The 57671-nt window shown below is 70.1% G+C and carries 47 protein-coding genes and 1 pseudogene (1 of these 48 running past the window's edge); 30 read left to right on the plus strand and 18 right to left on the minus strand.

What is annotated here, in order from left to right:
* Positions 1–106 precede the first annotated feature (106 nt).
* Positions 107–1090, plus strand: a complete 984-nt coding sequence (locus ALMP_RS03135; RefSeq protein WP_264924465.1) for a phosphotransferase family protein — start codon at positions 107–109, stop codon at positions 1088–1090.
* Between the two features lie 470 nt (positions 1091–1560).
* Positions 1561–1803, plus strand: coding sequence for a hypothetical protein (locus ALMP_RS03140; RefSeq protein ID WP_264924466.1), 243 nt, complete (start codon positions 1561–1563; stop codon positions 1801–1803).
* A 63-nt stretch (positions 1804–1866) separates the two neighbouring features.
* Here the strand turns inward: ALMP_RS03140 and ALMP_RS03145 are convergent, their stop codons facing one another.
* The gene (locus ALMP_RS03145; protein WP_264924467.1) at positions 1867–2442 is read right to left on the minus strand and encodes a Dps family protein; all 576 of its coding nucleotides are present in this window, start codon (positions 2440–2442) and stop codon (positions 1867–1869) included.
* Positions 2443–2674: 232 nt separating this feature from the next.
* Between ALMP_RS03145 and ALMP_RS03150 the strand changes: the two genes are divergently transcribed.
* Together ALMP_RS03150 and ALMP_RS03155 are read left to right on the plus strand one after the other, a co-directional pair.
* Complete coding sequence (locus ALMP_RS03150; protein WP_264924468.1) at positions 2675–4051, plus strand: NAD(P)/FAD-dependent oxidoreductase; 1377 nt, start codon at positions 2675–2677, stop codon at positions 4049–4051.
* Positions 4052–4098: 47 nt separating this feature from the next.
* Positions 4099–5244 carry a low temperature requirement protein A gene (locus tag ALMP_RS03155; protein WP_264924469.1) on the plus strand — a complete coding sequence of 382 codons (1146 nt, stop codon included), beginning with the start codon at positions 4099–4101 and terminating at the stop codon, positions 5242–5244.
* A gap of 51 nt (positions 5245–5295) precedes the next feature.
* On the opposite strand, the gene ALMP_RS03160 is transcribed toward ALMP_RS03155, so the two are convergent.
* A complete protein-coding gene (locus ALMP_RS03160; RefSeq protein WP_264924470.1) occupies positions 5296–6015 on the minus strand; it encodes an alpha/beta fold hydrolase in 720 nt (239 codons plus the stop codon).
* Between the two features lie 18 nt (positions 6016–6033).
* The gene (locus ALMP_RS03165) at positions 6034–7005 is read right to left on the minus strand and encodes an alpha/beta hydrolase (protein ID WP_264924471.1); all 972 of its coding nucleotides are present in this window, start codon (positions 7003–7005) and stop codon (positions 6034–6036) included.
* A 285-nt stretch (positions 7006–7290) separates the two neighbouring features.
* Here ALMP_RS03165 and ALMP_RS03170 point away from each other — a divergent pair, with 285 nt between their 5' ends.
* From ALMP_RS03170 to ALMP_RS03195, 6 genes are all read left to right on the plus strand, one after another.
* Complete coding sequence (locus ALMP_RS03170) at positions 7291–9162, plus strand: amidohydrolase (protein WP_264924472.1); 1872 nt, start codon at positions 7291–7293, stop codon at positions 9160–9162.
* A 63-nt stretch (positions 9163–9225) separates the two neighbouring features.
* Complete coding sequence (locus tag ALMP_RS03175) at positions 9226–9888, plus strand: hydrolase (RefSeq protein WP_264924473.1); 663 nt, start codon at positions 9226–9228, stop codon at positions 9886–9888.
* 37 nt (positions 9889–9925) lie between these two features.
* Positions 9926–10450, plus strand: coding sequence for a DoxX family protein (locus ALMP_RS03180; protein WP_264924474.1), 525 nt, complete (start codon positions 9926–9928; stop codon positions 10448–10450).
* Complete coding sequence (locus tag ALMP_RS03185; RefSeq protein ID WP_264924476.1) at positions 10431–11168, plus strand: YoaK family protein; 738 nt, start codon at positions 10431–10433, stop codon at positions 11166–11168. The genes ALMP_RS03180 and ALMP_RS03185 overlap by 20 nt, the downstream gene beginning before the upstream one ends.
* 3 nt (positions 11169–11171) lie before the next feature.
* On the plus strand, positions 11172–12806 hold the full coding sequence (locus ALMP_RS03190; RefSeq protein ID WP_264924477.1) for an MFS transporter: 1635 nt from the start codon (positions 11172–11174) through the stop codon (positions 12804–12806).
* Positions 12803–13141 (plus strand): GNAT family N-acetyltransferase, encoded by a 339-nt coding sequence (locus ALMP_RS03195; RefSeq protein WP_264924478.1) that lies wholly within the window; start codon positions 12803–12805, stop codon positions 13139–13141. Before ALMP_RS03190 ends, ALMP_RS03195 begins: the two co-directional genes overlap by 4 nt.
* 165 nt (positions 13142–13306) lie before the next feature.
* Here the strand turns inward: ALMP_RS03195 and ALMP_RS03200 are convergent, their stop codons facing one another.
* Together ALMP_RS03200 and ALMP_RS03205 are read right to left on the minus strand one after the other, a co-directional pair.
* Positions 13307–14527: a tetratricopeptide repeat protein gene (locus ALMP_RS03200; RefSeq protein ID WP_264924479.1), complete on the minus strand. Its 1221-nt coding sequence runs from the start codon at positions 14525–14527 to the stop codon at positions 13307–13309.
* Between the two features lie 408 nt (positions 14528–14935).
* Entirely contained in the window at positions 14936–15220 is a 285-nt protein-coding gene (locus ALMP_RS03205) for a helix-turn-helix domain-containing protein (RefSeq protein WP_264924481.1), read from the minus strand.
* 187 nt (positions 15221–15407) lie between these two features.
* Between ALMP_RS03205 and ALMP_RS03210 the strand changes: the two genes are divergently transcribed.
* A complete protein-coding gene (locus ALMP_RS03210; RefSeq protein WP_264924482.1) occupies positions 15408–16358 on the plus strand; it encodes a helix-turn-helix domain-containing protein in 951 nt (316 codons plus the stop codon).
* Between the two features lie 80 nt (positions 16359–16438).
* Here the strand turns inward: ALMP_RS03210 and ALMP_RS03215 are convergent, their stop codons facing one another.
* Together ALMP_RS03215 and ALMP_RS03220 are read right to left on the minus strand one after the other, a co-directional pair.
* Complete coding sequence (locus ALMP_RS03215) at positions 16439–17059, minus strand: FMN reductase (protein ID WP_264924484.1); 621 nt, start codon at positions 17057–17059, stop codon at positions 16439–16441.
* On the minus strand, positions 17056–18141 hold the full coding sequence (locus ALMP_RS03220; RefSeq protein ID WP_264924485.1) for an LLM class flavin-dependent oxidoreductase: 1086 nt from the start codon (positions 18139–18141) through the stop codon (positions 17056–17058). Before ALMP_RS03220 ends, ALMP_RS03215 begins: the two co-directional genes overlap by 4 nt.
* Positions 18142–18249: 108 nt before the next feature.
* Between ALMP_RS03220 and ALMP_RS03225 the strand changes: the two genes are divergently transcribed.
* Positions 18250–18738 (plus strand): ATP-binding cassette domain-containing protein, encoded by a 489-nt coding sequence (locus tag ALMP_RS03225; protein ID WP_264924486.1) that lies wholly within the window; start codon positions 18250–18252, stop codon positions 18736–18738.
* A 51-nt stretch (positions 18739–18789) separates the two neighbouring features.
* Here the strand turns inward: ALMP_RS03225 and ALMP_RS03230 are convergent, their stop codons facing one another.
* Entirely contained in the window at positions 18790–19767 is a 978-nt protein-coding gene (locus ALMP_RS03230; RefSeq protein ID WP_264924488.1) for an alpha/beta hydrolase, read from the minus strand.
* Positions 19768–20005: 238 nt separating this feature from the next.
* Between ALMP_RS03230 and ALMP_RS03235 the strand changes: the two genes are divergently transcribed.
* Entirely contained in the window at positions 20006–20893 is an 888-nt protein-coding gene (locus ALMP_RS03235; RefSeq protein ID WP_264924489.1) for a helix-turn-helix domain-containing protein, read from the plus strand.
* Positions 20894–21100: 207 nt separating this feature from the next.
* Here the strand turns inward: ALMP_RS03235 and ALMP_RS03240 are convergent, their stop codons facing one another.
* Positions 21101–21964, minus strand: a complete 864-nt coding sequence (locus ALMP_RS03240) for an AraC family transcriptional regulator (RefSeq protein WP_264924490.1) — start codon at positions 21962–21964, stop codon at positions 21101–21103.
* Between the two features lie 142 nt (positions 21965–22106).
* Here ALMP_RS03240 and ALMP_RS03245 point away from each other — a divergent pair, with 142 nt between their 5' ends.
* The gene (locus ALMP_RS03245; RefSeq protein ID WP_264924492.1) at positions 22107–24920 is read left to right on the plus strand and encodes a LuxR family transcriptional regulator; all 2814 of its coding nucleotides are present in this window, start codon (positions 22107–22109) and stop codon (positions 24918–24920) included.
* On the opposite strand, the gene ALMP_RS03250 is transcribed toward ALMP_RS03245, so the two are convergent.
* The 3 genes from ALMP_RS03250 to ALMP_RS03260 all read right to left on the minus strand — a co-directional run bounded on the left by ALMP_RS03250 (position 24847) and on the right by ALMP_RS03260 (position 29080).
* A complete protein-coding gene (locus ALMP_RS03250) occupies positions 24847–27693 on the minus strand; it encodes a LuxR family transcriptional regulator (protein WP_264924493.1) in 2847 nt (948 codons plus the stop codon). The two genes, ALMP_RS03245 and ALMP_RS03250, sit on opposite strands and share 74 nt — an antisense overlap.
* A 120-nt stretch (positions 27694–27813) precedes the next feature.
* A complete protein-coding gene (locus ALMP_RS03255; RefSeq protein ID WP_264924495.1) occupies positions 27814–28464 on the minus strand; it encodes a DUF4232 domain-containing protein in 651 nt (216 codons plus the stop codon).
* 163 nt (positions 28465–28627) lie between these two features.
* Positions 28628–29080 (minus strand): MarR family winged helix-turn-helix transcriptional regulator, encoded by a 453-nt coding sequence (locus ALMP_RS03260; RefSeq protein WP_264924496.1) that lies wholly within the window; start codon positions 29078–29080, stop codon positions 28628–28630.
* A gap of 57 nt (positions 29081–29137) precedes the next feature.
* Here ALMP_RS03260 and ALMP_RS03265 point away from each other — a divergent pair, with 57 nt between their 5' ends.
* From ALMP_RS03265 to ALMP_RS03290, 6 genes are all read left to right on the plus strand, one after another.
* Positions 29138–30007: an SDR family NAD(P)-dependent oxidoreductase gene (locus tag ALMP_RS03265; RefSeq protein ID WP_264924497.1), complete on the plus strand. Its 870-nt coding sequence runs from the start codon at positions 29138–29140 to the stop codon at positions 30005–30007.
* 207 nt (positions 30008–30214) lie between these two features.
* Positions 30215–31450, plus strand: a complete 1236-nt coding sequence (locus ALMP_RS03270) for a CdaR family transcriptional regulator (protein WP_264924499.1) — start codon at positions 30215–30217, stop codon at positions 31448–31450.
* A 206-nt stretch (positions 31451–31656) separates the two neighbouring features.
* Positions 31657–32499 carry an alpha/beta fold hydrolase gene (locus ALMP_RS03275; RefSeq protein ID WP_264924500.1) on the plus strand — a complete coding sequence of 281 codons (843 nt, stop codon included), beginning with the start codon at positions 31657–31659 and terminating at the stop codon, positions 32497–32499.
* Positions 32500–32693: 194 nt separating this feature from the next.
* Positions 32694–33506, plus strand: coding sequence for a helix-turn-helix domain-containing protein (locus ALMP_RS03280; protein WP_264924502.1), 813 nt, complete (start codon positions 32694–32696; stop codon positions 33504–33506).
* 59 nt (positions 33507–33565) lie between these two features.
* Positions 33566–34279 (plus strand): alpha/beta fold hydrolase, encoded by a 714-nt coding sequence (locus ALMP_RS03285; RefSeq protein ID WP_264924504.1) that lies wholly within the window; start codon positions 33566–33568, stop codon positions 34277–34279.
* Between the two features lie 29 nt (positions 34280–34308).
* Complete coding sequence (locus tag ALMP_RS03290; protein ID WP_264924505.1) at positions 34309–34584, plus strand: WhiB family transcriptional regulator; 276 nt, start codon at positions 34309–34311, stop codon at positions 34582–34584.
* Positions 34585–34772: 188 nt separating this feature from the next.
* Here ALMP_RS03290 and ALMP_RS03295 read toward each other — a convergent pair whose 3' ends face one another.
* Together ALMP_RS03295 and ALMP_RS03300 are read right to left on the minus strand one after the other, a co-directional pair.
* Positions 34773–35747 (minus strand): SMP-30/gluconolactonase/LRE family protein, encoded by a 975-nt coding sequence (locus ALMP_RS03295; protein ID WP_264924506.1) that lies wholly within the window; start codon positions 35745–35747, stop codon positions 34773–34775.
* 178 nt (positions 35748–35925) lie between these two features.
* Positions 35926–36822, minus strand: coding sequence for an alpha/beta fold hydrolase (locus ALMP_RS03300; RefSeq protein WP_264924507.1), 897 nt, complete (start codon positions 36820–36822; stop codon positions 35926–35928).
* Between the two features lie 366 nt (positions 36823–37188).
* Between ALMP_RS03300 and ALMP_RS03305 the strand changes: the two genes are divergently transcribed.
* The 6 genes from ALMP_RS03305 to ALMP_RS03330 all read left to right on the plus strand — a co-directional run bounded on the left by ALMP_RS03305 (position 37189) and on the right by ALMP_RS03330 (position 50159).
* On the plus strand, positions 37189–37632 hold the full coding sequence (locus tag ALMP_RS03305) for an SsgA family sporulation/cell division regulator (protein ID WP_264924508.1): 444 nt from the start codon (positions 37189–37191) through the stop codon (positions 37630–37632).
* A gap of 851 nt (positions 37633–38483) precedes the next feature.
* Complete coding sequence (locus tag ALMP_RS03310; RefSeq protein ID WP_264924509.1) at positions 38484–39752, plus strand: serine/threonine-protein kinase; 1269 nt, start codon at positions 38484–38486, stop codon at positions 39750–39752.
* Between the two features lie 208 nt (positions 39753–39960).
* Positions 39961–42873: a DEAD/DEAH box helicase gene (locus tag ALMP_RS03315; RefSeq protein WP_264924510.1), complete on the plus strand. Its 2913-nt coding sequence runs from the start codon at positions 39961–39963 to the stop codon at positions 42871–42873.
* Positions 42874–42956: 83 nt separating this feature from the next.
* A complete protein-coding gene (locus ALMP_RS03320) occupies positions 42957–48185 on the plus strand; it encodes a class I SAM-dependent DNA methyltransferase (RefSeq protein ID WP_264924511.1) in 5229 nt (1742 codons plus the stop codon).
* A gap of 73 nt (positions 48186–48258) precedes the next feature.
* Positions 48259–49485 carry an AAA family ATPase gene (locus tag ALMP_RS03325; protein ID WP_375803419.1) on the plus strand — a complete coding sequence of 409 codons (1227 nt, stop codon included), beginning with the start codon at positions 48259–48261 and terminating at the stop codon, positions 49483–49485.
* Positions 49485–50159, plus strand: coding sequence for a hypothetical protein (locus tag ALMP_RS03330; protein WP_264924514.1), 675 nt, complete (start codon positions 49485–49487; stop codon positions 50157–50159). Before ALMP_RS03325 ends, ALMP_RS03330 begins: the two co-directional genes overlap by 1 nt.
* A 25-nt stretch (positions 50160–50184) precedes the next feature.
* Here ALMP_RS03330 and ALMP_RS03335 read toward each other — a convergent pair whose 3' ends face one another.
* The 4 genes and pseudogenes from ALMP_RS03335 to ALMP_RS03350 all read right to left on the minus strand — a co-directional run.
* Positions 50185–50397, minus strand: coding sequence for a DUF397 domain-containing protein (locus ALMP_RS03335; RefSeq protein ID WP_264924515.1), 213 nt, complete (start codon positions 50395–50397; stop codon positions 50185–50187).
* A complete protein-coding gene (locus ALMP_RS03340; protein WP_375803420.1) occupies positions 50394–51278 on the minus strand; it encodes a helix-turn-helix domain-containing protein in 885 nt (294 codons plus the stop codon). The genes ALMP_RS03335 and ALMP_RS03340 overlap by 4 nt, the downstream gene beginning before the upstream one ends.
* 99 nt (positions 51279–51377) lie before the next feature.
* Positions 51378–52406, minus strand: coding sequence for a helix-turn-helix domain-containing protein (locus ALMP_RS03345; RefSeq protein WP_264924517.1), 1029 nt, complete (start codon positions 52404–52406; stop codon positions 51378–51380).
* Positions 52407–52739: 333 nt separating this feature from the next.
* A pseudogene (locus tag ALMP_RS03350) lies at positions 52740–52892 on the minus strand (transcriptional regulator); the annotation flags it as partial.
* Between the two features lie 244 nt (positions 52893–53136).
* Here ALMP_RS03350 and ALMP_RS03355 point away from each other — a divergent pair.
* From ALMP_RS03355 to ALMP_RS03370, 4 genes are all read left to right on the plus strand, one after another.
* Positions 53137–54909 carry a hypothetical protein gene (locus ALMP_RS03355; RefSeq protein WP_264924519.1) on the plus strand — a complete coding sequence of 591 codons (1773 nt, stop codon included), beginning with the start codon at positions 53137–53139 and terminating at the stop codon, positions 54907–54909.
* Positions 54910–54959: 50 nt separating this feature from the next.
* Positions 54960–55691: a DUF3761 domain-containing protein gene (locus tag ALMP_RS03360; RefSeq protein WP_264924520.1), complete on the plus strand. Its 732-nt coding sequence runs from the start codon at positions 54960–54962 to the stop codon at positions 55689–55691.
* A 170-nt stretch (positions 55692–55861) separates the two neighbouring features.
* A complete protein-coding gene (locus tag ALMP_RS03365; RefSeq protein WP_264924521.1) occupies positions 55862–57028 on the plus strand; it encodes a DUF262 domain-containing protein in 1167 nt (388 codons plus the stop codon).
* Positions 57021–57671, plus strand: partial view of a DUF3696 domain-containing protein gene (locus ALMP_RS03370; RefSeq protein WP_264924522.1) — the 5' portion only. It continues 477 nt past the right edge of the window; the window shows 651 of its 1128 coding nt (coding positions 1–651); the start codon lies at positions 57021–57023; the stop codon falls past the right edge of the window. The genes ALMP_RS03365 and ALMP_RS03370 overlap by 8 nt, the downstream gene beginning before the upstream one ends.

The raw sequence follows: 57671 nt of genomic DNA on the forward strand, positions 1-57671 counted from the left end.
CCACCAACCCCTGCCCAGCAGGACCACACCAAGATCAAGACAGACCTAACGGAGTCCTACTAGAAATCTGTCGCACAGGGAGGATGGGTTCCCCCACTCTTGCAGAATGCCTGACATCGTCACCCCGCGCCTGCAGTACAACTCCACAGCGGTACGTCCGCGCTGGGGCGACCTTCCACATGCCGTCCGGCAGCTGATCTCACGGCACTTGGGTGGTGTGGTGGACACAGGGCCAAGTGCGGGGAGCGGCTTCACCAGTGGGTTTGCCGCGGTTGCCCACGGGAGCAGCGGCACTCAGTTCATCAAGGCGGTCAACGGCGGGGAGAACGCTGTGATCGCCGACTGTTACCGGAGGGAGGCGTTGATCAACCAGGCGCTGCCCCCGGAGGTTCCGGCTCCCCGCTTGCAGTGGATCGAGGAGCAGGACGAATGGGTTGTCCTTGGCTTCGACGCGGTCGATGGCGGTCACATGCCCGCCGAACCCTGGCAGTCCAACGACCTGAACGCCACCCTGGACGCCTACGCCACCGCGGCGGAGGCGCTCGCCGTGGCTTCGCCACAGCTACTGGAACTCGGTCTCAAGCCGATCGACGCCGAGGGCGACTTCACCGACTGGCGCGACCTGCAAGCCGGCAGGACCAGGCCGGAGCTTCTGCCTGCATGGATGCCGCTCGGGCTCACGCCGCAGCTGGCTGAGCTGGAGGGCCAATGGCAGATGGCCACAGCGGGCACCGCCGTCTTGCACCACGACCTGCGCCAGGACAACGTGCTCATCGATACCCACGGCGGCGCGTGGATCTGCGACTGGAACTGGCCGTGCATCGGGGCCGGTTGGTTCGACCTGGTCCTCCTCTTGGCCACCGCGTTCGCTGACGGTCACGACGCCACGACTCTGTTCGCGGCGCATCCCACCGCCCTCGGGGTCGACGACGAGCAGCTCGATGCCGCCCTCGCCGCGCTCTCCGGCTTCTTCCTGGTCTCCGGTGCACAGCCCCCGGCGGACTGGTCACCGCACCTTCGCCAGCACCAGACATGGTGCGGCGAAGCCACTCTGCGATGGCTGTCCGACCGGCGCGGCTGGTCGTTCTGACTTCGTGAGCTGCGTCAGAGGATTGAAGCCGCTGCTCGTTCCGAGCTCTCTGGGGGGTTGGGCCCGCATCCCCTGCTCGTACGCTATTTCGAGGGATGCGCATGTGATGTGCTTCAACTCTGACGAGCAGATGCAACAGGTTCACCTCGCCTGGCCTCGGACGCGGCCAGTTCTGGATGCCTGCCCCGACCTCAGAGGGCATTGCCCGGAGAACCTGTCCGTCGCCCACAGGGTCGTGGCCGAGGGTGACTTCGTACTCCTGCAGCCGGATGGCGAGTTCGGCGTCCCGGTCGCCTACTGAGACCTCTTCCGCGTCACCGACGGCAAGATCGTCGAGCACTGGGACGTCATCGCCCCGCGCCCCGCCGAACTCCCGCACAGCAACGCCCCGTTCTCACCTGGCATCCCGTCACCGGCTATTCACACGCCATTCGTTGTGAAATGTGCTTTATATGCCAAATGATGCGGTCATGAGCGAATCCCAGCAGGGCCACCACCATCACGTCGTCCACGACATCGTGGAGCGGATCACCGAGCACCACGAGCAGGCTGTGCGGCGCCGTGAGGAGGAAGCCCTCGCCGAGGCCGTCGAAACCGCCACCTTCGACCTCGGCACCGACATCGCCCACCCCACGGCGGGGCACGACCGCGTGTCGTACGACGTCGAGACCGATCTCGGCGTCGATGGCGAACTCGCGGAGCGCCGCGCCTAGTTGGACGAGCGTTCAGGCACGAACCAAGCCAAAAGGCACAGACGGCATCAGGCACAGACGACTTCAGGCCCGGACCAAAGGCGTGTCCACCAGGTGTTCCGCAAGGAACCACGCCTGGAGTTCGCCGGTCCGGATCACCTGGGAGACGAGCAGGTCGTTGGTGCCGTCGTCGCCCGACTCCGCGCTGCGGCCAGCCGCGTCATGGGCGTCGATGAGGATGGTCTCGTGTGCCTCCAACAGCCGCGAGAGCATGGCGGGCACCTCCTCCACGCCGTCCGGAGGCCGCGGGACCGACGTGATCTCGGCGACGTGCCGGGGATCGCCCAGGGCGACACCGCCCAGGGTCTGGACCCGCTCGGCGAGAGCGTCGACGAGTGCCAGCTGTTCCCCCGCGTGCTTGTCCAGCACCAGGTGCAGCTGGTAAAAGGTCGCCCCACGCATCAGCCAGTGGTGCTTCTTGTAGAGGCCGTAGAGGATCTGCGTGTCGGCCAGCACCTTGTTGAGGCGCTGGCAGGAGTACATGCGTGTCTCGTAGGACAGGCCGAGCGGGAACTGCTTGACGGTCCCGAACTCCTGGATGATCTCGCCCTTCTGATGCAGCCGAGGCTGGCTGTTCCTGTACTGGGGATGAGTGGTCATGATCCGCCTCCTGGCGTCTGGGCAGTGGACCCGGGTGACGCTAGACGCGGCTGAGGCGGACGCGTTGACCAGCAGCGCATACGCAAGTGCCCGGCAACGCACGGAAGTGCGCCGCGTTCGTTCTCGGACAAGCCCCCGTGCACTGACGGACACGACCCGGCGCTTCGACCCGCCTAGCCTCGCGGACGAGCGGACGACGGGGTCCCGAGCACGGCACGAGGAACGGAGAAGCATGAGCGTGAGCGAGCAGGCCGACGTGGTCGACGTGGTTGTCCTGGGGCTGGGTCCCGGAGGCGAGTTCCTCGCGGGCACGCTGGCCGAGGCCGGGCTGGACGTGGTCGGGGTCGAGGCGGAACTCGTCGGCGGCGAATGCCCGTACTGGGGGTGCGTGCCCAGCAAGATGATGATCCGGTCCGGAAACCTGCTCGCGGAGGCGGGCCGGGTGGCGTTCCTCGCCGGTGCGGCGGAGGTGACCCCCGACTGGAGCCGGGTCGCCGGACGTATCCGGGACGAGGCCACCGACGACTGGAACGACCAGGTGGCCGCCGACCGCTTCACGGCGAAGGGCGGCCGGCTCGTGCGCGGAAGGGGACGGCTCACCGGGCCCCGGCAGGTGACGGTCGGCGAGCGCACGATCCGGGCCCGGAGGGGCGTGGTTCTCGCTACCGGTTCCCAGCCCCGGATCCCTCCCGTGCCGGGCCTGGCGTCGACGCCGTACTGGACCAATCGCGAGGCGGTGGCGGCCAAGGAGCTTCCGGCCTCGCTGATCGTGCTCGGCGGCGGCGCGATCGGCGTGGAACTCGCCCAGGTCTTCGCACGCTTCCGATGCGCGGTCACCGTGGTGGAGGGGCAGGACCGGCTGCTCTCCCAGGAGGAGCCCGAGGCCGGGGAGCTGGCCGCGAAGGTGCTGCGGGAGGACGGCGTCACCGTCCTCACCTCGGCCCGGGCCGGAAAGGTCGGCCACGACGGGACCGGTTTCACCGTCCACATGCAGGGCGTCGAGGCGCCCCTGCGCGCCGAACGGCTGCTCGTCGCCACCGGACGAGGCGCCGACCTGGCCGCGCTGGGCGTCGACACGGCGGGCCTTGACCCCTCGGCACACACCGTGCCCACGGACGGGCAGATGCGGGCCGGGGACGGACTCTGGGCGATCGGCGACATCACCGGCCACGGCAGCTTCACGCATGTGTCGATGTACCAGGCGGAGATCGCCGTACAGGACATCCTCGGGCGTTCCGGGCCCGACGCCGATTACCGGGCGCTGCCCCGGGTCACCTTCACGGACCCCGAGATCGCCGCTGTGGGACTCACGGAACGACAGGCACGCGAGCGGAGTCTGCGGGTGCGCACCAGCCTGGTGCCGATCAGTTCCTCCACACGCGGCTGGATCCACGGGCCGGGCAACGACGGGTTCATCAAGCTGGTCGAGGACGCCGACCGCGGTGTGCTCGTCGGAGCGACCTCGGCGGGGCCCGCGGGCGGTGAGGTGTTGTACGGGCTGAACGTCGCCGTCCACGCGGAAGTCCCCGTCGCGCGCCTCAGGCACATGATCTACACCTATCCCACCTTCCACCGCACGGTGGAAGCCGCTCTGGGAGCCCTTCGCTGAACGAGCCGAACAAGCCGAGCACACTGCGCACGCGCGCGCTGGGCACCATGCCGGGCCGGGACCCCGGCGAGCCGCACCGGACGGCAACGTCGTTGGAGCTCCTCTTCGACCTGTGCTTCGTCATCGCGGTGGCTCAGGCGTCCGCGAGCCTGAGCACGGCGGTGACCGACGGCCACCACCTCACCGGCACGCTGCGCTTCGCGCTGGTGTTCTTCACCATCTGGTGGGCGTGGATGAACTTCACCTGGTTCGCCTCCGCCTACGACCCGGACGACGTCCCGTACCGGCTGACGGTGCTGGTCCAGATCACGGGCTCGCTCATCCTCGCCGCCGGTGTGCCGCGGGCGTTCCAGGAGGGGGATCTGCGCGCCATCACGCTGGGATATGTCGTCCTGCGTACGGCCCTTGCCGCCCTGTGGCTGCGGGCCGCACGGTCGGACCCGGGCCGGCGGCGGACGGCTCTGCGCTTCGCCACCGGAGTGATGGTGTGTCAAATCGGCTGGGTCGGGCTGCTCTTCCTGCCCGAAGCGGCCCAACTGCCCGCCATCGTCGGGCTGATCGTCGCCGAGCTTTCTGTCCCGGTGTGGGCGCAGTCCGCCGGGATGACCCCATGGCATCCACACCACATCGCGGAGCGCTACGAACTGTTCACCCTCATCGTTCTCGGCGAGTCCATCGCCGCGGCCGTGGCCGCGGTCCGCGGCGGCTTCGACCGCCATCACGACGCCGGTGCGCTGTACCTGCTGGCGGCGGGCGGGCTGCTCATGGTCTTCACCATGTGGTGGCTGTACTTCGCCAGGCCCGCGCACGCGCTGCTCGCCACGACGCACCGGGCCCACAGGAAGAGGTTCACCTGGGCGTACGGCCACTATCTGATCTTCGCCTCGGCGGCGGCCGAGGGGGCGGGCCTCGCGGCATTCGCCCATCTCGTCGCCCGACGCTCCGGCGCCCCGCCGACGGCCGCGGGGCTCGCGGTCACCCTGCCGGCGGCCGTCTTCCTGATCACCGTATGGGCCATCCAGGTACGGCCGCACCGGCGGAGCGGGGTCGAACAGCTCGCGTTTCCCGCTGTCGCGGTCGCCGTTCTGGCGGCTGCCTTCTCCCCCGCGCCCGCTCTGGTCGCCGGTCTGACTGCGGCGGCCCTGGTCGCCGTGGTCACGGTGGCCGACCGGAGCGAGCGCGTGCGGCGTTGAAACAGGTGCGCGGACGAATCGGGTTCGTCCGCGCACCTGTTGTGCCTCTGGTCAGCTCGTCGCCCGTACCGCGTCGCGGATCAGGTCGGCGACCTCCTTCGGCCGGGAGACGGCGACCGCGTGCGACGCGCCCTCGATCTCGACGATCGTCGCCCCCGCGCGCTTGGCGCCGAAGCGCTCCACCTCGGGGTTGATCGCGGTGTCGGCGCCAGCGATCAGCGCCCAGGACGGCTTGGTCTTCCACGCGGCGGCGGAGGCCGTCTCCTCGAAGGCGGCGGCGGCCAACGGGCGCTGGGCCGCGGCCAGGACCTTGGTGACGTCCTCGGGCACATCGGCGGCGAAGACCGAGGGGAAGGCGTCCGCGGCGATGGTGACCTCGACGGCCGGGTCGCCGTCCGCGACGGGGTACGTCCACTGCTTGAGGTTGCTCACCAGCGGGGAGAGCGGGAAGCTGCCCTGCAGTTCGCCGAGGCTCTCGCCCTCCTCCAGGACGTAGGCGGCCACGTAGACCAGCCCGACGACGTTCTCCGTGGTGCCGGCGACGGTGATCAGCGCACCGCCGTAGGAGTGGCCGACCAGCACGACGGGTCCGTCGATCTGGGAGGCCACGGAGGCGACGTACGCGGCGTCTGAGGCCAGACCGCGCAGCGGGTTCGGCGGGGCGATGACCGGGATGTCGTGGCGTTGCAGTTCCTCGATGACGCCGGTCCAGCTGGCCGCGTCGGCGAACGCGCCGTGGATGAGGACGACGGTGGGAGTGGTGGTGCTCATGTCTGGGTCTCCTTGTGATCAGGCGGTGTGCAGGGCGGCGTGCAGGGTGTCGGCGGCCAGCGTGATGGCCGCCTCGGCGGCGTGGGTCTCACGCAGGGTGTCGAGCATCACGAAGTCGTGGATGATGCCCTGGAAGCGGACCGAGGTGACGGGGACGCCCGCCTCGCGCAGCTTGTTGGCGTAGGCCTCGCCCTCGTCCCGCAGCACATCCGCCTCACCGGTGATGACCAGGGCCGGGGGCAGGCCGGTGAGCTGCTCGGTGGTGGCCCGCAGCGGGGAGGCGGTGATCTGCGCGCGCTCCGCCTCGTCCGTCGTGTACTGGTCCCAGAACCACTGCATGCCGTCCCGGCGCAGGAAGTAACCGGTGGCGAACTGGTGGTACGAGGGTGTGTCGAAGTTCGCGTCGGTGACCGGGTAGAACAGCACCTGCTGCACCAGCGGGACGTCGCCGCGCTCCTTCGCCATCAGGGTCAGCGCCGCGGTCATGTTGCCGCCGACCGAGTCACCGGCCACGGCGATGCGGGACGCGTCCAGGTCCTTGGTGGCGCCCTGCTCGACGATCCACCGGGCGACCGCGTAGTTCTGCTCGATGGCGACGGGGTAGCGGACCTCGGGCGAGAGGTCGTACTCGGGGAAGACCACGGCGGCATCGGCGCCGACCGCGAGCTCGCGCACCAGGCGGTCGTGGGTGTGGGCGTTGCCGAACACCCAGCCCGCGCCGTGGATGTAGATGATGACCGGGAGCGTGCCGGTGGCACCGGCGGGCTTGACGATGCGGGCGCGCACACTGCCCGTGGGGCCGCCGGAGACGCTGATCCACTCCTCGTCGATCGCGGGCTTGGCGATGTCGCCGGACTGGACCTCGTCGACGGCCTTACGGCCCTCCGCCGGCGCCAGGTCGAACAGATACGGCGGATTGGCGGTCGCCTCCACGAACGCCTGCGCGGCGGGCTCCAGTACCGGCTGAACCGGCTCGACGGTGTGGGACATGGCGTCTCCTGATGTTCAAAGGGGTGCGTTTCTGGCGGTGCCACCTCGGACGCTAAGGCGCGGGGGCCGACGGCAATTGCCCGTGCGCGCATCAGCACTGCGCCCACAGTGCACGGACCTGGAGTGCACTGTCGGACCATTTCCGGTGCACTGCTGGCCCAGTGGCGCTCACACGCCGTGCCTATCGTGAGAGCGAAGCAATCGCGGCTCCGACACCCGGGGAAGTCCAAGGAATTCCGAGAAGCGGGGAGCCGAATTCAGATGGCCCGGAAGGGGTTTCAGGAGATGTCGACAATCCCGGTCGGCGGGCTGGTTCCGCAGGCCACCGAGGTGGCCGCGGACCTCGTCGTCCGCAACGCCCGGATCCACACCGGCGACCCGAGACGCCCGCAGGCCGAGGCCCTCGCCGTCCGCGACGGCGTCATCGCGGTCGTCGGTGACGACAACGACGTGGCCCCGCACATCGGCACCGGCACGAAGGTCGTCGACGCGCTCGGCCGGCGGATGGTCCCCGGTCTCAACGACGCCCACCTGCACGTGATCCGCGGGGGCCTCAACTACGTACTGGAGCTGCGCTGGGACGGGGTGCGCAGCCTGCGGCAGGGGCTTGCGATGCTGCGTGAGCAGGCCGCGCGCACGCCGAAGGGCCAGTGGGTACGGGTGGTGGGCGGCTGGTCCGTCGAGCAGTTCGCCGAGCGCAGACTGCCCACCGTCGCCGAACTGAACGCCGCCGCCCCCGACACCCCCGTGTTCGTCCTGCACCTGTACCAGTCGGCCATCCTCAACCGGGCCGCCCTCAAGGCCGCCGGATACGACAAGAACACCCCCGACCCCAAGGGCGGTCAGATCGTCCGCGGCAGGGACGGGGAACCGACCGGTATGCTGCTGGCCGCGCCCAGCGCGCTCATCCTGTACTCGACCCTCGCCAAGGCGCCGGTGCTGGAGGGCGAGGACAAGAAGACGTCCACGCGTCATTTCCTGCGGGAGTTGAACCGGTTCGGACTGACCTCGGCGATCGACGCCGCGGGCGGATTCCAGAATTTCCCCGACAATTACGCCACCGTCATCGAACTGGCCAAGGCAGGCCAGTTGTCGATGCGTATCGCCTATCACCTCTTCCCGCAGACTCCGGGGCAGGAGATCGACGACCTCGCCCGCTGGATCGAAATGGCAAGCCCCGAGGACGGGGACGAATGGCTGCGCCTGAACGGCGCGGGTGAGAATCTCACCTGGGCCGCCGCCGACTTCGAGAACTTCACCGAGCCGCGTCCGGAACTCACGCCGGACTACGAGGTGGAATTCGAGAAGGCGGTCCGTCTCCTCATGGAGAACGGCTGGGGCTTCCGGCTGCACGCCACCTACGACGAAACCATCCGCCGGGACCTCACGGTGTTCGAGCGGCTCGCCGCGGACGGGCTCTTCCCGGCCGGGAACCGCTGGCTGTTCGACCACGCCGAGACGGTCTCCCCGGAGAGCCTGGACCGCATCGCCGCGCTCGGCGGCGCGATGTCCGTGCAGAACCGGCTCTCCTTCCAGGGCGAGGCGTTCCTGCGCCGCTACGGCCCGGGTGCCGCCGCCGACGCCCCGCCGATCCGGGCCATGCTGGACCGCGGCCTGACCGTGGCCGCCGGCACCGACGCCACCCGCGTCTCCAGCTACAACCCGTGGGTGGCCCTGCACTGGCTGGTCAGCGGCCGTACCGTCGGTGATCTGGCGCTGCGCCCGCCGGAGAACCGCGTCGACCGGCAGACGGCGCTCGCGCTGTTCACCCGCGCCGGCGCCGCGCTGACCGGTGAGGAAGACGTCAAGGGCGTTCTGCGGCCGGGCTGTTACGCGGACCTGGCGGTGCTGTCGGACGACTACTTCACCGTGCCCGAGCCGGACATCGCGCACATCGAGTCACTGCTGACGGTGACCGGCGGCCGGATCGTCTACGCCGCCGCCGAGTACGAGGGCCTCGACGAGGAGCTGCCGCCCATCAGCCCCGGCTGGAGCCCGGTGGCCCACTTCGGCGGCTACCAAAGCGCCGGCGCCCACCAGGCGGTGCGGCTCGGCGAGGCCATCGCCGAGTCGGAGCAGCACCGCCAGTGGCGCATCGCCCGCGGTCTCACCACGGACGGCAGCGCCACACCGTTCGATCCCTGTTTCTCCCTCTGACTTCACCTTCCCCTATATCAGCGGCACTTGAGCCGCATCACCCTACCCAGAGAGGTTTCCATCATGGTCAACATCGCCGAGGTCACCGCCGCCCCGAGCCCCGACCTGCTCACGCCCGACAACTGCGCCGTGCTGTTCGTGGACCACCAGCCGCAGATGTTCTTCGCCGCCGGCAGCGGCGACCGTCAGGCGGTCATGAACGCCACCGTGGGGCTGGCGGAGGCCGCCAAGGTCTTCGAGGTGCCGACCGTGCTGAGCACCGTGGCCGCGGAGTCCTTCTCGGGCCCGATCATGCCGCAGCTCGCCGCGGTCTTCCCCGACCAGAAGGTCATCGACCGCACGACGATGAACGCCTGGGAGGACACCAACTTCGTCGACGCGGTCAAGGAGACCGGCCGTAAGAAGCTGGTCATAGCCGGTCTGTGGACCGAGGTCTGTGTCGTCCTGCCGACGCTGTCCGCCCTCGCCCAGGGCTACGAGGTCTACGTCGTCACCGACGCCTCCGCCGGTGTCAGCCCGCAGGCCCACGAGCACGCGATCCAGCGGATGATCCAGGCCGGGGCCGTCCCGGTCACCTGGGTGCAGGTGCTGCTGGAGCTCCAGCGCGACTGGGCACGCACCGAGACGTACGTCCCGGTGACCGAGGTCGTCAAGGAGCACGCCGGCGCCTACGGCCTCGGTGTGGTCTACGCGCAGGCCGTCATCGGCGCCCACGCCGCCGGCTGATCCACCCCTTCGAAAGTCAGGAACAGGCAGGAACACGATGGACGCTGGACTCTTGGTCCTCCGGCTGGTGGCGGGGTTGCTCATCGCCGGTCACGGAGTGCAGAAGGTGAGCTTCCGGCTCGGCGGCAACGGCTTGGCGGGCGGGACCGAGGAGTTCCGTCGCGACGGCTTCCGAGGCGGGCGGCTGACCGCGCTCGTCGCGGGCGCCAGTCAGATCGGTTCCGGCCTGTTCCTGGCCGCCGGACTACTCACGCCCCTGGCCGCGATGGCCGCGATGGGCGTGATGACGGTCGCGGGCACGGTCAAGTGGCACAAGGGCCTGTGGGTACAGAACGACGGCTACGAATACCCCCTGGTTCTCGTCGCCGTCGCCGCCTCCCTGGCCCTCACCGGGCCCGGACGCTGGTCCGTGGACCACGCGCTGGGCATCACGCCCTGGCCGGTGTGGGTGGCCGCCGCCGCGATCGTGGCGGGCCCGGTGAGCGGACTGCTCACCCGCGCGGTGCTGCACCGGGCGGCCGATGTGGCGGAGGGATCGCGGTATGCGCGCGCTGCTGACTGACGCCGGCCGCACGCTGGTCCCCCGCGACGGGGACCAGCACGGGCCGCTGCCTCCCCTGATGCTGACCCTGACGGCGGTCACCGGCCTGGTCGACGCCGTGAGCTTTCTGGCGCTCGGGAACGTCCTCGTCGCCAACATGACCGGCAACGTGGTCTTCCTGGGGTTCGCCCTGGGCGGCGACGAGAGCCTGTCCGCGCTCGCCTCCGTCGTGGCGATGGCCTCGTTCCTGGCGGGCGCGCTCGCCGGGGGCAGGCTCGGCACGCGGTTCGCCACGCACCGCGGGCGCCTGCTGCGGTCGGCGACGGCCGTGCAGACGCTCCTGGTCGCGGTCACCGTCGTGGTGGCCGCGGTGGCGGACGGCAAGGTCGGCACCGGGGTGCAGTACACGCTCATCGTGTTCCTGGGGCTCGCGATGGGTCTGCAGAACGCGACCGCGCGGCGCCTCGGTGTCCCGGACCTCACCACGACCGTGCTGACCCTCACCCTGACGGGCCTGGCCGCCGACTCCCCCGCGGCCGGCGGCCAGGCGCCGCGCCCTGGCCGCCGTATCCTCTCCGTCCTCGCCATGTTCCTCGGCGCGCTCGTCGGAGCCTGGCTGGTCCTGAACGGCCACCTCGTGCTCGCGCTGACCCTCACGCTGGTGCTGCTCGCGGCGGTCTCGCTGACCACGCACCGGCTGTCGGTCACCGACGCCGACTGGCACCGGCCGCGGTCCTGAGCCGTGAACACACCGTCCCTGAAGCCGGACTCGGCCTGGGCTCCCCTCGGGGCCCGGGTCTTCCGGGCGCTGTGGATCGCCCAGTTGGTCTCCAACATCGGCAGCTGGATGCAGATGGTGGGCGCCCAGTGGCTCCTGATCGGGCACGACGCGGCCCTGATGACGCTCGTGCAGACGGCCTCCAGCCTGCCCGTCATGCTGCTCGCCCTGCCTTCGGGCGTGGTCGCCGACCGGTTCGACCGTCGCGGGGTGCTGCTGGCCGCGCAGGTGGCCATGCTGGCGGTGTCGGGCACGCTGGCCGTGCTGGCGTTCCTGGACGCGCTCACTCCCGTGCTGCTGCTCGTCCTCACCTTCCTGCTGGGATGCGGTACGGCGTTGATGGGGCCGGCCTGGCAGGCGATCCAGCCGGAGCTGGTGGAACGCCGTCAGCTGGGGCAGGCCGCCGCGCTGGGCGCCGTGAACATGAATCTCGCCCGCGCGGTCGGGCCCGCGGTGGGCGGAGTGCTGGTGGCGTGGGCCGGCCCGGGCTGGGTCTTCGCCTTCAACGCCGCTTCCTACCTCGGCATCGCCGCAGTCCTGCTGCTGTGGCGGCGTTCGCCGACGGCCGTTCCCGTTCCCGGCGGCGAGAAGCTGCTGAGTGCTCTTGACGCGGGCCGCCGTTACGTGTGGTACGCGCCGGGTGTCCGCCGGATCCTCCTGCGCACGGCCCTGTTCATCCCCGGCGGCGGCGCCCTGTGGTCGCTGCTGCCGCTCGTCGCGAGCCGCTCGCTCCACCTCGGTCCGGGCGGCTACGGGCTGCTGCTCGGCGCGGTCGGCGCCGGAGCGGTGGCGGGCGCCTTCGTCCTGCCCCGCGTCAACCGGGTGCTCGGCGCCAACGGCACGCTCGCCTGCGGCGCCCTCGTCTTCGCGGGTGTCCTGGTGGTACTCGCCACCGTACGGAACACGTGGCCGGTGGCGGTTTCCCTGCTGTTCGCCGGGGTGGCGTGGATCGCGGTCCTGTCCACCCTGAACTCGGCCATGCAGAGGCGGCTTCCGGGCTGGGTCCGGGCGCGTGGCCTCGCCGTGTACCTGCTGGTGTTCCAGGGCGGCCAGGCGCTGACGGCCCCGCTGTGGGGCGCCCTGGCCGAGCGGCTCGGACTGACCATCCCCCTCCTCACAGCAAGCGTGTTGCTGCTGCTCAGCGCCCTCAGCGTGCGGCACCGGCCGCTGCACGGGACGGAGGGCGTCGACCCGTCCCCGTCCCGGCACTGGCCGGCCCCACCCCTCGTCTTCGAGCCCGGACCCTCCGACGGCCCGGTGCAGGTCACGGTCTCGTACCGGGTCGCCCCCGAAGACGGCCCCGTCTTCACCGAGCGCATGGCGCACGTCGCCCGTTCCCGACGCCGCACCGGAGCCCTTACCTGGGGCCTCTACCAGGACGGCCAGGATCCCGGCCATTTCATCGAGAATTACCTCGTCGCCTCCTGGTCCGAGCACCTCGCCCAGCACGAGCACCGACTGACCCTCGCCGACCGCCGGCGCGAGGACCAGGCCCGCAGCCTCCTCGTCCCGGGCACACAGCCCGAGGTCACCCATGCCTTCGACGCGTCCTCGGGCCCCGTGGTCCCGGTGGACGATCCCCCGAAAGGAACCCCATGAGCCAGCCCTCCACCGCCCCGACCGTCGAGCGGGCCGACGCCCGGCACCGTTACGAGATCCTGGTCGGCGGACAGCTCGCCGGACTGACCGCGTATCGCGACCGGGCGGACCAGCGGGTCTTCTACCACACGGAGGTCGACGACGCCTTCGCCGGACAGGGGCTGGCCTCGCGGCTGGTCCATGAGGCCCTCACCGACACGCGCGCCGCGGGAAAGCGCGTGGTGCCGGTGTGCCCGTACGTGGCCAAGTTCCTGAAGAGGCATGGGGAGTTCGACGACATCACCGATCCGGTGACCCCAAAGGTCCTGAAGTGGCTGCACACGGAGCTGGGCTGAACTACGCCCGCCCGTCCGGGCTCCAGTCCGTCAGCAGCTCCTCCGCCTCGGTCGCCTTGGCGATGCTTCCCACGGCGTTGAACAGGTCCCGGGCCTCCGCCAGGGTCCTGCGGGCCTCCGTGAACTCCTGTTGGTGGTGAAGGGCTTGGGCGAGTCCGTGGAGGATCAGGGCCTGGAAGGCGGAGGCGGATTCCGCCCAGTCGCCGAGGCGGGCGTGGGTGATGCCGATGGCGCGCCAGGTGTTCGCCGCGAGGTAGTCCGCGATGTGCCGGTCCGGTGCCGAGCGGGGTCCGTCACGAGCGCGGGGAGTTGCCGCAGCCGGTCGAGGGCTTCCCGGGGCCGGGCGAGGGCCAGCAGATCGTGGGCGGTGCCGAGCAGCGCCTGAGCGCGGCCGGCCTTGTCGTCCTCCCGCTCGAACAGCTCGACCGCCCCGTCGCCGTAGGCCAGTGCGTCCTCGAAGCGTTCCTTGGCGGCCGCGGCGTGCGCGGCGTGGGCCAGTGCCCACGCCTGCTGCACCTGGTCACCGGCCTGCCCTGCCAGTCGCTCGGCCTGAAGCGCCCGTCGCTCGGAGGCCGCCGAGTCCCCCAGGAACAGTTGGAGGGACCAGGCCAGCTGGTTCAGTTGCGCGGCCTCGGTGCGTGGGTCGCCGAGTTCTCGGGCGGCGGTCGCCGACAGGGCGAAGACCTCGGGCCAGTGGCCCCAGAAGATTCCCCAGTGCGCGTACCAGTGCATGGACTCGGCGACGGCCACCACCATGGTGTGCCGGCCGTGCGCTGCCGCGTCCCGCAGCGCGGCGAACCAGTTCTCCCCTTCGTCCTCCAGCCACTCGCGGGCCGCGCGCCGGCTGTGCGGCACGGCCGAAGTGCCGGGCGGCGGGGTGTGGTCCGGTTCGAACCACTGGCCGGCCGCGCGGGCCGTGTGCAGAAGCCATTCGTTCATACGGGTCCGGGCGGCCCGGATGTCCTCGGCGGTCTCCTCGTCCCGTAGGCGATCGGCCGCGTAGAGGCGGATCAGGTCGTGGAAGGCGGCCCGGTCGCCCGTGGTGGGAATGAGCAGGCCGAGTTCGACGAGCTCGTCCAGCGACTGCTCGGTCCGGCGCGGCGACAGGCCGGTCAGTACGGCGCCGAGCGCGCTGCCGAAGTCGGGGCCCGGCACCAGCGCGAGACGCCGGAACAGCAGTCTGAGGTCGGGGGTGAGCTGTGCGTAGGAGAGGGCGAACGCCGAACTCGATGTGCAGGTCCCCCGCGGTGAGCCGGTCGAGCCGCAGTTCTTCGGCGGCGAGCCGGTCGGCCAGGTCGTGGGCGCTCCACGCGGGGCGGCTGAGCAGCCGGTTGCCGGCGATGCGCAGGGCCAGCGGGAGGTGACCGCACTGTTCGGCGATCTCACTCAGGGCGGCTTCGTCGAGGCGGGCCGGAGTGTCCTCCCGGGTACTGATGATCGCTCCGAGCATGCCGGTCGCGGAGGCCGCGGGCAGCGGGGCGAGGGCTAGCCTTCTGGCGTGCGCGATCCCGGTCAGGGCGCGGCGGCTGGTGATCCAGACCGCGCCGTGTCCCGCACCCGGCAGGAGGGGACGCACCTGTGTCTCGTGGGCCGCGTTGTCCAGGACGAACAGGACCCGCTTGTCCCGGAGGAGCCGGCGGTACAGGGACTGACGCTCGTCGGTGTCGGCCGGGATGTCTCGCGTGCCCACGCCCAGTGCCTTCAGGAGCCGCAGCAGGGCGTAGTGCGGTGCGACCGGCTCCGCGTCCAGGCCGCGCGGGTCGACGAAGAAGCATCCGTCGACACAGCGCTCGGTCAGCTGCCAGGCAGACCGCACAGTCCGGGCGCCGGGTCCTTGGGGCGGCGACGACCCGCGCGGGCCGCCGCGAGCAGTTCGGCTCGGTCGGCCGGAGCGAGTCCGAGGGCGTCCGCGAGGGCTTCCACGGTGCGGGCTTGCGGACCGAGGCCACGGCCACGCTCCATGTCGCCGATCGCCCGGCCACTGACGCCGGCGGCGTCGGCGAGTTCCTCCAGGGTCAGGCCCGCCGCGTGCCGATGACCACGCAGCAGCGTTCCCAGGGACGGGGCACGCGTGGTCACCTCAGCTCCCGCTTCTCCGATCGTCAGGTGATGAGATCCTACGCACTCCCGACGCGGCCGGGATCCCACGGCGCGGTCGCTGAGGAGCAGGAGTTCTTCCCGTCGTTCTTCCTGGACGGGCGCGGATCTCTCCGGTGTCATCGTTCTTGGCACACAGTTGATCCACAGAAGCCTTGGAGGAGGCCCCGTGCCTGTAGTCCTCTCGACCACGTCGCTGTCCCCGAGCCAGCGGGCCGAGTGCTGGCACGAGGCGGTCTCGAACACCTTCATTCCGCTGCGGGTGAATCTTCTGGAGCGGGAGCCGTCCGCGGGGACGATAGCGAGCGAGCGGCTCGGCTCTCTGCAGATGGCCGTGGTGCAGGCCGGCCCGCAGGTGGTCACCCGCAGTCCGCGCCTGATCGCCCGGGACGGCGAGGAGTGGGTCACCGTGGCCTTCCAGCACCGGGGAACCGCGGCGCTGGAGCAGGACGGCAGACAGGTGCTGCTGCGCCCCGGCGAGTTCGCCCTGTCCGACTCCGGCCGCCCCTTCCGCAAGGAGCTGGCCGACGACTTCGCCTTCACCGCCGTACACCTGCCCCGCAGCGCTCTGGGAGTGCCCGAGCAGGACATACGGAAGCTCACGGCCACCGTCTTCTCCGGCGACCACGGCAGCAGCGGACTGGTGGCCACGTATGTGACCCGCCTGGCCCAGGGCATGGGGACGTACGACGCGTCGGTCGGGCCCAGACTCGGCGTCGTCGCGAGGGACCTGCTGGCGATGCTCGTCCAGGAGCGGTCCGGAGCGCTGAACCCGCACGCGCCGGAATCGGCCTCGGGCATGCTGGCGCTGATCAAGGAGTACATCGCACGGAATCTGGCCGATCCCCGCCTGTCGCCCGAGATGATCGCGGCCGCCCACCACGTGTCGGTCCGCTATCTCCACAAACTGTTCGAGCACGAGGAGACCACCGTGAGCCGCTGGATCCAGCGGCAGCGCCTGGAGCGGTGCCGGCTGGACCTCTCCCGGGCCACGGACAAGCCCACCACGGTGGCGGCGGTCGCCCGCCGCTGGGGCTTCGCGAGCCCCAGCCACTTCAGCCGTGTCTTCCGCAGCGCGTACGGCATGACACCCCGCGAATGGCAGACTGCGGCGGCCTGAGCCGGCACCGGGACCGCGCCTCACTCGCCGGCGCCGCTGGCGGCGCCGGCGTGACCTGCCGCTGAGCGACGACGGGCGGCTCAGTCGAAGCGCAGGTCAGAAAGCTGCCGTTCGAGGGCGGTGATGTCGTCGTCGGGCGTCGTCTCCGACGACGCCGGGCGAGCCGCCATGGCGGCGGCCAGTTCGCCGCCCGCCCGCTGGATGCGTGCGGGCAGGCCCTCGGTGTAGTCGTCACCGCCCGATCCCCAGTCCTCGGACGCCGCGTACACCGCGGTGGATACGACGGCGGCGCGCAGGTAGGCGAAGAGCGGACGCAGGGAGTGCTCCAGGACGAGGGAGTGCCGGGCTGTGCCTCCCGTGGCCGCGATCAACACCGGCGTGCCGGTGAGGGCGTCCGGGTCGATCAGGTCGAAGAAGGACTTGAACAGCCCGCTGTAGGAGGCGGTGAACACGGGCGTCACGGCGATCAGACCGTCCGCGCCCGTCACCGCGTCGATCGCGGCGGCAAGTTGGGGCGGCGGGAAGCCGGTCACGAGATGGTTGGCGACGGCGACGGCCAGCTCGCGCAGCTCGATGACCTCGGTCTGGACGCCGTGGCCCTCAGCGGCCAGGTCGGCGCGGGCGGCCTCGGCAAGCCGGTCGGCGAGCAGGCGGGTGGACGACGGGGTGCTCAGCCCCGCCGAGACGGCGACGAGCTTCACGCGGCCGTCACCTCCGGCGCGGTCCGCAGGGACGCGTGGGTGGGCGCGTCCGGCACATCGGCCGGGCGGCCGATCGCGAACTCCTTGCGCAGCACCGGTACGACCTCCTCGCCGAGGAGGTCCAGCTGCTCCAGCACGGTCTTCAGCGGCAGTCCGGCGTGGTCCATCAGAAACAGCTGCCGCTGGTAATCGCCGACGGTCTCACGGAAGGACAGCGTCCGCTCGATGACCTGCTGCGGGGAGCCGACGGTCAGCGGGGTCTGCTCGGTGAACTCCTCCAGCGAGGGCCCGTGACCGTACACCGGCGCGTTGTCGAAGTACGGGCGGAACTCCCGTACGGCGTCCTGCGAGTTGCGGCGCATGAACACCTGTCCCCCCAGGCCCACGATGGCCTGCTCGGGACGGCCGTGACCGTGGTGGGCGTACCTGCGCCGGTACAGCTCGACCATCCGCCGGGTGTGGTCGGCGGGCCAGAAGATGTTGTTGTGGAAGAAGCCGTCGCCGTAGTACGCGGCCTGCTCGGCGATCTCGGGCGAGCGGATCGAGCCGTGCCAGACGAACGGCGGTACGCCGTCCAGCGGCCGGGGCGTCGAGGTGAACCCCTGCAACGGCGTGCGGAACTTGCCCTCCCAGTTCACGACGTCCTCGCGCCACAACCGGCGCAGCAACGCGTAGTTCTCCTTGGCGAGGTTGATGCCCTGCCGGATGTCCTGCCCGAACCAGGGGTAGACCGGGCCGGTGTTGCCGCGCCCCATCATCAGGTCCACCCGGCCGTCGGCCAGGTGCTGGAGCATCGCGTAGTCCTCGGCGATCTTCACCGGGTCGTTGGTGGTGATCAGCGTCGTCGCGGTGGAGAGGATGAGTTTCTCGGTGCGGGCGGCGATGTAGCCGAGCATCGTGGTCGGTGACGAGGGCACGAACGGCGGGTTGTGGTGCTCGCCGGTCGCGAAGACGTCCAGGCCGACCTCCTCCGCCTTCAGCGCGATGGCGACCATCGCCTTGATGCGCTGACGCTCCGAGGGGGTACTGCCGTTGGTCGGGTCGGGGGTGACGTCCCCCACCGAGAAGATTCCGAACTGCATGGGCGCCTCTTCGTTCCGGCGAACTGTGTTGACACCGGGAATGTAGGCACCGGCTGGACAGTGCCGGTGCCTGTCCGTGCAGCGGAACTTGCCCGTCAGTGCCCATTCGTGGCTGCCGCTTACCGGTCTGCGATATACCGAACGCCTGCTCGACCACCGGGCCTTGCTGGACACCCAGGTGACCCTGCGCGGCTGCCTCGCGGCACCGCCGGTCTGACGCCCCGTCCGCACGATCTGCCCGCCCGGACCGTCGCCGAGACGGTCACCCTCGTCGAGGCCGACGACTGGCCGGCCGACGACAGGGTCGCGGCCGACCTCCGCCAGGCGGCACCGTCGGCCGAGGCCGCCGCGCTGCGGGCCGCGCTGGAGGTGGTCGGCCTGTCGGGGCTGCCGCTGGACACGGCGGTGGGCCCGGGCGGGCGGCTGCTGTCGCAGGGGCAGCGCAGGCGCCTCGCCACGGCACGGGCCGTACTGCGGCGTCCTCGGGTCCTGCTGCTCGACGAGCCCGTGGCCGGCCTGGACCGCCCCACCGCCGAGACGCTCCTGGCCGCGCTGTGCCGGGCGCTGCCGGAGACCGCGCTGGTGATCGCCCTGTAGGACCAGGACCTCGGTCTGCTGGACGGTGCGCCCGCCAGGGTCGTCCGGCTGTCAGGCCGTGTGCAGGGCGGCGTGCAGGGTGTCCGTCATCTGGACCCGGGCCGCCTGGGAGGCGTATGTGTCGCGGAGGAAGTCGAACAGGACGAATCCGTGGATCGTGCCGTGGTAACGGACTGAGGCGACCGGGACGTCGGCCTCCCTGAGGTGCGCCGCGTACGCCTCCCCCTCGTCGCGGACCACGTCGGCCTCGGCGGTGAGGACAAGCGCCGGTGGCAGGCCCCGTAGCCGGCGTGCGGGTGCGCGCAGAGGGGAAACGATGTCAAGCCCACGGGTCTTCGGATCCGGCGCGTACTGCTGCCAGTACTCGGACATGACGGCGCGGCTCAGGAAATACCCGTCGGCGAACTCGCGGTAGGACGGGGTGTCCATCGCCGCGTCCGTCACCGGGCAGACCAGCACCTGGTGGCGGAAGCCCGGCCCGCCGCACTCCAGCGTCACGAGAGTGAGGGCGGCAGCGTGATGGGCGCCGGCGCTGACTCCGACGACCGCCATCCGGCTGCCGTCGAGACCGCACTGCGCGCCGTTGCGGGCGATCCACCGGGCGACGGTGTGCGCCCGCTCGACGGCGCCCGGGTGCCGTCCGTCCGCCGGTACCTCGTACTCGGGGACGACCACGGCGGCGTCCGTCCCGAGGACGAGGTCCGTCACCAGGTTCCGGTGCGCGTACGCGTCCGTCAGCATCCAGCCGAGCCCGTGCAGGTAGAGCACTACCGGCAGCGGCTTGTCGCTGCCGGCGGGGCGGAGGATGCGTACCCGGATCCGGCGGCTGTCGCTGCCCGGCAGGGCGAGCCACTCCTCCTCGACGTCGGGCTCGTCCCGGCCGTCGCCGTTCCAGAGGGCCGCCATACGTGCTCTGGCCAGGGCCGCGTCGCCGTTCCCGGAGGAAGGGCAGCTGTGCGCCTCGGCGAAGGCCCGGGCCTGCCGTTCGAGGACGGGCGCAGACCGCGGGGGCGGCGGGTCTTCGGCCAAGGGAACTCCTGCGGGGGCGGTCACGGGCCGTGCGAAGGGGCGGCTCTGTCGGCACGCGGTATCCACCCTAGGGGCCGTCGACAGCATACGGGTGAGGTGGGCGTACTCGCCTTGTGCCGCTGAGTGCACAGTTCCAGGCCGGCTCGCACAGGGCGTGCAGTCATATGACCTAACGCCGCCCGATGCCGTCGTCACAGGCTTGTGCCATGGGGCGTGAAAGGGACTGGGGGGAGTCATCATGAGCACTCTGTCTGGAGTCGAACAGCCGGCGCCCGCCGGTTCCGCGTCCGTGCATCACTTCGGCTACCTGCGCCTGACCGTCTGTGAGCCGGGCTCCCTCGTCCGGTACGCGGGAGCCGGGGACGCGATCGCCGTGCTGGTCCCCGGCGACGGTGCCGTGCATCTGGTCCAGGACGGCCGCGGTACGCGCGTGGAGAGCGGGCAGCTGGCGCTGATCGACCTGCGCCGGCCCTTCAGAGCCGACATCGACCGGGAGGCCCCGTCCCGGCTGCTGCTCTTCCGCCTCCCCGCCCACGCCCTGCACGTCCCCGACACCGCCCTGCGCACCGTCACCGCCCGCGCCCTCCCGCCTACGGACGGGGTGGCCGCGCTGCTGGCCCCCCTCCTCCACAACCTCGACGAGTCGGCCTCCCGGACGCCCCCCGCGGTGGGAGAGCGGCTCGGGGGCATCGTCACCGAGCTGGTGGCCGCCCTGGTCCACGAACTCACCGAGGACAAGGACGAGGAGGCGGACCGCCGGGCCGGACGCCACCAACTCGTCCTCACCATCCGTGAGTACATCGACCGCCATCTCGACGACCCCGAGCTGTCCGCCGAGCGCATCGCCGCCGCGCACCTCATCTCGGTCCGCTACCTCTACCGCCTCTTCGAGGACGAGGGCGTCTCCGTGGGCCGGCTCATTCTGCGCCGCCGCGTGGAGGAGTGCGCCCGTGAACTCGTCCGCCGCGCCCGGGTGAGCCAGTCCATCGCCGTGGTGGCCGCCCGCTGGGGCTTCCGCAATGCCGCCCACTTCAGCCGCTCCTTCAAGGCCGTCTACGGACAGTCCCCGCAGGAGTGGCGCCGCCGGGTCCGCACCCACACGACCGAGCAGCCCCCGGTCTCCTAGGGGGCGACGGGCGGGCCCGGTCGTCGCGCCGACCGCCGGGCGGTCCGCCGTGCGGGGCGGCCCCCGGGACAGCGGGGCACATCCGGCTCCCGTCGGCCGCCGGGCACCCAACACGCGCGCAGGCCACGGCCGGCCTACGACAATGGGCACATCCGATCCCCCCACCAATCGCTGAACGGCACACCGTTAGCGCAGACCCCAGCCCGTCTACGACAACGAGCGCGTCCGTTCCTCGCGCCAGTCGCTCGGCGGTACGCCGTACGCCGCGCGGAAGGCGCGGCTGAAGTGGGTCGCGCTGGCGAAGCCCCAGCGTCGGGCGACCGCGGCCACCGTGGTGTCGTACAGCCCCGGACGGGCCAGTTCCCGGCGTGCCTCCTCCAGGCGGCGGTGCTGGATCCAGCGGCCGATCGTGCTGCCGTGTCCCTCGAAGAGCTTGTGGAGGTAGCGGAGGGAGATGTGCTGGGCCGCGGCGACGGCGCCCGGCGTCAGCTCCCGGTCCCACAGCCGCCCGTCGACGTGGGCGCGTATCCCCCGCACCAGCTGACCGCGCTCGGCGCCGCCGTCCCGCGGCCCGGAGTCGATGTCCTCGACGGCCAGCAGCGCCACCAGCTCGGCCACGCTGCCCGCCAGATGCACTGCCGTCGCCGGCGCGTACGCGGGTGCGTCGGCGAGCCCCCGTACGAAGGGGACGAGCAGCGGCGCAACGGCCCCGTCGGCGAACGGCGCCCGCCGCCCGAGGTCCCGCGCCTGGCCGTCGGTGAGCGCCATGGCCCGCCTCGGGATCCGCACCAGATGCAGCTCGAAGTCCGCGGCCTCTTGCCGGTGGAGGGCGAAAGGCTCGCCGCCCTCGCACACGAAGAGGTCCCCGGCCCGGCAGGGCTGAGACACCCCTCGGCGGACCAGGGACGCAGTACCGGAGGTGTGGACGCCCAGCAGCAGATGCGGTTCGGCCATCTCGTCACCCGGCTCACAGACGTAACCCTGTGCCGTGCCCCGTACCGTGCCCATCCACAGGAAGCCGAGCGTGGTGCCGGTGGTGGTGAGGCGGGCGGGTGCGGGTGTCGAGTCCATGGGTTCCAGCCTCGGCTGCTCGCGGGGGAAGCAGAAGGCGGTGCGGCGATCCGTGCGGGCAGAGTCAAGAACCGTGCGCGCTCGGGCCATCGAGGTCATGGCACCCTTCTTGTCTGACGTGTACGACGTGGGGGGGGGGACCGTGAGGAGCGGCCGGGACGACGACACGGCACTGGTCGGTCGGCAGCGGGAGCGCACACTGCTGGAGCGGTCCCTGGAGAGGGCACGGTCCGCGGCGGGCGGCTCGGCGATGGTGCTGCGCGGTGAGGCCGGGATCGGGAAGACCGCGCTGCTGGACTGGACGGCCGCGCGGGCCGAGCGCAGCGGCTTCACCGTGCTGCGGGCGGGGGGCAGCGAGGCGGAGGTCGGCATCGCCTTCGGCGCGCTGCACCAGGTGCTCGGCCCCCTGCTGGGCAACTCGCGCGCCCTGCCGCCACCGCAACGGGCCGCCCTGGAACGGGCGTTGGGGCTGCGCGACGGCCTTCCCTCGGGCGGTTTCATGGTCGGCGCGTCCGCGCTGGCGCTGCTCGCGAAGGAGGCGCGCCGGCGCCCCGTGCTCATCCTCGTGGACGACCTGCACTGGGTGGACTCCTCCAGCGCCGCCGTCTTCCTCTTCCTCCATCAGCGCCTCACCGACCTGCGCACGGTCATGGTCTGCACCAGCCGCCCCGGCGGCCCCGCCCTCGACGGCTGGCCCGCGCTCCCGGTGGATGTGGAGGCCCTCTCGGGCGACGACTCCCGCACCCTCCTCAGCCGCTGGCACCCCGCCCTGGCCGCCGCCACCGCCCAGCGGGTCGTCGCCGAGGCCGCGGGCAACCCCCTGGCCCTGGCCGAACTCCCCGGCCAGCTGGCCACCGAACACCGCCAGGGCATCGCGCCCCTGCCCGAGCAACTCCCCCTGGGACAACGCCTGGAAGCGCTGTTCGTACGACGCCTGCGCGCGCTCCCCGCGGACGCGGCCCGGCTGCTCCTCCTCACCGCGCTCGACAGCGCCGACGGGACCATCGGGGAGGCGGTCTTCGGGCCGGGCTCCGCCGCCGACGGCACCAGCACGGAACCGGATCCCTGTCCCGGCCGTACGGAACACCTCCTCGGCCACATCGAGGCCGCCGGGCTGGCCAGTCTCGATCAGGCCGGGCGGCTGGTGTTCCGGCATCCGCTGGTACGGAGCGCGGTGATCGCCTCCGCCGCGGAGCCGGAGTTGCGGGCGGCGCACCGGACGCTGGCGGGGCGGCTGCGGGAGGACGACCCGCGCCGGCTCGTGCACGAGGCGTCGGCCGCCGAGGGGCCCGCCGAACCGCTGGCCGCACGGCTCCAGGAGGCCGGCACCCGTATCGCGCTGCGCGGCGGCGACGCGGAAGGGGCTCTGCTCCTTGACCGCGCGGCGGCCCTCAGCGTCGACCCCGAGGCGCGGGCCCGCCGGCTGACCTGGGCGGCCGTGATGTCGGCCCGCGGCGGCCGGCTGGCGTACGCCGCCCGGCTGGTGGAGGAGCTGAAGCGGGGCCCCGTACCGCAGGACGTCGCCCCGCTGTTCGCCTACGCGGTCGTGTACGTCGACCAGAGCCACCACGTCGACTTCGCGTCCACCTTCTCCCTGCTGCCGGCGGCCCTGGCCGCGCTCACCGCCCCGGGCGCCCCGGACGCGCCGGTCCACGGCGACCTCGTCGAGCAGATGTTCTTCAAGCTGCTGCTGGCGTCCGCGTACACCGGCGACCCCCGAGGCTGGGAGACCCTGGAGCGGCACCGTGAACGTGTCTCCCCGGCCGCCCGTCTGTGCCACCGCGCCTGGGCGGACCCGCCGCGCACGGCGCACGGCGCGGAGGCGGAGCTGCGGGCCATGGTGACGCGTATGACGGCCCGGCGGGAGACAGGCGCCGCCTGGCTGCTGCTGTGGGCCGCGGCGGCGGTGGACGGCGCCGACCCGGACCTGTGGCGTCTGTTCAGCGGCGAGCACGCGTACGCCACTCAGGGCTCGGTCGCCAAATCGCGCTGCCACCAGGCGTTCCTGCGCGGCCGTTGGGACGCGGCGGAGGACTGTCTGCGCGAGGCCGACACCGCCGAGGAACTCGGCTATCACACCAACGCCCTGCTCTTCCGGCACTACTACGCGTACTTCCTGGCGGGCCGCGGTGACGAGCGGGGCCTGCGGGAGATACGGCAGCGGATCGCACCGATCGCCGCACGGGCCCGGATGCGGTTCGTCACCGACCACCTGGACCACCTCGACGCCCTGGCCGCTCTCGCCCACGGCCGGTACGAGGAGTCGTACGCTCGGCTGCGCCGCATGATGACGCCGGGCGAGCTGCCGGGCGACCTGTCCTGGTTCCACCTCCCGTTCTTCGACTTCGTCGCGGCCGCCGTGCGCTGTGGCAGGCAGGCGGAGGCGCTCGCCCTTGTCGCGGCCGGGCGGGCGGCGCGGATGGACGAGATCTCGGGGCACCACGCCTTCCTGCTGGCGGCGGCCACCGCGCTGGTGGCCGAGGACGAAGGGGCGGACGCGGCGGACGCGGCCTACGCGGCGGCGTACGCGGTGCCGGGCGCGGGCCGGTGGGTCTTCGACCTGGCACGGCTGCGGCTGGCCCACGGTTCCCGGCTCTGTGCGAGGGGCCGGCGGGCGGAGGCGGACGAGCTGCTGCACACCGCCTTCCGCACCTTCCGCGAGCTGCGGGCCACGCCCTGGGAGCAGCGGTGCCAGGACGAACTGCGTGCGGTGGGCCTCCTTCCGGACCCGGCGGCGCCCGCCTGCCCGCTCACGGCCCAGGAGCTCCGCATCGCCCGCCTGGTGGCCACCGGCCTCACGAACAAGGAGGTCGGCGCGGCACTGAAGCTCTCTCCCCGTACGGTCGGCGCGGCCCTCTACCGCATCTTCCCGAAACTGGGGATCACCTCCCGGGCCGCTCTGGCCCGGGCTCTGGCGGCTCCGCCAGAGCAAGGGCCACTCCGGCCCGGGTCGTGATGCCCAGCTTGGGGAAGATCTTGTAGAGATGGGCGCCGACGGTACGGGGTGACAGTCCGAGCCGGTCACCGATCTGACGGTTGGTCAGGCCCTCGGCGGCGAGTTCGGCGATGCGCAACTCCTGGGCGGAGAGCACAGGATGGGCCGGGGCCTCGGTCAACGCGGCGACTTCGCGGGACGCCCGGTCGGCCCAGGGGGTGGCGCCGAGGCGAGTGAAGGCGGTGAGCGCTGCTTCGAGGTGACCGGTCGCGGCATCGCCCCGGCCCTGTCGCCGCAGTGCCACACCGTGGGCCAGGTGGGCGCGGGCCAGCGGAAAGGGCCAGGTGCCGGCGCCGGGGTGGGCGTACACGACCGCGTACCGCTCTTCCCTCTCGTCCTCGTCGTCGGTGGCGATGGCCTCGGCGACGGCGACGAGGAAGGCGTGGTGGGACGAGACCCGGTCGATCCCGGCCGCCCTGACGGCCTTGAGGTGGCACGGCACCTCGGCCCGCCGCCCGCTGTCGACGGCGGCCTGCACCCAGTCGACGAGCGAGAGATGGAACCAGGGAGTACGGGGCGGTACGGCGCCGGAGGGGGTGAGGACCCGCGCGTGCTGCCAGGCATCCTCCGCGCGTCCGTCGGCGAGGGCGGTGAGTACCTTCAGCCCCGTCAGCCGCTCCGCGAGTGGACGCATGTGCCGCTCACGGGCCGCCGTGCCGAGGACCGGCTCCAGCTCGGCGAGTCCGGCGCGGTCGCCGCGGGCGGCGAGGACCTCGGCCACGTTCTGCAGGAACAGCATCTCGGTGAACCGGTGGCCGCAGCCGGCGGCGATCTCGGCGCCCTGCCGGGAGGCGGCGAGGGATGCGTCCCAGCGGCCGTGCAGGAAGTCGTCGTGGGCCCGGACGACGTCGAGGAACGCCTGAGTCGCGTACGCATGACGGCGCGCGAACCGGCTCCACAGCTCGCGCTGCTCCCCGACCGCGTCGACGGCGGCGGCCGTCCACAGCAGGAGCCAGGCGGCGGCGGTCTCCTGGTCCTCGGGCAGTGCGGCGACCGCCTCCCGCAGCCGGAGCGGCACATCGTCGGCGGTATCGGAGGGGCCCGCCCAGGCGCGCCGGCACAGCACCGCGAGTTCGGAGGTGTCCGCCAGGGGGTGTTCGGTGACGGCCCACGCCTGCTCGTTTCCGGTGCACACGGCGACGACGAGGAGCAGGAAGAGGACGCGGTCGAGCAGGGCCGCGCGCTGCTCGACCGCCGCGGGTGAGGAGAGCAGGTCCAGCGCCTGGGGCAGGAGCTCGATGGCCGGCATCGGATCACCGTCGAGTTGCAGCCGGGTGCAGGCGACGACGAAGGCGTACACGGCGGCGGGCTCCGGCTGTCCCGGGCGGGCCTCGGTCTCGGCTTGGGCGACGAGTTCGGCGGCGAGGCGCAGGCGTCCGCCCCGCACCGCCATCATGGCGGCGGTGACGAACCTCGCCGTCCGGCTCACCGGGTCCGGGCTGATCCCGGCCGCCCGCGCCATCATCCGGGCCGCTTCGGCGTCGGCGCCCTGCGCGGCCATCCGGTCCGCCTCGTCCTGGACCAGCACGGCGAGTTCGCTGTCGGTGCCGATGGCCGCGGCGGCGAGGTGGACGATCCGCTGCGAGCTGCTGTCGGGCAGGGCGTCGGCGAGCAGGCGGTGCGCGGCCCGGCGTTCGGCGGGCGCGGCGATGTGGGCGACACCGGCCCGGACGAGCGGGTGGTGGAAGGACAGGTGGCCCGAGGCCGGGTCGGTGTACGCCAGGCCGGCGGCGGCTGTGCGGTCCTGGAACTCCGCCCAGCTGGTGTCGGGGTCACGGTCGGCCAACTCCCGCAGCACGGTGACGCGTTGGGCGAAGGAGCCGCCGAGGGACGCGACCAGGAGGAGATGGCGGACGGGGGCGGGGAGGGCGCGGAGGCGGTCTTCGTAGAGGCGGCCGAGGCGTTCGCTCAGGGGGAGTTCGTCGAAGGGGTCGGCGAACGGGGTGGGCGGGGGTCCCTCCAGGTGAGCGGGGCCGTCCAGCGCCGCCTCGCGCACCTGTGCCGAAAACTCGTGCAGCGCGAGGGGGTTGCCGCCCGCGGCGCGCAGCACGCGGTGGTGTGCCCCGTCGGGGAGTCGGGGGTGGAGGGCACCGAGGAGCAGTTCCGCTTGGCGTTCGTCGAGGGGTTCCAGGTCGAGCAGGCGGCCGGGCAGTCCTTCGGTGTCGTCGGGATCGCGCCGGCTCACGGCTCCCGTGAACCGCGTGGCCGCGATGATGACGACGGGCAGCGGGGCCAGGTGCAGGCGGACGTACCCGAACACGGCGGTGCTGGACGGATCCGCCCACTGGAGGTCGTCCAGGAGGAGGACGAGAGGCCGACGGGCCGCGGCATGGGCGAGCAGGGTCAGGGCGGCGCCGGCGACGGTGAACCCCTCGGGGGGTTTACCCTCGCGCAGCCCCAACGCCCGTTCCAGCGCCGCGCGCTGGTCCTCCGTCAGGGCCACCTGGGCGTCGTCGAGCAGCGGCCACAGGACCTGGTGCAGCGCGGCGAACGGCAGCCCCGACTCCGCCTCGGCACCGGTCATCCGCAGCACGCGCAGACCTGCGCGGCGAGCCGCCGCTTCAGCCACCTCCAGCAGCGCGGTCTTGCCCATGCCGGGATCGCCGCGCAACAGGACCGATGCCCCGGTGGAGCGGATCTCCGCCAGCGCCGCCCCGATGACCGCGATGTGCGCATCCCGCCCGGCCAGGACCGGAACGGCCCCTTCGCCCTCGGGCACACCCGCACCGCTCATGAGCCCCGCTCCCCCTTCGTCCCCGCCATGCCGCCGCTCTTCCGGGGCTCGCTCAGTAGACCAGACGGGGGCCAAGAGGTAGGAGTCGTGCATGGGGGGACGGCGCCGGATCGACGGGATTCAGCTGCCGTTGCCGGGCGCGACGGGGCTCACCCGCGGCACCGACGCCTTCCCCGTGTTGGAGACCTTCCCGCCGGTCCACGCGACCCTGATCGACGCGGTCTCGTCGGGCGGGGTGACGAGCACGGCGGCCGGCGTCACGGTGGTGACCCCGGTGAGCGCCGGGTTGGCGAAGGTCAGCGCGGACCAGGCACTGGCCCCGGGGGCGAGCGCCACCTTCCGGGCCTCCTGCGCGCCGCTCCGCTCGGGGTTCGGGGTGACCGCGTCTCCGGCGCTGTCGACGAACGCGAGGCCCGGGTAGCCGTACACCGTGCAGGTGCGGCGGGAGCCGTTGGTGAGGACGACGGCGAAGTTCTCCTGGCCGGCTCCGGGGTGGTCGGGGCCGATGGATGCCCGCAGCTCGGAAGTGTGGCATCGGGTGCCCGTGGCGGCTGCGGGGGCGGTGGAGGCCGCGGTGGCCGGGGCCTCGGTGCCGGGCTCGGTCACCGTAACCGTCGCCGTCGCCGTCGCGGTCGCCGCCGCTGTCGTAGCCGTAGTCGCTGTCGTAGCCGTGGACGGCTTTCCCGCGTCGTCGCTCGTACAGCCGCTCAGCGCGGCCGCGAGCGTCGCGCAGCAGGCGAGTGCGGCGGCCGTGGCTCCGGGGTGCGTCATGGTCTGGCTTCCTTGTCACTCGGTCCTTGCGACGGGGCGACAAGGAGATCGGGGTCGTTGTCCGCGATTCATCCTCGGGCCAGGAAGGCACGGGTGTGGCGACCGCCGGGGCTCTGTGCACCGTGGGAACACGACTGTGCGTCCAGGTGCGGCGGCCGGGCCGTCAGTCCGCGTCAGCCGTCTCGATACGGGCCAGCAGCGCTTCCAGGGCGGCCAGTTGCCGCCGGTCGAGCGAGCCGAAGAGACGGCGGAGCAGCTGCGTTCCAGCCCGCTCGGCCGCTGTGAGGGCCGTCCGGCCCTTCTCCGTCAGGAAGACGGTCTTGCGGCGGCGGTCGTCGGGGTCGCCGGTGCGGGCGATCAGGCCGCCGCGTTCCAGGCCCTCCACGATCTGTGTGACCGAGCGCGGCGCCTGGCCGAGGGCATCGGCGAGTTCGGCCTGGTGCAGCGTGCCGTGGGCGGCCAGCACCTGGAGAACCTTGGTGCGGGCCAGGGAGATCCCGGCGGCCGCGACCATGTGCCGGTCGAGCCGCTCACGCACGTCGTGGGCGAGGGCGAGGAATGACAGTCCTACCTGCTCAGGAATGGCTTCGGCGCTCATCACTTCGTGCTGGCTCATGGTTCGGGTAGTCTCCCACAACATATTCATGAGGTACCTCATCAATAGGGGAGCGTGATGGACCACCCCGTTGCCGTGATCACCGGAGCCACCTCCGGACTGGGCCGCGTCGCCGCCCTCGAACTGGCCCGGCGCGGCTACCGCATCGGGGCGGTGGTCCGCTCCCGCAAGAAGGCCGAGTCCCTGCGGAGCGAGGTCGAGGCGGTGGCGTCCGACATACCCTTCGACGTCTTCCACGCCGACCTGGGGCTCATCTCCCAGGCGCGCCGGGCCGGGGAGGAGATCGCCGCCCGCCTGCCGCGGGTGGACGTGCTGGTCAACAACGCCGGTCTGCACGCCTTCTCGCAGCGCGTCACCGTCGAAGGCCTCGCCGAGATGACCGCGGTCAACTACCTGGGGCCGTTCGTCCTCACCCAGGCCCTGACGCAGCTCCTCGCCGCCTCGGCACCGGCGCGGATCGTCAACGTCGCCTCCGAGGCGGCCCGGCAGGCGAGGACGATCGCCCCGGCCGAGGATCTGCGCCGTACCGACCCCTACACCCGTCGCGAGTCGATGGCCCTGTACGGGCGGACCAAGCTCATGACCATCATGTGGACCCAGGAGCTGGCCCGGCGGCTGGATCCCCGGCAGGTCACCGTCAACTGCTGTGACCCCGGGTTCAACGCCACCGGCCTCGGCCGGGACCTGCCCGGCTCCGGAGTCCTCCGGCGGCTGCTGAACGTCCTCGGCGTCGGTGATCCCCGCAAGGGCGCCGGCATCATCGTGCGGCTCGCCTCCGACCCGGCGTTCGCCCTCCTCAGCGGAGGCTATTTCTCCGTGCGCGACGCCCTGCCCCTGGAGTGCCCCGAGCCGGGCCGCGACGCGCGCGTGCAGAAGGAGCTGTGGCACGAGACCGTGGCGCTCCTCGCCGAGCACGGGGTGGGGTGAGCCGGGCGTTGCTGAGAGTGCACAGTTTCGCGCCGCCATCGAGTGCGGGGTGGACGTACCGAAGACGCGAGCCCGGCCGTGGACCTGGTGATCCGGCCGTCTGCCGACGTGTTCCGGTCCCCGGGGCCGGGGCTCCGCAGTTTGTCGGAAACTTGGCCCCGGTGATTCACGCCTTGTAGAAAGACGCGCAGTACGAGGGGAGACACCATGGCCGAGCAGCGGAAACGTGTCCGGGTGGGCAGTGACGCACTGCAGGAACTGATCGAGGAACTCGCGGTGCGGCTCCAGCGGTCCGTGGTCGTCGACGATCCGCTGGTGCGGCTGATCTCCTCCAGCCAGCACTTCGGGGACGAGGACCCCGTCCGCATCCGCAGCCTGCTGCAGGGCCGGGCCGACGCGCAGATCATCCGGTACGTCCTCGACCAGGGCGTCGCCCGCTGGACGAAGCCGGACTTCGTCGAGGGCCGCGACGACCTCGGACTGCTCACCCGCTACTGCGTCCCGCTGCGCGAGCGCGGCGAACTCCTCGGCCTGCTGATGGTCGTCGCGCCCGACGGGACCCTGGCGGCCGAGGAGACCGACGCCATCGCCCGGGCCGTCCCGGCGATCACCGCCCAGCTCCGCGCCGACCAACTCGCCGCCGACACCGGGGACACCGACCTGAGGGAGGCGCTGCTCGGTCTGCTCGGCACCGGAGAGACGGCCCGCGCCGCCGCCCGTCAGCAGCTCCTGGACAGCGGCGCTCTGCCCGACGCCCGGCACGCCGTGGTGACCGTCGTGCAGGTCTCCCGCTCCAGCGAACCGCCCGGCCAGGTGGAACTCGCCCTGCGCGGAGCCCTGGAGCGGTTCCGCAGCACGCGCGCGGCCGAGGGCGCCCTGGCCGTCTCGCAGGACGGCGCAGTGCTGCTGCAGCTGTCTGCCCAGCCAATGGCGGAGCGGGAACTCGTGGAGCAGGCCACGACCGTCAAGGAGGCACTCACCGCCTACCTGGAGACTTCGGCCGCCCCCGTGCTCGGCATCGGCGGCTCCCAGGAGGGGCTCGCCGACGCCTGGACCTCGCACGAACAGGCGCTCGTAGGGGCCCGCGCGGCACGCCGACTGACGCATCTGAAGGGCGTCGGCATCTGGGACTCGCTGGGCGAACTCGCCGTACTCCTGCAGGTGCCGGATCATGCCCTCACTCCGTCGCTGCTGCCCGGACCACTGCGCCGCCTGCTGGACAGCACCGGTGGCCAGCGGCTGGAGGAGACACTGGCGTGCTTCCTGGAACACGCCGGGTCCATACCGCGTACGGCGGAGATCCTCCAGATCCACCGCACCTCCCTCTACTACCGGCTGCGCCAGATCCAGGAGATCACCGGCCTGGATCTGGACAACGGCGGCGACCGGCTCGTGCTCCACCTCGGCCTGCGGATGCGGGAACTACTGGCGGAACACGTCTGAGGAGAGCCAGGTCACACGCGTTCCCGGCGCTTCCTACAGAGTGATGCGGAATTCGCCGACCGATCCCTACGGAGCGCGGTGGTGGCCGGGGGCCCGGGCGACACACAATCGCGGTAGCCAGGAGCCGTCCCTGACATCGCGCCGACGACAGGTCGGCCCAACGCAGTGGCGGAGTACAGCGATGACGAGGAGCGGCCGAAGTGGGCATGGGACAGCTGACGACCAGTGACGGGGTACGTCTGGTGTACCGGGACAGCGGAGGCGAGGGCTTCCCGCTGGTGATGCTGCACGGCTGGGGCCAGACGCAGGAGATGTTCCGGCACCAGACGGCGGGGCAGGCACCCGCCCGCCGCGTCATCACCGTGGACTTCCGGGGGCACGGGCATTCCGACAAGCCGCACCACGGCTACCGGATCGCCCGCTTCGCCGCCGATGTCCTGGAGCTCGTCGACCACCTGGGGCTCGACCGATTCGACGCGCTCGGCTGGTCGATGGGGTCCTCGGTGTGGTGGAGCTTCATCGACCAGTACGGCACCGGCCGCATCCGCCGTTTCGTCAGCGTCGACCAGCCCGCCGCCGTCGCCGCCGTACCGTGGATGTCGACCGAGGAGCAGGAGCAGTCGGGCGCCATCATCGACGTGGCTGGACTCGTCGCGCTCGGCGCACAACTTGCCGGGCCGGACGGCGAGCGGGTGCGGTACGACTTCGTCCGCGGCATGTTCTCCGGCGACCCCGACCCCGAGTTGCTGTCCTTCGTCGGCGAGCAGATCAAATCCACACCGGCCCACGCCGGTGTGCCCCTGCTCTTCGACCACGCCGCCCAGGACTGGCGGGACGTGCTGCCGCGCATCGATGTGCCGACGTTGGTCATCGGGTGCGACGGCAGCCATGTCCACCCCCGCTCGCAGCGGTTCGTCGCGGAGCGGATCCCTGACGCCCGGCTGCATGTCTTCCCGGCCGGCGTGGCCAACTCGCACTTCCCGTTCCTGGAGAATCCGGCCGCCTTCAACGCGGTGGTCGGCACCTTCCTGGCGCACGCGGACGCCTGAATCCGCGGCTCGCTCAATTCCCGCTGCCCGCACGTCAATTCCGCGCATTAATTCCAAGCGGTAATTTCACGCGGTAATTCCGTGCAGCTATTCCATGGGTTCCGCGGACTATTCCGCGGACTATTCCTCTTAGAACCGAACACGAGAACACGAAACGACGGGAGCCCGAAGTGACCCGGTCGACCACCTCACCCATGCCTGAAACACCCCGGCAGAAGCCGTCCGGAACGGCCCCGGGAAACGACTCGGGCCCTTTCATCGCCTTGCCCTGGCCCGTCGGCGACGACGGCGATCACCTTTATCTGGCCGTCAACGTCTCCGACGACATCGTGGTCCTGGAGGGCGAATCCCTGGTGCGTATGGAGCCCGGCGATCTCGTCATCAGCGCCGGCCGTCGCCTCGGATTCGCGCCCGGCCCCGCACAGCCGGCCGTGTTCCGGATTCCCTTCTCCCTGCTCGACGCGTCGGCGGGCGACCCGCGCGAGGTCCCCCACACCCATCTCAGCGGGCGCGGCGGACTGGCGTCGCTGGCCTCCCAGTTCCTGACCGCCCTCGCCAGAACACCGGGGCCCGAGCGACTGGCCGGCGGTCGACGGCTCGCCCTCAACACGGCCGACCTGGTGGCGCTGCTCGTCGGCGAGGTCCTCCAGGAACGCAGGCCGCCCACGGCCGGCCCGGGCCACGACCTGCTGACGAGGATCCAGCACCACATCCAGGACCACCTCATGGACCCGGACCTCTCCCCCGAGTCGATCGCCCGCGCGCACCACATCTCGGTGCGTTACCTGCACAAGCTCTTCCAGAGCGGCGGCACCTCGGTGGGTGCCTGGATACGGCAGCGCCGGCTGGACGCCTGCCGTGCCGAACTGCGGCGGCAGCGCCGCACGGTGGCCGCCGTGGCGCACAGCTGGGGCTTCACCAGCCCCTCACATTTCAGCAGGGTCTTCCGGCAGGCGTACGGCCTCTCGCCCAAGGAGTGGCGGGCCGCGGTGTCCGCCGACTCCTGAACCGCCCCCATTCCCACCCCCCGCCGCCGGCACCCTCCGTGATCCGAAAGGGAACCCCCATGCCCAAGCCCACCGTCGTCCTCGTCCACGGGGCGTTCGCCGACGCGGCCAGCTGGTTCGCCGTCGTCGCCGAGCTGCAGAGCCACGGCATCCCGGTCGTCGCCGCGCCGAACCCGCTGCGCGGCCTGGCCGCCGACGCCGCCCACATCGCCTCGGTGGCCGCCCAGATCCGCGGTCCCGTCGTCATGGTCGGGCACTCCTACGGCGGCGCGGTGATCACCGTCGCGGGCACCGCCGCGAACGTCGTCGCGCTGGTGTACGTGGCCGCGTACGTCCTGGAGGAGGGCGAGAGCCTGGGCGAACTGCAGGGCCGCTTCCCGCCGGCCGGGCTGGCGGGCGACCTCATGGAGTGGACGTACCCAGTTCCCGGCGGCGGTGAGGCCGTCGAGGTCACCATCGCCGAGGAGGCCTTCCCATCGGTGTTCGCCGCCGACGTGACCGGCACGGTCGTCAAGGTGCTCGGCTCCTGCCAACGGCCGCTCGCCGCTGCCGCGTTCGACGAGAAGGCCACCGCCGCGGCCTGGCGGACCAGGCCCTCCTGGGCTCTGGTGGCGGGCGCGGACCGGGCGATCGGCCCGGACGTGGAGCGGTTCGGCGCCGCGCGGGCCGGCGCGACCGTCGTCGAACTCGACGGCGCCTCGCACGCCGTACCCCTCTCGCAGCCCACGGAGGTCGCGCGGCTCATCCGCGACGCCGTCCACGCGGTGAGCTGACCACCGCCTCGTCAAGGAGGAACGGACCGATGAAGACTTCGCTCAAACCGCTGCTGCGGCACTGGGAATGGCAGGCGGAGGCCGCCTGCCGGGGCATGCACAGCTCAGTGTTCTTCTCCCCGCCCGGCGAGCGGGGCCACGCGCGCCGGCAGCGCGAGGAGGCCGCGCACGAGATCTGCCGGGGCTGCCCGGTGCGCCCGGAGTGCACCGCCTTCGCGGAGCAGTCCGACCAGCGCTACGGCGTGTGGGGCGGCCGGAGCGAGTCCGAACGGCGTGCGCCGTACGGCGACCGTACGCGAGGGTGACCACATGCGGACGCCGGGGCGGCGGATCGCTTCCGCGGCCCCGGCGTCGGGCGGCTCGCCAGGAGCGGCGCAGCAGGTACGGGTGGGCGTCCGTCAGGGTGCGGCTGGGAGCCCGGAAGACACCGCCGACCCGCGGAACGCGTCCGCGTCGAAGGCGGCCGATGACTTGGTGCTCCGCTCCTTACCCATCACTCGGTCCGCTCGATCCGGGCGGCCAGGAGGTTGGGATCGTGGTTGGTGAAGTAGGCACCGCTGGCGATGTAGGCGGTGGTGCCGCGTACGGCGAGCGAGGTCGGGTTCTCCAGGCCGTCGGCACCGGTCAGTACGACGCTGTGGCTGCCGTCCGGCCGGACCAGGGCGACCTCGTTGTCCGCGTTGATCGCGGCGAGGAGGGTGTCGCCCCGGCCGGTGAAGGCGAAGTCGTCGATGTCCTTCAGGCCCGTGGCCCGGGTCTGGACGGGACCCGCGGTACCGCGCCGGGTGACCGGGATGCGCAGCACGGTGCCCTGGTCCAGGTTGGAGACCCATACGGCGTCGTCGTGGACCTTGATGCCGTTGGCGCCGAGGAATCCGGCGGCGGCCAGTTCGGGCGCGGTGGACCAGCGGGTGGCCGTGCCTCCGCCGGCCGGTATCCGCCAGACCGTGCCGAGGACCGAGTCGGCGACGTAGAGGTGGCGTCGGCTCCGGTCGAGCGCCAGGCCGTTGGGCAGTCCGTCGGCCGGGAGCGCGGCGACGCGCTGCGGGATGCCGCCGGGACGCAGGCGCCACAGGCCCGTCAGGTCGCTGCTGCCGGTGGCATAGACGAAGTACAGGGTTCCGTCGTGGGCGCGGACGACACCGCCGAGGAACGGTGACGACAGGGCGGGGGTGGTGGCGCCGGCCGGGGGTTCGGGCAGGGTGGCGAGGACGCGCACGGTGCCGTCGCGGTCGATCCGGGCCAGTTGGCGGCTGAAGGCGAACGTGACGACGGCACTGCCGCCGGGCTCCAGGGTGATGTTCTCCGGCCGCTGCCCGTCCGCCATGTCGAGGTGGGCGACGAAGCGCACATCCGGTCTCGGGGCGGCGGTCGCCAGGGTCGTGGGCCCTGCCGCGGTGACGGCGAGGGCCGCCACGACGGCGGAGGCCAGCAGGCCGGCGCGGGTTCGGGTGGGGCTCTTGGGCATGGAGTCTCGCTCTTTTCTTTCTCGTGTCGGTGCTTCTCGGGTGGGGGCAGCCGGTCAGCCCACGAACCGCTGCCACAGCGGCGGATGGACCGGCGGGCCCTGCCCCGCGCTGACGCGGGGAGACTTGACCGGGTACGGCGGCCCGGCCCAGGTGGGCCGGGCGGGGCCGGTCACACGGTCAGCCGGCCGTCCTCGCGGCGGCGGTGATGGTGTCGGCGACCACGTCGGGGCGCGTGACCAGGGAGAGGTGACCCGCCTTGACCTCGGTGATGCGGGCGTGTGCCCGTTCGGCCATGAAGCGCAGCTCGGCGGGCGGAATGACGTGGTCCTGCGTGCCGACGACCGCCCAGGACGGGATCGATTTCCACGCCGGAGCCCCTGACGGCTGCGACCCCGCACTCACCGCGAACGGCCGCTGCCCGGCGGCGAGAAGGCGGGCCTGCTCGTTGGAGACACCGTTGGCGAAGCAGTCCTGGAAGCCCCTGTAGTCGCCGCTGGGCGCGAACTTGAGGTACGCGTCGACATCGCCGTCCGCTGCGCCCGGGTAGGGCACCAGGTTCAGGAACGTCGACGGCTCGGCCGTCACGCACGAGCCCGGCTCGGCCGCGTTGATCTGGAAGACGGTCTCGCCCTGGTCGGGGATGTACGCGTTGTCGTACACGAGCGCCTTGACGTTCGGGGCGTTCACCGCCGCGTTGGTGATCACGAAGCCGCCGTAGGAATGCCCGACGAGCACCATGGGACCCGGGATGGTCGCCAGGAAATCACTCAGCGTCTCGGCGTCCTGGGAGACCCCGCGCAGCGGGTTCGGCGGGGCGTAGACGGTGTAACCGGCGTGCTGGAGGCGGCTGGTGACCCCGTTCCGGCTCGATGCGTCGGCCCAGGCGCCGTGCACCAGCACGATCGTCGGCTTGCTGCCGCCTGCCGCCTCGGACGCCGTCATCACGGAGGCCGTCGTGGTCGCCGGTGCCGCGGTTACCTGGGTCGCAACGAACACGGTGCCCGCGGCGGCTATGACACCGGCCAGGGCGAGCGCACCGGACCTTGTGCGCAACGGCCGGGCGTTGGGTTTCATGTGGTTTCTCCCTCGCACATCAACTTGTTGACGAGCTGCGGACGCCTGAACATCCCGCATGGAAATCGACTCAAAAACGGAATGCAGCGCCGATGAAATTCAGCCGCTGGGACCCCAGCCATAGAATTCACCTACCGAGAAACCAACCACGAGGAAAACGGAAAGGCGAGTGACGGGCGGGATCAGTGCACTCTGGGAACACGCACGGTGCACTGCGCACACCGCCGCCCGGCGGCCCACCACCGGAGCGGTGGAGTAGCGGGTGCTTTTACGGACAACACCCGGTGCACGTGCCGTCAAGAAACCCAACCGTCCCTGGCGTACGGTCGCTCGAAACCGTAAGAATTCTCAGAGACAGGGGGCGGAGTGAGAATCCCTCTTTCCTATGACGCGGATGCATCCTCGATCGTTTTCCCGACGGAAGTCAAGATCAGCGTGGCCGGTGCACCGTGGGTGCCACTCCCCGCCGAACTCCGTTACGACATGGCCGATCCCTACGCCGTGCGTCTGTGCATGGGTGCCCCCTTGGTCCCTTCCATCGACTGGGTTTTCGCCCGGTCGCTCCTCATGGAGGGAGTCCGTCGGCCTTCGGGGATCGGAGACGTGGTGGTCATCCCGCGGCACCGGTGCGATCCGGATTCGGTCCGTATCCTCTTGCGCACCCGCACCGGGGCGGCGCTCCTCGCGGCTCGCGCGGTTGTGGTCATGGACTTCCTGCGCCGGTCCGAGGCGCTGGTGCCGCCGGGCACCGAGCACCACCACGTCGATGTCGACCGCCTAATCGACCGGCTCACGGCCGGCCGCGAGTGAGCCGCCGTCCAGGAGGCCTGGATCACCATCGCGCCACCCTGGGTGCGGACGCCGACAGGATGACCTCCGCCTGCTCACTGCATCTTCGCGGCCCATGGCGTGACACGAGAAGGGGGAACTCGTACCGAAGACCCACCACACTCCGGTCCCTGTCCCACCCCGCCGCGCGGACGGGACGACCCCGGGATGCCACTCCTGCTCGGTGAGGCGGGCTCGGGCAAGTCGGCACTCTTCGCGTCCCTGCATCAACTGCTCCTGCCGCTCCTGGCCGATCGGGGCGCGTGGCGGTCCTGACGCTGTGCACCAGGAGGGCGAGTTCCCCGTCCGTATGGACGGCGGCAGCCAGGTGGACGATCCGGCACCGGCTGTCGGATGGCAGGGCGTCGGCGAGCAGCCGGTACACGGCTTGCCTTGTCCAGAGGGGAAACCTGGGCTCTGACCTGCGGAAATGCGGAGCGGCAGACGAGTCGGGCTGTACGCCGGGGAGAGTCATCGCAGCGCTATGACCTGCGTAAACATTCCAATTGACCGCGCCCACGGCTACTCTGACGGCTACGCAAGCGCAGGTGGGCCCCCTCATCGGAAGTCGCGAGGACGGGGCAGGACGCGGCACGGTTCCCCGTCTACGGAATCAGCCTTCGTGCAGGGGTCGCGGACCTCCACGCCTGCTGCAGATCGGCAGGACCAGCCGCCGTCGTTCCCAAGCGTTCCGGGCCAGAGGGCTTCATCGCCATCGGGGCTTCAGACGGTCCGCTCGATGTGCTCAGGTTGTCGGCCGGATCGGCTAGCTTGTTGCGGAGCCGCTTCGACAGCTCCCGACCGGCGGACCCGACCGAAGGACAGACACAGACGTGCAGACCACGCCGCTCAGCCCCGAGGATCCGGCACAGATCGGCGGCTTTGAGCTGCTGGGCCGGATCGGCCAGGGCGGCATGGGACAGGTGTACCTGGGCGAGTCTCCAGGCGGTGAGCCGGCCGCGGTGAAGATCATCAAGCCGTCGGTCGTCGATTCGACCGCCCGGCTCCGCTTCGCGCAGGAGATCGAGATCCTGAAGACGGTCTGGGGCGCGCGGATCGCGCAGCTCCTCGACGCGGACGCGGAGGCGGAACAGCCCTGGCTGGCAACGGAGTACGTGGAGGGTCCGGACCTCGGCAAGCATGTGGTGACCCATGGCCCGCTGCCCGCGCTCCTCGTCCTGTCCCTCGGCGCTACCCTTGCCGAAGGCCTGGGTTATGTGCACAAGCAGGGACTGCTGCACCGGGACCTGAAGCCCGCGAACATCCTGCTCGGCCCTAACGGCCCCAAGATCATCGACTTCGGCCTCGCGGTTTTCGCCGAGTCGAGCGCTACCCTCACCGCCGCCAACACGGTCGTCGGCACCCCATCGTGCATGCCGCCCGAGCAGGCCAACGGTGTGAAGCCGCTGACGAGCGCCGTCGACGTGTACGCACTGGGTACGGTTCTCCTGTTCGCCGCGACGGGCCACCTGCCGTACCACGCGAACAACATCCACGTGCTGTTTCACATGGTGACCGATCCGACGACCGCCCCCGATCTGACGGGAGCGCCAACCGAGCTGGTCCCCCTCCTGACGGCCATGCTGTCCCACCACCCTCAGGACCGGCCCACGATCACCGAGGTCGTCCAGCAGTGCCGTGGCCTGGTCGAGGCGCAAGGGCTGAAGCTCGCGCAGGCACGCCGGCGTCTCACCACCTACACGGCCGCGCCCCGTCAGGACTTCCCGACGCTGCTACCGGCGCCGCCGGAAAGCGCCCTTCCTGCTCCCGTCCCTGCTATGTCCGACCCGGCAGCCACGCCGCGTCATGACGAACCGTCGACCGTACCCACGGTCGTGGACGGGCCCGCTCCGGATACCCAGCCCACCATGCATCTCGCCGCGCCACAGCAGACGGCACAGGCCGAGCCACCCGCTCAATCGGAGCCCACGGCCCCGGTGCCTCCGAACGCGGAGCACCAGCAGAGCGCTCCGAGCGAGGACGTGCCACGGCGGCCTCGCCCCACCGGTCGGACCCCGGCTCGTTCCCTGCGCCATTCCGCCCAGGCCCGCCGCACCGCCCAGCAGCTGCGCGAGGCGTACGCGGCGCGCGCCGCGTTCTGACCACATCCCGCGCACCGCTCCAGGTGCCTCCCCCGGCACGCCCCCACCGCGCACCATTAACCTGCGGGTCTGCCCCGGTGAAGGTGGTTCACGCGCTTTACCGCCCATACGGCACAGTGGAGCGGTACAACAGCGTGAGTGGCAGGTCTGCCCCAGCCGGGAGTCGGCCGCGACAACAGCACAGCATGACGGACACGGGAGGCAGCGGGTGACCGCCCAGCAGAGCAGCACCGCACCGGTGGACCCTCGCCCCAACGGGGAGGACCAGTTCCCGGCAGGCGCACAGGTCTTCGTGCGCGACGAGGTGTGGCTCGTGCGGAACTCCGTACGCACCGAGCACGACGGCGCGAAGGTCGATGTCGTCGGCGTGTCCGACTTCGTACGGGACCAGGAAGCCGTGTTCTTCACGGGCCTGGACACGATCGAGCTGATCGACCCCCGCCGTACGAAGCTGGTCCGAGACGAGTCGTCGAACTTCCGCCGTTCCCGTCTCTTCCTGGAGGCGGTCCTGCGCAAGACCGCGCTCCCCCAGTCCGAGCGCCGGCTGGCCCTCGCCGACTCGTTCCTCCTCGACTCCCTCCCCTACCAGCGCCGCCCCGCCGAGCTGGCCCTGTCGGGCCGCAACCTGCGCCCGCGGCTGCTGATCGCCGACGTGGTGGGGCTCGGCAAGACCCTGGAGATCGGTCTGACGCTGGCCGAGCTGATCCGTCGGGGCCGCGGTGAGCGCATCCTGGTGGTCACCCCGCAGCACGTCCTGGAGCAGTTCCAGCACGAGCTGTGGACCCGGTTCGCGATCCCTCTCGTACGGCTGGACTCGGTCGGCATCGAGCGGATCCAGCGGGAGATCCCGGCGGGCCGGAACCCGTTCACGTACTTCAAGCGGGTCATCGTCTCGATCGACACCCTGAAGAACACCGACCAGTACAAGCACCACCTGGAGCGCATCAACTGGGACGCGGTCGTCATCGACGAGTCGCACAACCTGATCAACCGCGGCTCCCTGCGCAACCAGCTCGCGCAGATCCTCGCCCCGCGCACGGACGCCCTGATCCTGGCCTCGGCGACCCCGCACAACGGTGACGCGAAGTCGTTCGCGGAGCTGATCGGCCTCCTCGACCCGGCGGCGATCCGTGATCCGGAGCACTACCGCGCCGAGGACATCGAGCACCTCTTCATCCGCCGTACGAAGATCAGCCCCGAGGTCCGCGAGCAGATGAAGGGCCAGTGGGCGGACCGGGGCCCCTCGCAGTCGGTGCGGTGTGCGGCGACACCCGCCGAGGAGAAGATCTTCGAGGAGCTGGCGGCCGTCTGGCTCCCCGGAGAGAACGGCACCTCCGTGAGCGGCGTACCCCTCTTCCCGTACACGCTGCTCAAGTCGTTCCTGTCCTCGCACGCCGCCCTGAAGGCGACGGTCAGCGCACGTATCAAGACGCTGGAGAAGAAGGACGAACCAACGGCGACCCGCGCCGAACTCGCCGCGCTGCGCACGCTCCAGGAACTGGTGGAGCCGCTGACGGAGGCGGACTCGGCGAAGTTCGCGGCGTTGGTCGAGCAGCTGAAGGCGATCGGTGTCGGCCCGAAGTCGGACGCGCGGGTGGTGGTCTTCTCCGAGCGGGTGCAGACCCTGGAGTGGCTGCGTACGGTGCTGCCGGCCGCGCTCGGTTTCCGGGGTCGGGCGGCCGAGGAGTCGACGCGGGTGATGCACGGCGGACTGTCGGACGAGCAGCAGATGCAGTGTGTGGAGGACTTCGGCCTGGCGGACGCGCCGGTACGCGTCCTGCTGACCGGCGATGTGGCGTCCGAGGGCGTCAACCTGCACCGCCAGTGCCACCAGCTGATCCACTACGACGTGCCGTGGTCGCTCATCCGCATCGAGCAGCGCAACGGCCGTATCGACCGGTACGGGCAGGCGCACCAGCCGCAGTTCCGCGCGCTGATCCTCACCAGTGAGGTGGAGGGCGCCAAGGATGACACGGTGGTGGCGGAGCGCCTGCTGGACCGCGAGGACCAGGCACACCGGGCGCTGGGCACGGCCGAGGCGGTGACGGGCCTGTACCGGGCGGAGGCCGAGGAGAAGTCCCTCATCCAGGATCTGCTGCGCGGCCGTACGGTGGACGAGTCGCTGGACGCGCACCGGGCGGAGGCCGAGGCGGACGCGGCCATGGACGACTTCCTGGCGGACTTCTTCGGTTCGGTGGGTGACGCCGGACCGGGCGCGGAGAACGCCGATCCACAGAACACCGAAGGAAAGGGCGCCGGCACGTCCGCACCGGGCAACGCGGCGGTACCCCGCCTGTTCACGTCGACCGCCGAGTTCCTGGACGAGGCGCTGAGCGAGGTGTTCCCCGACGCGACCACCAGCCTGGACCTGCACCGAGACATCGAGTCGGGCCTGCTGTCCTTCCGCCCGCCCACCGACCTGGTGCACCGCCTCAAGGCGCTCCCGCTGGACTACGTACGCGAACAGCGCCTGCGCGAGCGGCTGTTGGTGACCTTCAACCGCCGGCTAGCCGAGCACTCCCTCAAGCGGGCCCGCGAGTCGTCCACGTCCAGCTGGCCGGAGATCTCGCTGCTCACGGATCTGCATCCGGTGGTGGAGTGGCTCACCGACAAGGTCCTGGTACGCCTGGGCCGGCAGGAGGCGCTGATCATCACGGCGGACGTGCCCGAGCCCACGTACCTCGTGCAGGGCGTCTACTCCAACGCGCTGGGCCGTCCGACCGTCGTCAAGTGGATGGGCGTGACGCGGGGCGGCACGGTCGAGGACGACATGGTGGGGCTGCTGCGCCGCTCCGGGGTCGGCCCGACCATGGCCAACCCGATGCGCCACAGCGAACCGGCGACGGCGCTGGAGGCCGGCATCCCCGGCGCACTGGCCGCCGCCGAGCAATTCCTCGACCGGCACCGCGACGCCTGGGACGAGCCGCTGCGCAAGCCAATCGACGACTACAAGGCCCGCCTGGGCGACTGGGAGCAGCCCACCCTCGCCGGTGAGCGGACGAAGAAGTCCCTCGCCTCGCTCGCGGACTCGCTACTGACCACCGGCCGCCCTCTGATGCGGGTCCTCGCCGTCCTGGTCCCCGACCCGGAAGCGCCCGCGCGTCCGCCATCCACGGCCTGAGCCCACACCCGCCCACGGCCCGGCCCGCTGCCCCGTCGCCCGCCAGACCTCCCGACCTGAGATTCCCTGAGAAGAGACCGGACATGACGTACGACTCCCTGGTCAACCGAGGAGACTACTTCTCGGCGCACTACCTCGCCGAGGTGCTGCCCAAGGACCTCAAGTCGGGCCTGCTGGCCGCCTGGAAGCAGCGCGAGGACGAGGCGAGGGCAGAGGCCGAGCGGGCGGCCACGACGGGAACCGACGGAACGGCCGAAGCGGTCCCGGGAGAACCGGACGCCGACGCCCTGCCGGTCACCCCGCGCGCGGGCCTGCGTGAACTGCGCCGCCACTACTTCCGGGCCCGTTCCTCCTTCGCCCTCCCCGAGGACGACGAGGACGGCACGGCGGCCGCCCAGGACACCGAGGACGACTCGGCGACGTACGACTCCCCCGCCTGGTGCGAGCGGGTCCGCGCCCTGAACGCGGAGGTCCTGCGGGCGCTCGGCTACGACGCCAAGCCGCGCACGATGACGGTCACGCGCGCCGACCAGCCGTACGAGGTCCCGGTCGCGCACGCCGAGAAGGGCCTGGTAGCGGTCGACTGCGGCTGGGCCGCCGAACCGGACGCCGCCCTCGACCCGGAGGGGCCCGGCCGCCTCCTGGAGCCGGTACCGCTGGACGGCCGCAACACCGTGCCGACGGGCTCGAAGCTCGCCTCGTTCCTCTTCGCCTGCGAGGACGCGCCCCGGTACGTGCTGCTGCTGGTCGGCGGGGTCGTCGTCCTCGCGGACCGGATGGTGTGGGGCGAGGGCCGCTACCTCGCGGTCTCGCTCGACGCGGCCCTCCAGCGCAACGACACCAAGGCGGGCGGCGAACTCGACACGATCGCCGCCCTGTTCGGCGCGGACTCGCTGCGCACGCCGGAAGAGGGCGGCGAGAACCCCCTCGCGGAACTCGTCGGCAAGTCCACCAAGCACGCGGTGGGTGTCTCCAGCGAGCTGCGCGACGGTCTGCGGCTGAGCGTGGAGCTGATCGCGGGCGAGGTCCTGGCCCGGCTGCGCGAGCAGGGCGTACGCCCCGAGGACATCGGCGAACTGTCCGACCTCGGCAAGCAGTTGACTCGCGAGTCGCTCCGCTACCTCTACCGCGTCCTGTTCCTCCTCTACGCGGAGGCCCGCCCCGAGCTGGGCATCCTGCCCGCCGACTATCCCGAGTACCAGCAGGGCTACGGCCTCGGCCGCCTCGGCGAACTGATCGCCGAGCGTGACCTGGTCGACGAGAAGTCCCGGCAGGGCACGTATCTGTACGAGTCCCTGGACCTGCTCTTCCGCAAGGTGCAGGAGGGCTACCGCTCGCGGCGGACGCACGGCCCCGCAGGGGCGGAAGCGGCCGGTGTGGAGGCCGCCCCCAAGGCCAGCGAGGACGTGGGCCTGCGTTTCGAGCCGCTGCATTCCAAGCTGTTCGAACCGGAGTCGATCCGGCTGATCGGCCTCGGCACGATCCCGCACCCCCACGACGACACCGACGACGATGACGACGAGGCCGGCCTTGAGGGCTCGGGCGGCGTCCTGGACACCCGGCTGCGGAACGCCACCCTCTACAAGGTGCTGCGCCTGCTGATGATCACGCGCGGCAAGAAGGGCGAGCGCGGCGGCTTCATCTCGTACGCCCAGCTCGGCATCAACCAGCTCGGGGCCGTATACGAGGGCCTGATGTCGTACAGCGGGTTCATCGCGGGCGACGAGGAGCTGTACGAGGTCGCGAAGAACGGCGACCCAAAGGACGGTTCCTGGCTCATCCCGAAGTCGAAGGTCGACGACTATCCGGGGAACGTGTTCGTACACCGCCGCGACGAGGAGACCGGCGAGGACGTCCGCGTCAGGTACGCCCCCGGCTCGTTCGTCTACCGCCTGTCCGGCCGCGACCGCCAGACGTCAGCCTCGTACTACACCCCCGAGTCCCTCACCAAGGTCACGGTCCAACTGGCCCTCCAGCACCGCCTGGACCAGGACGGTACGACGACCGAGGCGCGCGAGCTGCTCGACTGGAAGATCTGCGAGCCGGCGCTCGGGTCCGGGGCCTTCCTCAACGAGGCCATCAACCAGGTCGCGGCGGAGTACCTGCGTCGCCGCCAGGAGGAGCTGGGCACGCCGATCGACACGGAGAAGTACGCCGTCGAGTTCCAGAAGGCGAAGGCGTACGTCGCCCTGCACAACTCCTACGGCGTCGACCTCAACGAGACGGCCGTGGAGCTGGCGGAGGTGTCGCTGTGGCTCAACACCATGCACCCCGGCATGGAGGCCCCGTGGTTCGGCCTGCACCTGCGGCGCGGCAACTCGCTGATCGGCGGCCGACGTGAGGTCTACCCGCCGGAGAAGCTGAAGAAGGCCGCCTGGCTGGGAACGACGCCGGAACGCTTCCCGCTGACGGAGGCGGCGAACGGCCTCCCGGTGACGGTGACCGAGCGCACCACCCGAAGCGGCTCGGTGCAGCGGGTCACGGAAAACGCCGTCCACCACTTCCTCCTCCCCGCGAAGGAGTGGGGCGCGGTCGCCGCCGAGAAGGAGGCGAAGGCACTGGCCCCGGAGGCGGCGCGGGCGCTGGGCAACTGGCGCAAGATGATCACACGGACGCCAACTGCCAAGCAGGCGGAACGTCTTCAGGCGGCAGCCCGGCGCGTGGAGTTCCTGTGGGGGCTGGTTGTACGGCGCCTGGAGATCTCAGAGCGGGACATCTCGCGGCGGATCGACGTGTGGGGCGCGGAGGACGGGTGGCTGCGGTCGCCTGAGGTCGCGGTGCAGCGGGACAAGGTCGTCGCTGATTTGACGGCTCCGGACACTCCCTACTGGCGCCTGAAGACGCTGATGGACGCGTGGTGCGCGCTGTGGTTCTGGCCGGTGCAGGAGGCTGCGCTGCTGGACGGTACGGCGGCGGTGTACGAGCGGGGGGCTGAGGAACTTCCCTCGGGTGCTGTGGCGGAGGGGCTGCGGGCTGCGGACGAGTCCGGGGTGCTGATGTCCTGGGAGACGGAGGATCTGTTCGGCGAGATCACGGGGGGCGGCGAGCTGACGGCGGCCTCGGTGGAGCGCCGGCGCGCGGGGCGGCGTAAGGAGGCCATCGGGGGTACGCGCAAGCGGGCGGTGGTTCCGCTGGCGGGGCTGGACGACTGGCTGGAGTTCGCGGAGGCGTTGGTTGGCACGGAGGATGTGCCAGCGGACTCGCTGGTGGCGGAGTTCGGGTCGCTGGCTGAGCTGGAGCCTTATGAGGATGCGCTGCCGGATTTGATGGGCATGGAGCATTTTCAGCAGCTGGAGCTGCGGTTCCCTTGGGCGGGGGTTGCGGGGGATGTGGCGCGGGCGCAGGGGTTCTTCCATTGGGAGTTGGACTTTGCGCAGGTGTTTGCCAATGGTGGATATGACCTGCAGGTGGGGAATCCTCCTTGGGTCCAACCCAAGTGGCACGAGGACTTGGTACTGGCTGAAGTTGACCCATGGTTTGCACTCGCAGATAAGCCCAGCACCGCAGAGTGGCGCACCCGAAAAGAGAAAACCCTATCAAGCAGGCATCAGAAATATTTCCTGAGGGAATTTTCCTCTACCACAGGCACCGGGAGATTCTTGGGATCTACCGAACATTACCCACTCCTAGAAGGTACGCAGCCCGATCTGTACCGCTGCTTCATGAGCAGAGTATGGGTAAACAGCACCCGTAATGGATCCTCAGGACTAATCCACCCGGATACTCACTTCAATGGAAATCTAGCCACAGCGCTACGCTCCTCGGCCTACCGACGCCTACGCATTCACGCACACTTCTCAAACCTGCGGGCCATTTTTACCGAAATCCGCGTCACCCGGCAATTTAGCGTCAACATTTACGGCCGAGAGCAGGAAATTTCTTTCGTTCATGCAAGTTGGATTTTTGAGCCATCCACACTGATGCAGTCGTTCGAGCATGACGGAAGCGGAGACGCCCCAGGGATGCGCTACGCTGGAACCTGGGATACGCGACCACATCGCTCAAGACTGATTCTGGTAAACCAGCAAACACTTGACAGTTGGCACAGCCTGACAAGCAGTGAAGTTACCAGAAAGGACGCGACGCCTCTCATCTACCCAATCTCGAGCAGCGAACAAGGTGCCATTCAAAGCCTCGCGAGCTCCTTTCACCTTAGTTCCCACTCACCCAAGATCAGCTCTGGGTATAACGAGAAATCAGCAAAAGATGAGGGAATCATCAGGCGTGGCCACAGTAGCCACGACACCTGGAGAGAGGCTATCCTTCGGGGCCCCCACTTCATGGTAAGCGGCCTCTTCTCCAAAGAATCACCGGACATGGGGAGGGCTGGTAAATTCATCGACCTAACCTCTCTGCCTGCGGATTATATTCCAGCAACCGACTATCTTCGCGCTGCCAGCGTGGAGCGCTTCATTCAGAAGCAAGATCTATGGGATGGCCGCCCGTACACGGAGTATTATCGAGCAGCCTGGAGGAAGATGATCCCATTCGACACTGAACGGAGTCTTTTTCCTGCCATAATTCCGCCAGGCCCATCCCACATTGATGCAGTTATTAGTATGGCACTCGAAACCCGCGAGCTGACTGCCCTTACTGTAGGTTTTTGGTCATCCCTACCCCTGGATTACATGCTTCGGATTTCAGGAAAAGGGAACTTGCATCCGGCTGACGCAATTGACATGCCAGCCCCAACTCTTCCGCATCCATTGGCACCCCCAGCCCTACTGCGCACCCTTCGCCTTAATTGCCTGACGAACGCATACAGTCCCATTTGGAAAGAGCTCTTCAGTCGCACCCGGCCCAGCGGTGAGGATTGGGCCTACGACGCCTGGCCAAACCTCAAGCCGCTCACCGGGCACCTCAAACCGACCTGGGAATATGGCACTCCGCTCCGGACCGATTGCGAGCGTCGTGCTGCATTGGTCGAGTTGGATGCCCTCGTCTCCGTATGGCTTGGCATCACTGCCGATCAACTCGTCGCGATTTATAAGTCACGCTACCCTGTATTGTCCGACTATGAGGCCGAGATGTATTTCGACGCCAACGGTCGGAAGATTGCGCGCAATCACAACACCCACGGCTACGGGCAGGCCAAGGACGCCTACCCCGCCCTTCTAGCTCACCTCGAATCCCCTGGCACCACTCCACCCCCCGAGGGATACGAACCTCCCTTCTACAAAGCAGACCGCGAAGCGGAGATGCGAGGCGCTCACGCGTACTTCCAAGCACGGCTAGATGCCGAGATTGCCGCAGGGCGGTGGACTCCGCCCGAGCCAGCGGACGGCGGGCGTGAGGTGTCGGTGGATGTCTGACCGTCAGTGGTGTATGCCGACGCCACACCCGCCGTACCTCACCCCGCCCCACGCCTCCCGATAGGTTCCGTCCATGCCTGGACAGTTGCTCGAACTGCACGTGGAGAACTTCCGCAGCCTGCGGGACGTGACGATCCCGTTAGGTCCGCTGACGGTCCTCGTCGGTGCGAACGGTGTCGGCAAGTCGAACGTCCTCAAGGTTTTCGACCTGCTCGCCGACATCATCCGTACCGACCTCGAACCCGCCCTCGAATCCCGGGGTGGGTTCGACCAGGTCGCGTTCTGGGGCGGGCCCAAACCGCCGACCACCCTCCGCATCCGGCTCAAGGCCACCTGGACCACCCACTCCAGCCCCAACGCCCCCGACGAATACGACCTCAAGGTCCGACGCTACTCGGCGCCCGGCAACAAAGACAGCGGCCGTTACCGCCTCACCCGCAGCGAGAGCTTCCAGTTCAAGCGAACGCGGGGGCGAGGCCGCCGCATCACCGTGTCGGGCGAGCGCGCCACAGTGGTCGATACTCGGCCGAGCAGCGGTCTTGAGGACAGCAGCGAGTTCGGTATCCAGCGACTCAGCAGCGGTCTGTCCACCCTCCCCCGCTTGACCAGTACCGAGGGTGGAACCGAGGTGGCCCTAGTGGCGCATCAACTCTCCTCGTTCCGCGTGTTCGACGTGAACGTCGACGCGGCTCGCCGTCCTTCCCGCGTCGACCACGGCGACCTGTCATCCGACGCGGACAACTTGGCCGCCTTCTTGTACACGCTCCACACGGGAGACGACGACCTCTGGAACCGGCTGGTCGACGACGCCCGTTCCGTCCTTCCGCAACTGCTGGACATCGAATTCGTCCACGTCGGAGGCCGAGCAGATCAGGTCACTGTCATCCTTCGTGAGCGCGGGCTGCGGCAGCCCACCCCCCTCGCCGACGCCTCTTACGGGACCGTCCGCCTCCTCGGACTCCTGGCCCTGCTCCACGACCCCACGCCTCCCGCACTCACGTGTGTCGAGGAGATCGATCACGGTCTTCACCCCCAGGCGCTGAGGTTGATCGTCGAGCGCTTGAGGGAAGCCAGCGAACGGACCCAGTTCATCGTCGCCACGCACTCCCCCGCCCTGACCGACCGACTTCTGCCCGGAGAGATTGTGATCTGCGAGCGGGACGACGAGGGAGCCTCGCTCATCCCCGCGATCAGCACGGCCGACGTGAGTGCGATCGTCGAGGAGAGCGGAGACCTGCCGCTCGGTGAGCTGTGGTTCTCAGGTGTTCTCGGAGGCGACCTGACGGGAGACGAACTGTAGTGGCCAGGAGCAGAGGCCCCCAGGGGCGTGGCGTCATCGTGCTGGCCGGCGAGGACTCCAACGACTGCCGGATCGTCGCCGAGATCATCAAGCAGCACCATCCGGACCTGGGCAGCGCCCGCCTGGTCGAGATCAGCGACAAGACCCGCCTCAAGACGGCCTCCGGGCCCGACCTCGCGGCCCGCGTCCGCACGATCATCGGCAAAGCGAAGGGCCGCGCGCTCCGAGCGAAGGGTCCGCTCGTCGGCCTGGTGATCCACGAGGACCTGGACGGCTACACGGACGCCGAGTACGCCCGTGTCCGTGCGAACGTCGCCGGGGCACTCTCCCGCGAGAGCCCCTGCAACTCGGCGTTGGCGCTTGCCGCTTGGGAGTCGGAGGCCTGGCTCTTACTCTTCCCGGACGCCTTCCCGGCCGTCCGGCCCAACTGGAAGGTTCCCGCGCAGCTCCAAGGCCGCGACACCGGAACCATCAAGAGCCCCAAGGAAGACCTGAAGCGCAAGCTCGGTTCCCCGGCGTTCCGGGAGTGCGACGGGCCCAAGGTCGCCGAGCAGGCCCGATCGCTTGGCCTACTAGCCTCGGGCCCGACCGGCACCAACCGCTCCTACAAGGACTTCGTCCAAGAACTCGGCCGGTGGTCCGCAGCTTCCGTCCCAAGTCCGCGCCGCAGGTGAGCCGTTCACAACTCGGCCCCACGACTCAGTTCATCTGGTCTACGGCGTACCCAACAAACATTGCCCAGGCATCCGGGCCAACAGCCAGTCCGGGATGGTCCCTGTCCTTGGAGTCCCGCACATGGATCGTCCGCGTCGAGGTGGCCACCTCGACGCAATCGCCGCCCTCAGCCCCGCTGTAACTGCTCTTGAACCAGGTCAGAGACGAGTCCGCCTTGCTCTTGGGTCGGGGCGTCATGGTTCTCCCAACAACTTCTCGATGTAGGACAACGACTCGCGGGGAGCGAGTGCTTGCGCTCGGATAATCCCATAGCGCGCGGCCAGCACGCGCACCTCTTCTCGGTCGGTGACCAGCGTGCTTCGCCCCTGCGTCTCCAAGTAGCCAACCTGCTCCCCGCCCTTGCGCATGTAGAGCGTGAAGCCACCGTCCACGCCTGCATTGTCTTCTCGGTCCAACGGCATGATCTGGACTTCGACGTTGCGCTGTTGACCGATGAGAAGGATCTGCTCCAACTGCCCCCGCACGACATCCGGACCGCCGAGTCGGCGAAGCAACACTGCCTCCTCCATCACGAAGCTGAATAGTGGTCTGTCGACTCTGGCGAAGACCTCTTGTCGTGCCAGCCGAGCTGCCACTCGCTGCTCGATTACCTCTTCAGTCAGAAGCGGCCTCCGCATCCGCAGGAGGGCTCGCATGTATTCCTCGGTCTGCAAGAGCCCTTTGACCACGTGGGTGTCGTATGCGTGCAGCTCAACCGCCTCCGCCTCCAACCGAGCCGCATCCCGAAAGAACGCGGGATACTGCGCTCGCGCCACCTCCTCCTTCATCTCCTGGAGAACCCCGCCCGCGTCCAGCAGGCCGTCCGCCACATCGATGAACCGAGGCGGCGGTACCCGCCTCCCCTGTTCGAACGCCGCGATGGTGGACGCCGAGTAGCCGGTCCGCGAACCGAACTCGGCCCGCTCCAGCCCCGCCCGCAGCCGGAAGCGTTTCAACTGCCGTCCGAACACCCGGAGGATGCCCGAGTCCGGCTCGGGCGGCCCCGGTGACTCCGTCCCGACGTCCGAGCCCACGCCCGCAGCCGCGGTTCCGTCCGGCTCCCCTGCCAGTTCGCTCACCCGCCCGCTCACCTCCACCGCCCGTACCGATCAACCAACACCGTAGAAATCACACGCTGACCACGCCGCCGAACCTCGAAAGTCCACCCGCACAAGTGCTCAGGCGGCCGAATGTCCCGCTTTGGCCTTGCGGCGGTCATGGCGTTCCCTGCACTCTCGGCACAACGCGCGCGGATCATGCGTACGGATCGCGCGTTCGCAGCCGTCGCAGGTGACTAGCGGCGCCCTCTGTGCTGCGGGCGCCGTCGCCGTCGCCGTACGGAGAGGCGCCGTCGGCAATGGCGGCGGGAGCAGGGTCGTCAGGCGGTATTCGACGAAGCTCGCCGGGTGGCGGATGGGAACAGCCTCGGAGGGCAGGCCCGCGGTCAGCGTTCGGGTGATCTGATCCGGCGTCGCGCCACGGGCGAGCCACGTCTCGACGGCGGGCAAGAGCCGCTGGACTTCCCGTTCGGAGAGCAACAGCCGGGTGTCGGCGAGCCGTAGACGCGCGAGGAGGTCAACCGCCGGGGCGGTGGGCGCCGTTACGGGCTTGGGGGCGGCACTCCTCGTACGTACGAGAGTCGGCGCAGAGACCCCCACCGTCTCCTCCACCGCCTCCTCCACCGCCGCCGCCGGAGCAGCCACCGGCCCCGGCGCGGGCGGAAGTTCGCGTTCAGGCCCGGCCATCGCGACCGCCATCGCGGGGACAGCCGCCCGCGAGCCACCGCCCCGCACCGAGGCGCGTACAACAGCCCCCGGATGATCGAGAAAGAACGTGCGCGTGGCGATCCGGCCACCCCCGAGCGGCACCCGGCGACGCACGAGGTAACCGGCCTCCTCCAGCTCCCTCAACGCCCTGCCGATCGTCACCTCGCCCTCGGGGAAGCGCAGGGTAAGCGCCTTGATGGTGACCGAGGCGCCATCGGGCAAGGACTGGATGTAGACGCCGATACCGATCGCTGTGGCGGAGAGACGGGGGTGCTGGGCGAGGTGGTTGCCAACGACGGTGTAGCGCTCGGTGTGGCGGTGCCGTACGTGGAGGACTCCGGCGCGGGGCGCGTCCGGCGGGAGTTCCGGAGTCGGGGGCGGCGATTGCCGCTCGGGCGACGGGTGCGCGGGCAGGGCCGCGTTAGACTGCGGGTCAGCCATCGGGAAGCCATCATCTTCCTGGTTGGTCAGGCCCTCGCCGGGATTGCAGTCCTGTCGGGGGCCGTTCTCTATTTGCGGTTGTGTGCGGCGACCGTACCCCACCCGCACGACCGTCCGACGTCCCCGTCACTCGAACGAGTGGCAGCCCAACTCGCAGGCGAACAGGCCGGGTTTGGTGGGGTCGGTAGTTTCCCCAAAGGCTTTCAAGAACATCGCGCACCACCGCGTCACGGCATCCCGTGTCCCGGTTCCGACCTGGGCAGAAAGCCGGCCACTGGGCCGCCCGACTGCCCTTCGACAACTGCCGTCTCCGACCTTGGCCCTGACGGCCCCTCAACGCGGGTTCAGGGCACGCCTGGCCGCGTTGATGACGCTGTGGGCGTCAGCCCCGTACACCGCCGACTCGCGCAGGGTGCGCCAGACCTTCGCGTACGAGGCGATGTTGTCGGCGTCGTCCAACCACATCTCGGCGTGCCAGTCCTCGGCGCGCCGACGTGGCCGCTCGCCTGGCTCAAGCACTTCAGCCAGGGGTGGGGAATGCGGCAGAGGCGGAGGATCTGCCAGAGGGCACGTTGGCCACCGACACCCGGAGGAACAAGCTGGGTCCACCGGACGGCTGCGCGCCTCCGCCTGATGGATTCGGGCTCGACCACAGGGCGTCGAACCGTAGACTTCGGCGGCGAACGCCGACGAGGTCTGGCCGTCGCGCGCTCTTGGGGGAGGACATCGCATGCAGAACCCTTCGGACTCAATGGAGATCGCCGAGCCTGAGGAGAGCGGCCGGAACGATACCGCCGGCTCACCTATTGCGGACGATCCGACACCCGACTCGGACATCGACTCAGCGACGGCATCGACGGTCCTGGTGGAGGTGCTGCCAGGGGTCGCTGTCGTCTGCGGCGCTGAGGTTCCGGCGGAACTCAAGCCCGATCTGCTCGACTTCGGGATCGTGTCGGCCGCCGACCGCAAGCAGATCTCCACAGTCCTGGCCGCGATCGGGAACACGGCGACCGTGGCTGGCAATCTCGGAAACGCATTCGCCAGTGTGCAGGGGCTCTACAGACTCAGCGCCGCGTCACAGGCCTGGCTGAATGCCGGTGCGACGCTCGCCGTCAAGGACGGCGCGAATCTCGGAGCGGTGTTCGCCAACGGAAAGATAGTCCACCAGGCCCGTCTCCTCCCCGTGGCTTCCGTGAGCGCAGCACAGAACGCCGCCTCGATCGGGCCGGCGCTGGCCATGGTCGGCCTTCAGATGCAACTGAATGAGGTCACGGCCCTTGTCAGGACCAACATCGCGCTGACGAGCCAGGTACTCACAACCATCCGCAACGAGCAGTGGACCGAACTGACGGGGCTCGTCGCCACCATCGATCGCGCGGTCGACCAAGCGCGGGAGATCGAATCGGTCCCCGCCTCCTTGTGGGACAACGTCGCGGGTAGCGAAGCGTCGCTGCGTAAACAGCTCGACCTGTACCGGCTGAACGTCCGTGGCCACGTCGGGCAGATCGATCGGGCCGATGCGAGTCGCCGACGCGAGTATCTCCAGATGAACGCCGAGGCAATCGTCTTCGACGCCAACGCCCTCCTGTCCTCCCTCAAGGCGTGGACCGGGTATCAGGCACTCCGCGCCGGCAGGGCGAGAGCCGCTGGACGCGAAGACGCTGACGAGGCACGGCTCGTCGACGTCATCGCGCGCGACACTCGCGCGGAGCTCGACTCCGCTCTCACCGAGGCGACGAGCCTCGCCGACTCGCTGACGCGGGAGCTGCGCATCATCGCCGAGCTCCCCGGACGCGACACACTGACACTGCCGGGGAAGCGGAAGGAGTCGATCGCAGCCCGCCAAGCCTCCGCCCGTCTTCTGGAGGCGATCGAGCCTCTTGCCGATGCCCTCCATCCGCCGACCCCTCCGCTGGAGGCTCCGGGCGTCGTCTGCGCGCCCACATCGCTGGATCTCGAGCCGCACCTTCGCATCCTGCGATGGTTCCTCGAGGACGGTGAGACCTTGCGCGTCCTCGGCTTCCCCGATCAGCTCGATGCTCTCGGTCCCATTTCCGCGATCTTCGGCGGAGCGAAGGAGAAGCTGACCGCCGGGAGGGACAAGACGGCGGCGAAGACGCTGGTCGCCGTCACGGATCGCCGCATCATCACGGCCAAGTCGAACGCGTTCCTGGAACAAGGCGAGATCCGTCAAGTCATCCCGATCGACCAAGTGCGATACGTCCGAACAGCGACCACCCAGGACAAGAACGCGCGCTTGGCGATCGACCTCATCACGCGCTACGAGAACATCCGGTGGCTCTTCCAGGCAGACATGGACGCCACTCAAGTGGACGCGCTCGCCGCTGTGCTCGCCGAGTCGATGACGATCCCTGACGCGGAACGCGATGAGCTGCAACGGCGGCGCCACGTGCCCATCGAGGCGGGCGGGAAGGGCGAGACCACGGGCACGAGCTCTACGAAATCGACTGGACCCGAGGCCACTGCCGACGATGCCGAGTAGCTCTCCGAGCCAATCGACCGGACAGCGATGGGGGATCGCCAGTGGAGAGCATGAGGTTGTCGGTCGTCGCGGTAGTCGCGTTGCTTCTCGCCACCGGCTGCTCGGCTCAGCCGCGCATCGGCCAGGGGCAGAGCGACGTCTGTCCGCCCGTCGCGTCCGACGTCTCAGCTACTCCCACGCGCGCTTCCGGGCCCGTACGTCAGGTCGAGCTGGGGGACGTGCGGTGCTCGGACGAGGACTCGGGCATCAGCGCCGTGGACATCACGGTGAAGAACACCGGCACGAGCGAAGCCAACTACTACGTCACCGTCGAGTTCCTCGACTCCGAGCAGCACTCGCTTGCCACTGAGTACACCTACTTCGGCCACGTGAGCGCCGCGGCGACCATGTCGAGGACGGCCTACGGGGTACTGCCGACCGACGGCCGCGGGCTGGCCGTCCGCCTCGTCGAGGTGAGGCGTGAGGTCGTTCCGACGAAAGCCCCCGCAAGTGCTCTGGACACGGCGGTGGACCTCTTCGTGGAACAGGGCCTCGTACCGGACGGCGCTCCGTACGGGGATTGCCCTGACACCGCACCCCAGGCCTATTGGATCGGTGACCGAGGAAACTGCTGGACCGCCGTCAACACCTTGCCACCACTGCCCGCCACATCAGCTCCACCGCCCACCCTCGCAGTTCCGACGCCCACGCCCGCGCTCCCCGGAACCGTTTGCCGCGACGGCCGGGTCTCCGGCTCCACCGGCCGCGGAACCTGCTCCCACCATGGCGGTATCGGCCGCTGAGTTCGGCCGGGGACCGTGGGTGGAACGCAGGGCGCTGGCCGTAGTCGATCAGCTACTGTACGGACACGTTCGATTCATGCGCGGCATGCACGTATGCGGAGGGGCACATCTTGGTCGGCAGCGCTCCCGTACCTGAGCCGGAACAGTCGTCACCGGACTCCGCGTCCACAGTGTCCTCGACACCGCGGAACGACGAACCGCTCGTCGAGCTGACCGACACCGGAGTCAGTGCCGGCATCGAAGCGGAGGACCTTGGTCCGAGCCACCGGGCGCCATTCGACCCGGAGCTGATCGACGTTTATCCGCGCGCGACGACCATCGATCTGATGCTTCAGCGCCTCAAACGAGGACTCATCGATCTACAACCCGACTTCCAGCGACGCTCCGGCATCTGGAACGAGACGGCCCAGAGCAGGCTGATCGAGTCTCTTCTCCTGCGCATCGCTCTGCCCACGATCTATGTGGCGGAGGAGGCCGACGACTCCTGGACCGTCGTGGACGGGGTACAGCGGCTCACCACGATCGTCCGCTTCGTCAAGCCGGAGGCCGCCGGGCTGGAACCGCTGATGCTGCGGAACCTGGAATACCTCGATTACAACGGCAAGACCTTCGAGGACCTGCCGGGGCGCATGCAGACCCGCATCCTGGAGACCGAGCTGTCCTTGCTGCTCATCCGAAAGGGCACGCCCGAAGAGGCCCGGTTCAACATCTTCACGCGGATCAACACCGGAGGACTGCCTCTCTCCCAGCAGGAGCTGCGGCACGCGCTCATTCCAGGCCCGGCGCGCGACCTCCTGGCGAGGCTGGCGGAGAGCCCGTTCTTCCTGGACGCGACCGCGCGCAGCGTCTCCCCCAGCCGCATGGCGGAGCGTGAACTGTGCCTGCGCTTCCTCGCGTTCTTGATGATTCGACCCGGGCGGTACGTCACACAGGACTTCGACGGCTTTCTCCGCGCGGCCATGCATCAGATCAACACGCTCAGCACCTCGGAACTGACCGACCTGGAGAGGATTTTCCAGCGCGCCATGTTCAGCAGCATCGCCGTCTTCGGTGAGCAGGCGTTCCGTAAGCAGTTCAAGGATTCGACCCGCCGCTATCCCATCAACAAGGCGCTCTTCGAAGTACAGGCCGTGACCCTGGCCCGGTGCACTTCATCAGAGATCGCCATTCTCAGTCAGCAAGCGGAAACCGTCGAGGAAAATTTCAGAGTCCTGATGGACAACCCGGCGTTCTACGACGCCATCTCCTCCGGCACCGGCGATGCCGACAAGGTCAACTACCGCTTCCAGTCCATGAAGGACCTGTTCCGCGAGGTGTTGGAATCCGCTGATGCTTGAGTCGCTCACTCTCACCAACTTCAAGGCGTTCGCCCACCAGGAACTGCGCCTGGCCCCCTTCACCCTGCTGACCGGACTCAACTCCTCCGGCAAGAGTTCCGTACTCCAGTCCCTGGCGCTGCTGCGGCAGTCGTACGAGTCCGATGATCTCGACCCCTTCGGCGGCGGCGAGGGCGGACTGCTGCTCAACGAGGAGTTGGTACAGCTCGGCATCGGGCAGGACGTTCGGCACGAGTCGTACGACGAGACCGGTCCGCACATCACCCTCGCGGTACAAGGCGACGGTCACACCATGCGGTGGAGCGCCGTCTACGAGCGCGAGGCAGACCATCTCAAACTGCTGCCCGACGAGGACAGGGGCCGCCGCGAACCGCGCCATTACCTGCCGACCCTGTTCGGGCCCGGCTTCCAGTACCTGAAGGCCGACCGCGTCTCCCCTCAGGTCAGCTACCCGCGCTCGCACCACGCCGTGTCCACACGCGGCTTCCTCGGCGCGCACGGCGAGCACACCGTGAACTACCTGCGCGCCCACCAGGACGACCCCGTCGAGGCGTCAGCGCTCCTCGTCCCCGACGCGGCGTCCCACACGCTGCTCGGGCAGACCGAAGCCTGGATGCAGAAGCTCTGTCCTGGAGTGAGACTG

This window comes from Streptomyces sp. A012304, from assembly GCF_026008495.1.
In the GTDB taxonomy this organism is placed as follows: Bacteria; Actinomycetota; Actinomycetes; order Streptomycetales; family Streptomycetaceae; genus Streptomyces.

Coding starts and splice junctions, on each gene's coding strand:
- ALMP_RS03235 (WP_264924489.1), top strand. CDS start 20,006: ATGAGCACTCTGTCTGGAGTCGAACAGCCGGCGCCCGCCGGTTCCGCG.
- ALMP_RS03335 (WP_264924515.1), bottom strand. CDS start 50,397: ATGACGCCCCGACCCAAGAGCAAGGCGGACTCGTCTCTGACCTGGTTC.
- ALMP_RS03360 (WP_264924520.1), top strand. CDS start 54,960: ATGAGGTTGTCGGTCGTCGCGGTAGTCGCGTTGCTTCTCGCCACCGGC.
- ALMP_RS03320 (WP_264924511.1), top strand. CDS start 42,957: ATGACGTACGACTCCCTGGTCAACCGAGGAGACTACTTCTCGGCGCAC.
- ALMP_RS03290 (WP_264924505.1), top strand. CDS start 34,309: ATGAAGACTTCGCTCAAACCGCTGCTGCGGCACTGGGAATGGCAGGCG.
- ALMP_RS03170 (WP_264924472.1), top strand. CDS start 7,291: ATGTCGACAATCCCGGTCGGCGGGCTGGTTCCGCAGGCCACCGAGGTG.
- ALMP_RS03150 (WP_264924468.1), top strand. CDS start 2,675: ATGAGCGTGAGCGAGCAGGCCGACGTGGTCGACGTGGTTGTCCTGGGG.
- ALMP_RS03145 (WP_264924467.1), bottom strand. CDS start 2,442: ATGACCACTCATCCCCAGTACAGGAACAGCCAGCCTCGGCTGCATCAG.
- ALMP_RS03155 (WP_264924469.1), top strand. CDS start 4,099: ATGCCGGGCCGGGACCCCGGCGAGCCGCACCGGACGGCAACGTCGTTG.
- ALMP_RS03325 (WP_375803419.1), top strand. CDS start 48,259: ATGCCTGGACAGTTGCTCGAACTGCACGTGGAGAACTTCCGCAGCCTG.
- ALMP_RS03195 (WP_264924478.1), top strand. CDS start 12,803: ATGAGCCAGCCCTCCACCGCCCCGACCGTCGAGCGGGCCGACGCCCGG.
- ALMP_RS03345 (WP_264924517.1), bottom strand. CDS start 52,406: ATGGCTGACCCGCAGTCTAACGCGGCCCTGCCCGCGCACCCGTCGCCC.
- ALMP_RS03275 (WP_264924500.1), top strand. CDS start 31,657: ATGGGACAGCTGACGACCAGTGACGGGGTACGTCTGGTGTACCGGGAC.
- ALMP_RS03255 (WP_264924495.1), bottom strand. CDS start 28,464: ATGACGCACCCCGGAGCCACGGCCGCCGCACTCGCCTGCTGCGCGACG.
- ALMP_RS03165 (WP_264924471.1), bottom strand. CDS start 7,005: ATGTCCCACACCGTCGAGCCGGTTCAGCCGGTACTGGAGCCCGCCGCG.
- ALMP_RS03355 (WP_264924519.1), top strand. CDS start 53,137: ATGCAGAACCCTTCGGACTCAATGGAGATCGCCGAGCCTGAGGAGAGC.
- ALMP_RS03280 (WP_264924502.1), top strand. CDS start 32,694: ATGCCTGAAACACCCCGGCAGAAGCCGTCCGGAACGGCCCCGGGAAAC.
- ALMP_RS03300 (WP_264924507.1), bottom strand. CDS start 36,822: ATGAAACCCAACGCCCGGCCGTTGCGCACAAGGTCCGGTGCGCTCGCC.
- ALMP_RS03135 (WP_264924465.1), top strand. CDS start 107: ATGCCTGACATCGTCACCCCGCGCCTGCAGTACAACTCCACAGCGGTA.
- ALMP_RS03175 (WP_264924473.1), top strand. CDS start 9,226: ATGGTCAACATCGCCGAGGTCACCGCCGCCCCGAGCCCCGACCTGCTC.
- ALMP_RS03185 (WP_264924476.1), top strand. CDS start 10,431: ATGCGCGCGCTGCTGACTGACGCCGGCCGCACGCTGGTCCCCCGCGAC.
- ALMP_RS03295 (WP_264924506.1), bottom strand. CDS start 35,747: ATGCCCAAGAGCCCCACCCGAACCCGCGCCGGCCTGCTGGCCTCCGCC.
- ALMP_RS03260 (WP_264924496.1), bottom strand. CDS start 29,080: ATGAGCCAGCACGAAGTGATGAGCGCCGAAGCCATTCCTGAGCAGGTA.
- ALMP_RS03160 (WP_264924470.1), bottom strand. CDS start 6,015: ATGAGCACCACCACTCCCACCGTCGTCCTCATCCACGGCGCGTTCGCC.
- ALMP_RS03140 (WP_264924466.1), top strand. CDS start 1,561: ATGAGCGAATCCCAGCAGGGCCACCACCATCACGTCGTCCACGACATC.
- ALMP_RS03180 (WP_264924474.1), top strand. CDS start 9,926: ATGGACGCTGGACTCTTGGTCCTCCGGCTGGTGGCGGGGTTGCTCATC.
- ALMP_RS03285 (WP_264924504.1), top strand. CDS start 33,566: ATGCCCAAGCCCACCGTCGTCCTCGTCCACGGGGCGTTCGCCGACGCG.
- ALMP_RS03240 (WP_264924490.1), bottom strand. CDS start 21,964: ATGGACTCGACACCCGCACCCGCCCGCCTCACCACCACCGGCACCACG.
- ALMP_RS03270 (WP_264924499.1), top strand. CDS start 30,215: ATGGCCGAGCAGCGGAAACGTGTCCGGGTGGGCAGTGACGCACTGCAG.
- ALMP_RS03220 (WP_264924485.1), bottom strand. CDS start 18,141: ATGCAGTTCGGAATCTTCTCGGTGGGGGACGTCACCCCCGACCCGACC.
- ALMP_RS03265 (WP_264924497.1), top strand. CDS start 29,138: ATGGACCACCCCGTTGCCGTGATCACCGGAGCCACCTCCGGACTGGGC.
- ALMP_RS03250 (WP_264924493.1), bottom strand. CDS start 27,693: ATGAGCGGTGCGGGTGTGCCCGAGGGCGAAGGGGCCGTTCCGGTCCTG.